The 57,671-nt window shown below is 59.6% G+C and carries 48 protein-coding genes, 2 rRNA genes, 1 other RNA gene and 1 pseudogene (2 of these 52 running past the window's edge); 33 read left to right on the top strand and 19 right to left on the bottom strand.

What is annotated here, in order from left to right; genetic code table 11:
- From J3P75_RS24190 to J3P75_RS24155, 8 genes are all read left to right on the top strand, one after another.
- Window positions 1-1,407, top strand: a 23S ribosomal RNA gene (locus J3P75_RS24190); it begins 1,487 nt to the left of the window's first position.
- 152 nt (window positions 1,408-1,559) lie between these two features.
- A 5S ribosomal RNA gene (gene rrf / locus J3P75_RS24185) occupies window positions 1,560-1,675 on the top strand.
- 153 nt (window positions 1,676-1,828) lie between these two features.
- Window positions 1,829-5,281 (top strand): exodeoxyribonuclease V subunit gamma, encoded by a 3,453-nt coding sequence (gene recC / locus J3P75_RS24180; RefSeq protein WP_434708446.1) that lies wholly within the window; start codon window positions 1,829-1,831, stop codon window positions 5,279-5,281.
- The gene (recB, locus tag J3P75_RS24175) at window positions 5,278-8,967 is read left to right on the top strand and encodes an exodeoxyribonuclease V subunit beta (protein WP_434708445.1); all 3,690 of its coding nucleotides are present in this window, start codon (window positions 5,278-5,280) and stop codon (window positions 8,965-8,967) included. Before recC ends, recB begins: the two co-directional genes overlap by 4 nt.
- Entirely contained in the window at window positions 8,964-11,072 is a 2,109-nt protein-coding gene (gene recD / locus J3P75_RS24170) for an exodeoxyribonuclease V subunit alpha (RefSeq protein WP_434708444.1), read from the top strand. Before recB ends, recD begins: the two co-directional genes overlap by 4 nt.
- A 117-nt stretch (window positions 11,073-11,189) precedes the next feature.
- Window positions 11,190-11,759 carry a YfiR family protein gene (locus tag J3P75_RS24165; RefSeq protein WP_434708443.1) on the top strand — a complete coding sequence of 190 codons (570 nt, stop codon included), beginning with the start codon at window positions 11,190-11,192 and terminating at the stop codon, window positions 11,757-11,759.
- A complete protein-coding gene (locus tag J3P75_RS24160) occupies window positions 11,756-13,024 on the top strand; it encodes a diguanylate cyclase domain-containing protein (RefSeq protein ID WP_434708442.1) in 1,269 nt (422 codons plus the stop codon). The genes J3P75_RS24165 and J3P75_RS24160 overlap by 4 nt, the downstream gene beginning before the upstream one ends.
- Window positions 13,025-13,029: 5 nt before the next feature.
- Window positions 13,030-13,524, top strand: a complete 495-nt coding sequence (locus J3P75_RS24155) for an OmpA family protein (protein WP_434708441.1) — start codon at window positions 13,030-13,032, stop codon at window positions 13,522-13,524.
- Here J3P75_RS24155 and J3P75_RS24150 read toward each other — a convergent pair.
- Window positions 13,521-14,468 carry a LysR family transcriptional regulator gene (locus J3P75_RS24150; protein ID WP_434708440.1) on the bottom strand — a complete coding sequence of 316 codons (948 nt, stop codon included), beginning with the start codon at window positions 14,466-14,468 and terminating at the stop codon, window positions 13,521-13,523. The two genes, J3P75_RS24155 and J3P75_RS24150, sit on opposite strands and share 4 nt — an antisense overlap.
- Window positions 14,469-14,616: 148 nt before the next feature.
- Between J3P75_RS24150 and J3P75_RS24145 the strand changes: the two genes are divergently transcribed.
- Complete coding sequence (locus tag J3P75_RS24145; RefSeq protein ID WP_434708439.1) at window positions 14,617-16,143, top strand: CoA-acylating methylmalonate-semialdehyde dehydrogenase; 1,527 nt, start codon at window positions 14,617-14,619, stop codon at window positions 16,141-16,143.
- 10 nt (window positions 16,144-16,153) lie between these two features.
- The gene (mmsB, locus tag J3P75_RS24140) at window positions 16,154-17,041 is read left to right on the top strand and encodes a 3-hydroxyisobutyrate dehydrogenase (RefSeq protein ID WP_434708438.1); all 888 of its coding nucleotides are present in this window, start codon (window positions 16,154-16,156) and stop codon (window positions 17,039-17,041) included.
- Between the two features lie 217 nt (window positions 17,042-17,258).
- Here the strand turns inward: mmsB and J3P75_RS24135 are convergent, their stop codons facing one another.
- A complete protein-coding gene (locus J3P75_RS24135) occupies window positions 17,259-17,609 on the bottom strand; it encodes a cupin domain-containing protein (protein ID WP_122589396.1) in 351 nt (116 codons plus the stop codon).
- A 42-nt stretch (window positions 17,610-17,651) separates the two neighbouring features.
- Window positions 17,652-18,590 (bottom strand): LysR substrate-binding domain-containing protein, encoded by a 939-nt coding sequence (locus J3P75_RS24130; protein WP_434708437.1) that lies wholly within the window; start codon window positions 18,588-18,590, stop codon window positions 17,652-17,654.
- A 214-nt stretch (window positions 18,591-18,804) separates the two neighbouring features.
- Here J3P75_RS24130 and J3P75_RS24125 point away from each other — a divergent pair, with 214 nt between their 5' ends.
- The gene (locus J3P75_RS24125) at window positions 18,805-19,569 is read left to right on the top strand and encodes a sulfite exporter TauE/SafE family protein (protein ID WP_434708436.1); all 765 of its coding nucleotides are present in this window, start codon (window positions 18,805-18,807) and stop codon (window positions 19,567-19,569) included.
- On the opposite strand, the gene J3P75_RS24120 is transcribed toward J3P75_RS24125, so the two are convergent.
- A complete protein-coding gene (locus tag J3P75_RS24120; RefSeq protein WP_434708434.1) occupies window positions 19,559-19,873 on the bottom strand; it encodes a putative quinol monooxygenase in 315 nt (104 codons plus the stop codon). The two genes, J3P75_RS24125 and J3P75_RS24120, sit on opposite strands and share 11 nt — an antisense overlap.
- 182 nt (window positions 19,874-20,055) lie before the next feature.
- On the opposite strand from J3P75_RS24120, the gene J3P75_RS24115 reads away from it, so the two are divergent.
- The 3 genes from J3P75_RS24115 to J3P75_RS24105 all read left to right on the top strand — a co-directional run bounded on the left by J3P75_RS24115 (window position 20,056) and on the right by J3P75_RS24105 (window position 22,615).
- Window positions 20,056-20,646, top strand: a complete 591-nt coding sequence (locus tag J3P75_RS24115) for an NAD(P)H-dependent oxidoreductase (protein ID WP_434708433.1) — start codon at window positions 20,056-20,058, stop codon at window positions 20,644-20,646.
- Between the two features lie 60 nt (window positions 20,647-20,706).
- Entirely contained in the window at window positions 20,707-21,618 is a 912-nt protein-coding gene (locus J3P75_RS24110; RefSeq protein ID WP_434708432.1) for a LysR substrate-binding domain-containing protein, read from the top strand.
- Between the two features lie 103 nt (window positions 21,619-21,721).
- On the top strand, window positions 21,722-22,615 hold the full coding sequence (locus J3P75_RS24105; RefSeq protein ID WP_434708431.1) for an NAD-dependent epimerase/dehydratase family protein: 894 nt from the start codon (window positions 21,722-21,724) through the stop codon (window positions 22,613-22,615).
- A 15-nt stretch (window positions 22,616-22,630) separates the two neighbouring features.
- Here J3P75_RS24105 and J3P75_RS24100 read toward each other — a convergent pair whose 3' ends face one another.
- On the bottom strand, window positions 22,631-23,110 hold the full coding sequence (locus J3P75_RS24100; protein WP_434708430.1) for a hypothetical protein: 480 nt from the start codon (window positions 23,108-23,110) through the stop codon (window positions 22,631-22,633).
- Between the two features lie 320 nt (window positions 23,111-23,430).
- Between J3P75_RS24100 and J3P75_RS24095 the strand changes: the two genes are divergently transcribed.
- The 4 genes from J3P75_RS24095 (at window position 23,431) to J3P75_RS24080 (ending at window position 27,603) form a co-directional block, all read left to right on the top strand.
- Window positions 23,431-24,780 (top strand): GntP family permease, encoded by a 1,350-nt coding sequence (locus J3P75_RS24095; RefSeq protein ID WP_434708429.1) that lies wholly within the window; start codon window positions 23,431-23,433, stop codon window positions 24,778-24,780.
- Window positions 24,781-24,796: 16 nt separating this feature from the next.
- Window positions 24,797-25,657, top strand: a complete 861-nt coding sequence (locus J3P75_RS24090) for a MurR/RpiR family transcriptional regulator (RefSeq protein WP_434708428.1) — start codon at window positions 24,797-24,799, stop codon at window positions 25,655-25,657.
- 1 nt (window position 25,658) lies between these two features.
- Window positions 25,659-27,116: an N-acyl-D-amino-acid deacylase family protein gene (locus J3P75_RS24085; protein ID WP_434708427.1), complete on the top strand. Its 1,458-nt coding sequence runs from the start codon at window positions 25,659-25,661 to the stop codon at window positions 27,114-27,116.
- A 118-nt stretch (window positions 27,117-27,234) separates the two neighbouring features.
- Window positions 27,235-27,603, top strand: a complete 369-nt coding sequence (locus J3P75_RS24080; protein ID WP_093104889.1) for a glyoxalase superfamily protein — start codon at window positions 27,235-27,237, stop codon at window positions 27,601-27,603.
- Between the two features lie 296 nt (window positions 27,604-27,899).
- Here the strand turns inward: J3P75_RS24080 and gliR are convergent, their stop codons facing one another.
- A complete protein-coding gene (gene gliR, locus J3P75_RS24075) occupies window positions 27,900-28,916 on the bottom strand; it encodes an AraC family transcriptional regulator GliR (protein ID WP_434708426.1) in 1,017 nt (338 codons plus the stop codon).
- 206 nt (window positions 28,917-29,122) lie between these two features.
- On the opposite strand from gliR, the gene J3P75_RS24070 reads away from it, so the two are divergent.
- From J3P75_RS24070 to J3P75_RS24050, 5 genes are all read left to right on the top strand, one after another.
- Window positions 29,123-30,718, top strand: coding sequence for an FAD-binding oxidoreductase (locus tag J3P75_RS24070; RefSeq protein WP_434708425.1), 1,596 nt, complete (start codon window positions 29,123-29,125; stop codon window positions 30,716-30,718).
- A 5-nt stretch (window positions 30,719-30,723) separates the two neighbouring features.
- Complete coding sequence (locus J3P75_RS24065) at window positions 30,724-32,316, top strand: glycerol-3-phosphate dehydrogenase/oxidase (RefSeq protein ID WP_434708424.1); 1,593 nt, start codon at window positions 30,724-30,726, stop codon at window positions 32,314-32,316.
- Window positions 32,313-33,872 (top strand): FGGY-family carbohydrate kinase, encoded by a 1,560-nt coding sequence (locus J3P75_RS24060; RefSeq protein ID WP_434708423.1) that lies wholly within the window; start codon window positions 32,313-32,315, stop codon window positions 33,870-33,872. The genes J3P75_RS24065 and J3P75_RS24060 overlap by 4 nt, the downstream gene beginning before the upstream one ends.
- 183 nt (window positions 33,873-34,055) lie before the next feature.
- Entirely contained in the window at window positions 34,056-34,301 is a 246-nt protein-coding gene (locus tag J3P75_RS24055) for a FitA-like ribbon-helix-helix domain-containing protein (protein ID WP_093104871.1), read from the top strand.
- A complete protein-coding gene (locus J3P75_RS24050; protein WP_336356765.1) occupies window positions 34,298-34,717 on the top strand; it encodes a type II toxin-antitoxin system VapC family toxin in 420 nt (139 codons plus the stop codon). The genes J3P75_RS24055 and J3P75_RS24050 overlap by 4 nt, the downstream gene beginning before the upstream one ends.
- Window positions 34,718-34,791: 74 nt before the next feature.
- Here the strand turns inward: J3P75_RS24050 and J3P75_RS24045 are convergent, their stop codons facing one another.
- Together J3P75_RS24045 and J3P75_RS24040 are read right to left on the bottom strand one after the other, a co-directional pair.
- Window positions 34,792-35,496 (bottom strand): methyl-accepting chemotaxis protein, encoded by a 705-nt coding sequence (locus J3P75_RS24045; RefSeq protein WP_434598482.1) that lies wholly within the window; start codon window positions 35,494-35,496, stop codon window positions 34,792-34,794.
- 201 nt (window positions 35,497-35,697) lie between these two features.
- Window positions 35,698-36,576 (bottom strand): annotated as a pseudogene (locus J3P75_RS24040) (methyl-accepting chemotaxis protein); the annotation flags it as partial.
- A gap of 388 nt (window positions 36,577-36,964) precedes the next feature.
- Between J3P75_RS24040 and J3P75_RS24035 the strand changes: the two are divergent.
- Both J3P75_RS24035 and J3P75_RS24030 read left to right on the top strand, forming a co-directional pair.
- Window positions 36,965-37,636, top strand: coding sequence for a histidine phosphatase family protein (locus J3P75_RS24035; RefSeq protein ID WP_434708422.1), 672 nt, complete (start codon window positions 36,965-36,967; stop codon window positions 37,634-37,636).
- Window positions 37,633-38,475 carry a phosphatase PAP2 family protein gene (locus J3P75_RS24030; protein WP_434708421.1) on the top strand — a complete coding sequence of 281 codons (843 nt, stop codon included), beginning with the start codon at window positions 37,633-37,635 and terminating at the stop codon, window positions 38,473-38,475. The genes J3P75_RS24035 and J3P75_RS24030 overlap by 4 nt, the downstream gene beginning before the upstream one ends.
- Here the strand turns inward: J3P75_RS24030 and rimJ are convergent.
- Both rimJ and J3P75_RS24020 read right to left on the bottom strand, forming a co-directional pair.
- Complete coding sequence (rimJ, locus tag J3P75_RS24025; protein ID WP_434708420.1) at window positions 38,423-39,010, bottom strand: ribosomal protein S5-alanine N-acetyltransferase; 588 nt, start codon at window positions 39,008-39,010, stop codon at window positions 38,423-38,425. The genes J3P75_RS24030 and rimJ overlap by 53 nt on opposite strands.
- A 248-nt stretch (window positions 39,011-39,258) precedes the next feature.
- Window positions 39,259-39,621, bottom strand: a complete 363-nt coding sequence (locus J3P75_RS24020; protein ID WP_434708419.1) for a DUF6124 family protein — start codon at window positions 39,619-39,621, stop codon at window positions 39,259-39,261.
- A gap of 289 nt (window positions 39,622-39,910) precedes the next feature.
- On the opposite strand from J3P75_RS24020, the gene J3P75_RS24015 reads away from it, so the two are divergent.
- From J3P75_RS24015 to J3P75_RS23980, 8 genes are all read left to right on the top strand, one after another.
- The gene (locus J3P75_RS24015; protein ID WP_434708418.1) at window positions 39,911-40,804 is read left to right on the top strand and encodes an amidohydrolase family protein; all 894 of its coding nucleotides are present in this window, start codon (window positions 39,911-39,913) and stop codon (window positions 40,802-40,804) included.
- Between the two features lie 36 nt (window positions 40,805-40,840).
- Entirely contained in the window at window positions 40,841-41,815 is a 975-nt protein-coding gene (locus J3P75_RS24010; RefSeq protein WP_434708417.1) for an alpha/beta hydrolase, read from the top strand.
- A gap of 142 nt (window positions 41,816-41,957) precedes the next feature.
- Window positions 41,958-42,953 (top strand): GlxA family transcriptional regulator, encoded by a 996-nt coding sequence (locus J3P75_RS24005; protein WP_434708416.1) that lies wholly within the window; start codon window positions 41,958-41,960, stop codon window positions 42,951-42,953.
- A gap of 312 nt (window positions 42,954-43,265) precedes the next feature.
- Complete coding sequence (locus J3P75_RS24000; protein WP_394507556.1) at window positions 43,266-43,955, top strand: ABC transporter permease; 690 nt, start codon at window positions 43,266-43,268, stop codon at window positions 43,953-43,955.
- Window positions 43,952-44,950: an ABC transporter ATP-binding protein gene (locus J3P75_RS23995; protein WP_434708415.1), complete on the top strand. Its 999-nt coding sequence runs from the start codon at window positions 43,952-43,954 to the stop codon at window positions 44,948-44,950. Before J3P75_RS24000 ends, J3P75_RS23995 begins: the two co-directional genes overlap by 4 nt.
- 2 nt (window positions 44,951-44,952) lie before the next feature.
- Entirely contained in the window at window positions 44,953-45,621 is a 669-nt protein-coding gene (locus J3P75_RS23990) for an ABC transporter permease (RefSeq protein WP_434708414.1), read from the top strand.
- Window positions 45,622-45,674: 53 nt separating this feature from the next.
- A complete protein-coding gene (locus J3P75_RS23985; RefSeq protein WP_434708413.1) occupies window positions 45,675-46,556 on the top strand; it encodes a glycine betaine ABC transporter substrate-binding protein in 882 nt (293 codons plus the stop codon).
- A gap of 171 nt (window positions 46,557-46,727) precedes the next feature.
- Complete coding sequence (locus J3P75_RS23980) at window positions 46,728-47,219, top strand: sce7726 family protein (RefSeq protein WP_434708412.1); 492 nt, start codon at window positions 46,728-46,730, stop codon at window positions 47,217-47,219.
- On the opposite strand, the gene J3P75_RS23975 is transcribed toward J3P75_RS23980, so the two are convergent.
- The 9 genes from J3P75_RS23975 to J3P75_RS23935 all read right to left on the bottom strand — a co-directional run.
- Window positions 47,216-48,286 (bottom strand): beta family protein, encoded by a 1,071-nt coding sequence (locus J3P75_RS23975; RefSeq protein WP_434708411.1) that lies wholly within the window; start codon window positions 48,284-48,286, stop codon window positions 47,216-47,218. The genes J3P75_RS23980 and J3P75_RS23975 overlap by 4 nt on opposite strands.
- Before the next feature lie 580 nt (window positions 48,287-48,866).
- Complete coding sequence (locus J3P75_RS23970) at window positions 48,867-49,088, bottom strand: DUF5710 domain-containing protein (protein WP_434708410.1); 222 nt, start codon at window positions 49,086-49,088, stop codon at window positions 48,867-48,869.
- 54 nt (window positions 49,089-49,142) lie between these two features.
- A complete protein-coding gene (locus tag J3P75_RS23965) occupies window positions 49,143-50,837 on the bottom strand; it encodes a DUF262 domain-containing protein (protein WP_434708409.1) in 1,695 nt (564 codons plus the stop codon).
- A gap of 679 nt (window positions 50,838-51,516) precedes the next feature.
- Window positions 51,517-51,905: a transfer-messenger RNA gene (gene ssrA, locus J3P75_RS23960) on the bottom strand.
- A gap of 95 nt (window positions 51,906-52,000) precedes the next feature.
- Window positions 52,001-52,282 (bottom strand): hypothetical protein, encoded by a 282-nt coding sequence (locus J3P75_RS23955; protein WP_203420685.1) that lies wholly within the window; start codon window positions 52,280-52,282, stop codon window positions 52,001-52,003.
- Window positions 52,283-52,411: 129 nt separating this feature from the next.
- Window positions 52,412-55,222, bottom strand: coding sequence for an FAD-binding and (Fe-S)-binding domain-containing protein (locus J3P75_RS23950; RefSeq protein WP_434708408.1), 2,811 nt, complete (start codon window positions 55,220-55,222; stop codon window positions 52,412-52,414).
- Entirely contained in the window at window positions 55,219-55,890 is a 672-nt protein-coding gene (locus J3P75_RS23945) for a LutC/YkgG family protein (RefSeq protein ID WP_434708407.1), read from the bottom strand. The genes J3P75_RS23950 and J3P75_RS23945 overlap by 4 nt, the downstream gene beginning before the upstream one ends.
- Entirely contained in the window at window positions 55,890-57,344 is a 1,455-nt protein-coding gene (locus tag J3P75_RS23940) for a LutB/LldF family L-lactate oxidation iron-sulfur protein (RefSeq protein ID WP_434708406.1), read from the bottom strand. The genes J3P75_RS23945 and J3P75_RS23940 overlap by 1 nt, the downstream gene beginning before the upstream one ends.
- A protein-coding gene (locus J3P75_RS23935) for a (Fe-S)-binding protein (RefSeq protein WP_434708405.1) crosses the window boundary here: on the bottom strand, window positions 57,341-57,671 show its 3' portion. Its footprint extends 494 nt past the window's final position; only the last 331 of its 825 coding nucleotides appear in the window; its start codon lies off the right edge, out of view; it ends in the stop codon at window positions 57,341-57,343. Before J3P75_RS23935 ends, J3P75_RS23940 begins: the two co-directional genes overlap by 4 nt.

Raw genomic sequence — 57,671 nt, 5'->3', positions numbered from 1 at the left:
CCGGGATCTTAAGGCCGAGAGCTGATGACGAGTTACCCTTTGGGTGACGAAGTGGTTGATGCCATGCTTCCAAGAAAAGCTTCTAAGCTTCAGGTAACCAGGAACCGTACCCCAAACCGACACAGGTGGTTGGGTAGAGAATACCAAGGCGCTTGAGAGAACTCGGGTGAAGGAACTAGGCAAAATGGCACCGTAACTTCGGGAGAAGGTGCGCCGGTGAGGGTGAAGGACTTGCTCCGTAAGCTCATGCCGGTCGAAGATACCAGGCCGCTGCGACTGTTTATTAAAAACACAGCACTCTGCAAACACGAAAGTGGACGTATAGGGTGTGACGCCTGCCCGGTGCCGGAAGGTTAATTGATGGGGTTAGCTAACGCGAAGCTCTTGATCGAAGCCCCGGTAAACGGCGGCCGTAACTATAACGGTCCTAAGGTAGCGAAATTCCTTGTCGGGTAAGTTCCGACCTGCACGAATGGCGTAACGATGGCGGCGCTGTCTCCACCCGAGACTCAGTGAAATTGAAATCGCTGTGAAGATGCAGTGTATCCGCGGCTAGACGGAAAGACCCCGTGAACCTTTACTATAGCTTTGCACTGGACTTTGAATTTGCTTGTGTAGGATAGGTGGGAGGCTTTGAAGCGTGGACGCCAGTTCGCGTGGAGCCATCCTTGAAATACCACCCTGGCAACTTTGAGGTTCTAACTCAGGTCCGTTATCCGGATCGAGGACAGTGTATGGTGGGTAGTTTGACTGGGGCGGTCTCCTCCTAAAGAGTAACGGAGGAGTACGAAGGTGCGCTCAGACCGGTCGGAAATCGGTCGTAGAGTATAAAGGCAAAAGCGCGCTTGACTGCGAGACAGACACGTCGAGCAGGTACGAAAGTAGGTCTTAGTGATCCGGTGGTTCTGTATGGAAGGGCCATCGCTCAACGGATAAAAGGTACTCCGGGGATAACAGGCTGATACCGCCCAAGAGTTCATATCGACGGCGGTGTTTGGCACCTCGATGTCGGCTCATCACATCCTGGGGCTGAAGCCGGTCCCAAGGGTATGGCTGTTCGCCATTTAAAGTGGTACGCGAGCTGGGTTTAGAACGTCGTGAGACAGTTCGGTCCCTATCTGCCGTGGACGTTTGAGATTTGAGAGGGGCTGCTCCTAGTACGAGAGGACCGGAGTGGACGAACCTCTGGTGTTCCGGTTGTCACGCCAGTGGCATTGCCGGGTAGCTATGTTCGGGAAAGATAACCGCTGAAAGCATCTAAGCGGGAAACTTGCCTCAAGATGAGATCTCACTGGAACCTTGAGTTCCCTGAAGGGCCGTCGAAGACTACGACGTTGATAGGTTGGGTGTGTAAGCGCTGTGAGGCGTTGAGCTAACCAATACTAATTGCCCGTGAGGCTTGACCATATAACACCCAAGCAATTTGCGAACTCGAAAGAGACCAGATTGCGGTGTGTGAAGACGAAACGAACCGAAAGTTCGAAACGCACAAACACCAGCTGTCACATACCCAATTTGCTGAAGCGAGGCCATCTGGTCACGACTCAGTACCCGAATTTCTTGACGACCATAGAGCGTTGGAACCACCTGATCCCATCCCGAACTCAGCAGTGAAACGATGCATCGCCGATGGTAGTGTGGGGTTTCCCCATGTGAGAGTAGGTCATCGTCAAGATTAAATTCCGAAACCCCAATTGCGTAAGCAGTTGGGGTTTTGTTTTGCCTGCGAGAAAGTTCTTACAGCATTCACCGACGCCGTCCGGCTGTCACAGCCTGCCGACAATGCTAAGGTTCTGCCTCAGCTTTTGTATTCTCCAAGGAAGCCTTTATGCCGGACGCCCCGTCCCTCAACGCTGCATTCATGGTGGTTCAGAGCAACAGCCTGGACGAGCTGCGCAGCCTTGTGATCAGCATCATGCGGCGCTACCCACTGGCGCCCCTGGAGAACGAGATCGCTCTGGTGCAGAGCAACGGTATCGCGCAGTGGCTCAAGCTGGCTCTGGCAGAAGATCCTCAGGAAGACGACCTCGGCGGCTGCGGTATTGCCGCTGCGATTGATGTGCAATTGCCGGGCAGTTTCATGTGGCAGCTATACCGTCTGGTATTGGGCCGCGATGAAATCCCGCCTAAATCCCTGCTCGATAAAGCGCCGCTGACCTGGCGTCTGATGCGCTTGTTGCCACAACTGATCGACCGCCCGCATTTCGAACCGTTGCAACGTTTCCTTACCCACGACACTGATTTGCGCAAGCGCTATCAACTGTCCGAGCGCCTTGCCGATCTCTTCGACCAATATCAGGTATATCGAGCTGACTGGCTTGAGGACTGGGCCGAGGGTCGCCACCAGTTGCGCAATGTCCGAGGCGAGGTAAAGGCACTGCCTGCGACCAGTTGCTGGCAAGCCGAATTATGGCGAGCACTGCTGGACGATGTAGGCGAAAAGGGCATGGCGCAAAGCCGCGCCGGCGTGCATCAGCGGTTCATCGAACGCATCAATAACCTTGAAAGGGCACCCAGTGGGCTACCGCCGCGAGTGATCGTTTTCGGCATTTCCTCGCTTCCAGCACAGGTCCTCGAGGCGCTGGCAGGGCTTGCGCGTTTCAGTCAGGTGTTGCTCTGTGTGCACAACCCTTGTCGGCACCACTGGGCCGATATCGTCGCCGACAAGGATTTGCTCCGTCACCAGTACAAGCGGCAATCGCGCAAGAGCGGCATGCCGGTCGTACTGGACGCCGAAACCCTGCATCAACATGCGCACCCACTGCTCGCAGCATGGGGTAAACAAGGCCGCGACTACATCAATCTGCTCGACAGTTATGACGATCCGAACAGTTACCGCGCTGCCTTTCGCGACGGTCGAATCGACCTGTTCAGCGAGACCGAGCCGCAGAACATGCTCAACCAGCTTCAAGACGACATTCTAGAGTTACGACCACTCAACGAAACTCGCGAGCACTGGCCTGCTGTCGATCTGGCACAGGACGAGTCGATCCGTTTTCACATTGCCCACAGCGCGCAGCGCGAAGTCGAAATTTTGCATGACCAGCTCCTGGCACGCTTCAGTGCCGACCCGCAGTTGCGTCCTCGTGATGTGATCGTGATGGTGCCGGACATCGATAGTTATGCGCCGCATATCCGCGCCGTATTTGGCCAACTCGATCGTCATGATCCGCGCTTCATTCCATTTACATTGGCGGATCAGGGGCAACGCGGTCGCGATCCGTTGCTGATTGCGGTCGAGCATCTGCTCAAGCTCCCCGACAGCCGTTTTCCGGTCAGTGAAATCCTCGACTTGCTCGACGTTCCAGCATTACGTGCGCGCTTCGGAGTTGAAGAGCGCGACCTGCCAACACTGCATCGCTGGATCGAAGGTGCGGGCGTGCGTTGGGGAATGAACGCCGAGCAGCGAGCAGGCCTTGGTTTGCCTGACGAGCTTGAGCAGAACAGCTGGCATTTCGGTCTGCGCCGAATGCTGCTGGGATACGCCGTCGGCAGCGCAAGCGCCTGTGAGGGTATCGAGCCCTACGATGAGATCGGTGGCCTGGATGCCGCACTGATCGGCCCTCTGGTGGCCTTGCTCGACGCGCTGGAGCTGGCCCACCAGCAGCTCACTCAACCGGCACAACCCTCGGAGTGGGGGTATCGGTTGCAGGCGCTGATGCAGCTGTTTTTCAAAGCGAGCAACGAGCATGACGACTACTTGCTGACGCAACTCGAGGAGCTTCGCGAAAACTGGCTGGAGACTTGCGAAGCGGTGAATCTCACAGATGAGCTGCCGCTCACCGTGGTTCGCGAGGCCTGGCTCGCCGGGCTGGATCAGGGGCGACTGTCTCAGCGCTTCCTCGCCGGTTCGGTGAATTTCTGTACGCTGATGCCCATGCGCGCCATTCCTTTCAAACTGGTCTGCCTGCTGGGCATGAACGATGGCGACTATCCTCGCGCGCAGCTTCCGCTGGACTTCGACCTCATGGGCAGCGATTACCGCCCCGGCGATCGCTCGCGACGTGAAGACGACCGTTATCTTTTGCTTGAAGCGCTTTTGTCTGCGCGCAATCAGCTCTACATCAGTTGGGTAGGCCGTAGCATTCGCGACAACAGTGAACGGCCGGCGTCTGTGCTTATCGGCCAGTTACGCGATCATCTGGCCAGCGGTTGGCGATTGCTCGATGAGCAAGGCGATTTGCTGGATGCCCTGACCGAGGAACACCCGCTGCAACCGTTCAGTGCGCGCTATTTCCATGAAGGCGATCAGTTGTTCAGTTATGCCAGCGAGTGGCAGGTGCTGCATCAAGAGCACCAGCCTCACACTGGTGTCGAGTTGCTTGCTCCTTATGTACAAGAAGAACCGTTGACCCTCGCTTTGTTGCAGGACTTTTTGCGCAACCCGGTTCGACATTTCTTCACCCAGCGACTCAAGGTGTATTTCGAGGCTGCCGAAGCACCAGTGGCGGACGAAGAGCCCTTCGTATTGGACGCATTGCAACGGTATTCGCTCAGCGAAAGCCTGCTCGAAGCGGCGCTGAGGCAGCTGGAAAACATCGATCAAGCGCTCGACGCCCAGGCCCGTCGCCTGCAAAACAGCGGTCTGTTGCCAATGGCAGGATTCGGCGAATGCTTGCAGCGGGAATTGATCGAGCCGTTGCCGGATCTGCTCAAGCGCTATCAACAATTGCTGACGCTCTGGCCTGTTCCGCTGACCAGTGCGTTGCCTGTCAATCTGGAACAGCACGGTTTGCGTCTGGAAGGCTGGCTCGCCGGTTTACATCAACGCGGCGACGGCGGTCTGTTATCCGTCACGACCATTCCCAACAGCATCGGCTCAATCAAGAACCGTAAGTGGCATCGCCTGACCAAGCCTTGGGTCAACCATCTTGTCGCCTGCGCCAGTGACCTTTCGCTGACCACCGCTTTGGTGGCCAGCGATGACACGCTGCTGCTTGAACCGCTGGAGCCTGCACGAGCGACGCGTTTTCTTGGCGATCTGCTCCTTGCCTGGCAGGCGGGCATGCGCCAGCCGCTGCCGATAGCGGTGAAAACCGCGTTCGCGTGGCTGTCGCAGTCCGACCCGCTGAAAGCCGAGGCTGCCGCTTGCAAGGCGTATGAAGGTGACGGACAAACCACCGATGGTGAGCGCCGTGAGAGCCCCGCATTGCTAAGGCAGTTCGCCGACTTCCAGGCGTTGCTGGCCGACGAAACTTTTTCCGGCTGGTGCGATGCCTTGTACCGTCCGCTTTACGAAGCGCCATGGCGTTCGCTGTCCGCTGAGGGGGCACGCACATGAGTACCAAAGCACCCCTCGCGCTGGCATTTCCGTTACATGGCAGCCAGTTGATCGAAGCCAGCGCCGGTACTGGCAAGACCTTTACCATTTCGGCCCTCTATCTGCGGCTGATCCTCGGGCACGGTGACGAGTCGAGCGGATTCGGTCGTGAGTTGCTGCCGCCACAAATACTCGTGGTGACATTCACCGATGCCGCAACCAAGGAACTGCGTGAACGGATACGCACGCGTCTGGCGGAGGCGGCCCGATTCTTCCGCGACGAGATGCCGGCCCCAGACGCACTGATCGCCGAATTGCGCGATCAATTCGAACCCCAGCAATGGCCAGGCTGCGCGAACCGCCTCGATGTCGCCGCGCAGTGGATGGATGAGGCCGCCGTTTCGACCATCCACAGTTGGTGCCAGCGCATGTTGCGTGAGCACGCGTTCGACAGTGGCAGCTTGTTCACCCAGTCGCTGGAAACCGATCACAGCGACCTGCTTGGCGAAGTGCTGCGCGATTATTGGCGTCTGTTCTGTTATCCAATGCAGGGCGATGCCTTGAATTGGGTTCGCAACAACTGGGGCGGGCCTGCGGCCTTGTTGCCACGGGTGCGCGGTCTGTTTGCCAGCGAGCGCGACAATGATGAAACAAGGGCTCCCGCCGAACTGATCGCTGAATGTCTGCAAGAGCGTCGCGCGGCGTTGCTTGAACTCAAAATGCCCTGGCGCCTGTGGGCAGACGAGTTGCTCGCCATCTGCCATCAAGGCGTGGCCGGCAAAACGGTCGACGGTCGCAAGATGCAGGCACGCTATTTCGAACCGTGGTTCGAAAAGCTCAAGGCATGGGCTGAAGACGAGTCCCTGGAACAACTGGACATCGGCACCGGTTTCGCGCGTCTGACGCCTGACGGTATGGCCGAAGCCTGGAAGGGGCCGCCGCCATCGCACCCGGGTCTGGATGCCATGTCGGCTCTCAAGGCGAGCCTCGATGCGCTGCCAACGCCCGATGCTGCGGTTCTGCAACACGCCGCCCAATGGGTCGGCACACGTTTCGAAGAAGAGAAGCGTCGTCGCGCCGAAATGGGCTTTGACGACATGCTCTTGCGCCTCGATGCCGCATTGCAGTCCGACGGTGGCGAACGTCTGGCGACGTTGATCCGTGAGCAATTCCCGGTCGCGCTCATCGACGAGTTTCAGGACACCGATCCGGTGCAGTACCGGATCTTCGAGAGCATCTATCGCATCGAAGAGAACAGTGCCGAAACCGGCCTGTTTCTGATCGGCGATCCGAAACAGGCGATCTACGCATTCCGCGGGGCGGATATCTACACCTATCTGCGCGCGCGTCAGGCCACCACTGGCCGACTGCATACGCTGGGTACCAACTTCCGCTCCAGCCATGGCATGGTCGAGGCGGTCAATCATGTCTTTGCACGCGCCGAATCTCGCGAGCAGGGACGCGGTGCGTTTTTATTCCGCGAGAAAACCGGCAATAACCCGGTGCCATTCCTCCCCGTTGAATCTCAGGGGCGCAAGGAACGCCTGCAGGTCGACGGGCGAGACATTGCAGCCTTGAATGTCTGGCAGTTGCCTGCCGACCAGCCCTTGTCGGGCCTGGTTTATCGTCAGCAATTAGCGTCAGCGTGCGCCAGCGAAATCACCGCGCTGCTCAATGGCGGGCAAAGCGCTAGCGCCGGATTCGTTCAGGACGGCAAAGACTTCAGAGGCTTGCGGCCGTCCGATATTGCGATTCTGGTTCGCGATGGCAAGGAAGCTCAAGCTGTGCGCAGTGAGCTGGCCAACCGTGGCGTGCGCAGCGTGTATCTGTCGGACAAGGATTCGGTATTTGCAGCGCAAGAGGCCCACGATCTGTTGGCTTGGCTCACGGCCTGTGCCGAACCGGATGTCGAGCGCTTGCTCAAAGCCGCACTGGCCTGCGTCACACTGAACCTGCCCTTGACCGAGCTCGAACGGCTGAACCAGGATGAGTTGGTCTGGGAAACCCGCGTCATGCAGTTTCGTGGCTATCGCGAGCTCTGGCGCAAGCAAGGCGTGCTGCCGATGTTGCGGCGCCTGCTGCACGATTTCCACTTGCCGCAAACCCTGATGAAACGCAGTGATGGCGAGCGCGTGCTGACCAACCTGCTGCATCTGTCCGAACTGATGCAGCAAGCCGCCGCTGAACTGGACGGCGAACAAGCGCTGATCCGCCATCTGGCCGAGCTGCTGGTGCTGTCCGGGCAGGCGGGTGAAGAACAGATCCTGCGCCTGGAAAGCGACGAGCAACTGGTCAAAGTCGTGACCATTCACAAATCCAAGGGCCTGGAATATCCGCTGGTATTTCTGCCGTTCATCTGTTCGGCGAAGCCTGTCGACGGCAGTCGTTTGCCGCTGCATTACCACGATGCTGAAGGCAAGGCGCGGGTGAGCCTCAAGCCAACCGCCGAGCTGATCGCGCAAGCGGATGACGAGCGTCTTGCCGAGGATCTGCGTTTGCTCTACGTCGCTCTGACGCGCGCGCAACATGCCTGCTGGCTTGGCGTGACGGATCTCAAGCGCGGCAATAACAACAGCTCGGTGCTGCATCTTTCCGCGCTGGGCTACTTGCTCGGCGGGGGAGCTTCGTTGGGCGAATCCAGCGAACTCAAGGGTTGGCTGCGAGACCTGCAGCAGGGCTGTGCCGCGATCAGTATCGCGGAAATGCCGCAACCTACCGACGAGCATTATCGCCCGCCACGCAATGACGCGGTACTCAGTGCCACCCGCGTGCCCAAGCGCAAGGCCAGCGAAAACTGGTGGATCGCTTCCTACAGTGCATTGCGCATCAGCGACGTGTTGAGCGTCGGCAGAGACGAGGCACCGGACAGTCCGCAAGCGCAAAAACTGTTCGATGACGAACGCCTTGATCCGGACGCGCCGCGAGAGATCATTGCCGGTGGCGCCGATATCCACCGGTTTCCTCGCGGCCCCAATCCGGGCACGTTCCTCCACGGACTGCTCGAATGGGCGGGTGATGAAGGTTTCGCCGTTTCCCGCGAGGCACTGGAAGATGCGATCGCGCGGCGCTGCAATCTGCGTGGCTGGGAGGGCTGGATTACCACGCTCAGTGACTGGCTACAGCATCTGCTCAAGCTGCCGCTTCCCATCGCCGACCGGCAACCGCCCGTCGTGCTGGAGGAGCTGAAGCAGTTTCGCGTCGAGATGGAGTTCTGGTTCGCCAGCCATAAAGTCGATGTGCTCAAACTCGATGAACTGGTGCGTCAGCATACTCACCAGGGCATCGCCCGGGTCGCGGCAGAACCGGTGCAACTCAACGGCATGTTCAAGGGCTTTATCGACCTGACATTCGAACACGACGGGCGTTATTACGTGGCTGACTACAAGTCCAACTGGCTCGGCCTGGATGATCAGGCGTACACCGAAGCAGCCATGGAGCAATCGATTCTCGACAACCGCTATGACCTGCAATACGTGTTGTACCTGCTGGCCTTGCATCGACAGCTCAAGGCGCGGCTGGCGGATTACGATTACGACCGACACGTCGGCGGTGCGTTGTATCTGTTCCTGCGTGGCACACGCGCCGACAGTCGCGGGGTGTATTTCGCTCGCCCGCCGCGCGAACTGATCGAGCGCCTGGACCGAATGTTTCAAGGCAAACCCGAACCCAAGACCGAGCCCGCCTGGGAACAGGGAGTCCTGCTATGAGCCGTACCTTCGCCGATCTGCTTCCCACGCCGCTGGCAGCCGACAGTCTGTCGAAGCTCGCGCCGTTGACCCGTGCCGATGATCTGTTGCTGTTGCTCACGCGATGGGTCGAGCGCGGCTGGCTCCGTGCGCTGGACAAGGCATTCGTCGCCTTCCTTCATGAACTGGAGCCGGACACCGATCCGTTGGTATTGCTCGCGGCGGCACTGACCAGCCATCAACTCGGCCACGGTCATGTCTGTCTCGATCTGTTTGAAACATTGAAGGCGCCTGATTTCGCGTTATCGCTTCCACCCGAGGGCGACGTGCAAGGTGGCGTGTTGCTGCTGCCTTCTCAGTTGCTCGACGCGCTCGATGGTGCGCACTGGTGCAAGGTGCTGGCGAGCAGTTCGTTGGTGGCATTGGCGGCGGATCCCAGTGATGCAGCGCAGCAGCGTCCGCTGGTGTTATCCGGCAAGCGCCTGTACCTGCGTCGATACTGGGCGTACGAGCGGCGCATCGATACGGCGTTGCGCCAGCGCCTGGAGCAGGTCGAGCCGACACCTGCTGACTTGCCGCAGCGCTTGAACGGGTTGTTCGAGTCGGGCGGGCCTGGCGAAGTGATCGACTGGCAGAAGCTCGCCTGTGCCCTCGCTACGCGCGGTGCTTTCAGTATCGTTACCGGCGGGCCAGGTACCGGCAAAACCACCACGGTGGTGCGTTTGCTGGCCTTGCTGCAAGCGCCAGCCGTGGAGGCCGGTCAGCCGTTGCGCATTCGTCTCGCGGCGCCGACCGGCAAGGCGGCAGCGCGTTTGACCGAGTCGATCAGTCAACAAGTGCAGTCGTTGCAAGTCAGCGAAGAGGTGCGGGCGAAAATTCCTTGCGACGTGACCACCGTGCACCGCTTGCTTGGCAGTCGTCCGGGCACCCGGCATTTCCGTCATCATGCCGGCAACCGCTTGCCACTGGATGTGCTGGTGGTCGACGAAGCCTCGATGATCGACCTGGAAATGATGGCCAATCTGCTCGATGCCCTGCCGACTCATGCTCGCCTGATTTTGCTCGGTGACAAGGACCAGTTGGCGTCGGTTGAGGCGGGTGCGGTGCTCGGCGATCTGTGCCGCGACGCCGAAGGCGGTTGGTACAGCCCACAGACCCGACGGTGGCTGGAATCGGTCAGTGGCGAGTCGTTGCAAGACAGCGGTTTGCATGAGGACTTCGACGGTTCTCACCCCCTGGCCCAGCAAGTGGTAATGCTGCGTTATTCCCGGCGCTTTGGCGAAAGCAGTGGCATCGGTCAGCTTGCTCGGCGGGTCAACCAACAGTTGCCGGAGCGGGCACGGCAGTTGCTCGACGCCGGCAACTATGCAGATGTGTATTCGTTATCGCTCAAGGGCGAGCATGACCACCGGCTGGAGCGGCTGTTGCTGGAGGGGCACGGCGATGGCCCGCAAGGTTACCGCCATTACCTGAGCGTTCTGCGCGACAAGCGTCCGCCATCGGGCAGGCCACTTGAACACCCGGACTGGGTCGTTTGGGCGCGGGATGTGTTGCAGGCGTTCGATACGTTTCAGCTGCTGTGTGCTGTGCGCAAGGGACCGTGGGGTGTCGAAGGTCTGAATCAGCGGATTACCGCGGCATTGCTCAAGGCACGCCTGATCGAAAGCGATCAGCAGTGGTACGAGGGCCGTCCGGTATTGATGACGCGCAACGACTACGGCCTGGGATTGATGAATGGCGACATTGGTATCGCCCTCAAGCTGCCCGAGCGCGAGGGACCTGACGCCGGCAAGCCAGTGTTGCGCGTGGCCTTCCCGCGCAACGACGGCCAGGGCGGCGTGCGTTTCGTATTGCCCAGCCGGCTCAACGATGTCGAAACCGTCTACGCGATGACCGTACATAAATCCCAGGGCTCGGAGTTTGCTCATACCGCGCTGATCCTGCCCGATGCCTTGAATCCGGTGCTGACCAAAGAGCTGATCTACACCGGCATCACCCGAGCCAAGCACTGGTTCACCTTGATCGAATCGCGGGCCGGAGTATTCGAAGAGGCGGTGCAGCGCAAGGTCAAGCGCTTGAGCGGCCTGATGCTGGAGCTGGAGGAGGGCACCGATTCTCGCGACTGAAACCCTGCGGCAGGCGGCGATTATTGACTGACCGGTCAGTGGGCGCTGCCTCGCTGGCCTTTCGGCGCTGTGCTATCGTTGCGGCATCATTTCGCTACGATCCAAGAGAATTCCTGCATGAAGGTGTCGGTCTGGGCGACGGGGCGCGTCGTTGTCTGCAAGCAGGTGTTGCTGGTCGTTCTGCTCTGGCTCATGACCAGCGCGGCTATGGCGCAAGCGTCCGCAGGTATGGCTGAACAACGGGCCAAATCCGTCACTCAAGTCGTGCTGGGAATTCTCAGCTACGCGCGCTGGCCGGTCGAACCGGCGCAGTTGCGGCTGTGCATCGTCGGCCCCACCGAATACACCGATGACCTGGTCAAAGGCACCGCTCAGGCGACTGGCCGGCCGGTGCTGGTGCGGCGGCTTTTGGCTGACAACCCGGCGATCGTCAGCGAATGTAATGCGGTCTATATCGGCAAGCTCACCAACGATGAGCGCAGTCGCTTGTTTGCTTCGCTCATCGGCCATCCAGTGCTGAGCATCAGCGAAGGTGGCGATCAATGCACGGTTGGCAGCCTGTTCTGTCTGCGTGTGGGTGATGAACAAGTGTCGTTCGAAGTCAATCTCGACTCCGTGGCCCGCAGCGGTGTGCGTATCCACCCCAGCGTGCTGCAATTGTCGCGGCGCAGGGCGGCGGCGCCATGAGGCTGTTCAGAGCGAGTGACCGCCCGACGTTGGGCTCGGTGATCGGCCGAGGGCATCTGATTGTCGCGCTGGTCGCTGTGGCGATGGCCAGTGTCTCGCTGACCTTGCTCGGTGTGCTCGCATTGCGCGTGTATGCCGATCACAACCTGCATCTGATTGCGCGCTCGATCAGCTACACCGTTGAGGCCGCGGTGGTATTCAACGACAAGGCAGCCGCCACTGAAGCGCTGGCGCTGATCGCCTCGACCGAGGAAGTGGCTGATGCTCAGGTACTCGACAGCCAGGGACAGCTGCTAGCGCAATGGCAGCGCCCGGAAAACGGTTTGATTTCCACATTGGAAATGCAGATTGCCCGCGCCATCCTGGAAAAACCCGTCAGCCTGCCCATTGAACATCAGGACCGCGAAATCGGCCGGGTGCTGCTCACCGGGCATGGCGGCAGTCTGATGCGCTTTCTGCTCAGCGGTCTGGCGGGCATTGTCCTGTGCACGGCGATCAGCGCCTGGGTGGCGCTGTATCTGGCCCGGCGTCAGTTGCGCGGGATCATCGGCCCGCTGCGCGGCCTCGCCGCCGTGGCGCACGCCGCCCGCAGTGAACGTGCGCTGGACCGGCGAGTGGCGCCGGCGCAAATCGCCGAACTCGATAATCTGGGCAATGACTTCAATGCGTTGCTCGACGAGCTGGAGTCGTGGCAAACCCACCTGCAGAACGAAAACGAGACCCTTGCCCATCAGGCCAGTCATGACAGCCTGACCGGCCTGCCCAATCGCGCGTTCTTCGAAGGGCGTTTAATTCGCGCGTTGCGCAGCGCCAGCAAGCACGATGAACGCGCTGCCGTGCTGTTTCTCGACAGCGACCGTTTCAAAGGCATCAACGATAATTTCGGGCACGCGGCCGGCGATGCGGTATTGATGGCCGTGGCCAACCGCGTTCGCGCGCAGTTGCGCGAGGGCGATCTGGTGGCGCGGTTGGGCGGCGACGAGTTTGCTGTACTGCTCGCGCCGCTGCATGCGATCGAAGATGCCGAGCGCATTGCCGACAAGATTCTCGCCAGCATGGACATGCCCATCGCGCTGCCGGGCGACACCCGCGTGGTGACGTCGCTGAGTATCGGCATTGCGGTGTTCCCCGACCACGGCGCCAGCCCGAGCGCCTTGCTCGATGCCGCCGATGCCGCCATGTATCAAGCCAAACGCCTGTCGCGTGGCGCCCAGTTCACTGCCGGGGCGGAGTACCCGGTCGATTCCGAACCCTCCAGGAGCTGATAGCCGTGTCCACTTTGTCCATTCGTTCTTTTTACGCCGTGTTGTTGCTGGCCGTGCTGGCCCTGAGCGGCTGCCAGACCGCACCGCCCAAAGGCCTGACTCCGGCGCAAGTCGCGGTGCTCAAACAACAGGGCTTCGAACTGACCGACGAGGGCTGGGAATTTGGTCTCTCGGGCAAGGTACTGTTTGGCAGCGACGTCGAAAGCCTTAACCCGCAAAGCACCGAGATCGTCGAGCGCATCGGCAAAGCCTTGTTGAGTGTCGGCATCGAACGCGTGCGCGTCGACGGCCACACCGATGCCTCGGGCAAGGAAACCTACAATCAGCAACTGTCGTTGCGCCGGGCCAAGAGCGTCGCCAACGTACTGGGAACGGTCGGGATGAAGCAGGAAAACATTCAGCTACAAGGCCTGGGCAGCAGCGAGCCGGTAGCGTCCAACGACACCGCGACCGGCCGCACGGAAAACCGCCGGGTAGCGATTGTGGTCAGCGCCGATTAATCGGCAAAGCGCATCTCCCGCGTCTGCCCCATCAGCAGCCCCTGATTACGTTCCGTCACCTCGCGGATGTAATCCCACAACAACGTAATCCGCTTCAACTTTCGCAGATCCTCCCGGCAGTACATCCAGAACTGCCGGGTGATATCAATTTCCTCCGCCAGCACCGGCAACAACCGCGGATCTTGCGCCGCAAGGAAGCACGGCAGGATCGCCAGTGATCGCCCCTGCTGCGCAGCGACGTATTGGGCGATGACGCTGGTGCTGCGCAAATGCGCGTTGGCGCCGGGCAGGACGTTCGCCAGATAGAGCAGCTCCGAGCTGAACGCCAGGTCGTCGACATAACTGATGAATTGATGCTTGCTCAAGTCCGCCGGACGGCGGATCGGTGGGTGTTGGTCTAGGTATTCCTGAGTGGCGTAGAGCTGCAAGCGGTAGTCGCAGAGTTTGCAGCAGACGTACGGCCCGTGTTCCGGTCGCTCAAGGGCGATGACGATGTCGGCCTCGCGCTTGGACAGGCTGATGAAGTGCGGCAGGGGCAGGATGTCCACGGAGATCGCCGGGTAGGCGTCGACGAAATGACTCAGTTGCGGGGTGATGAAAAAACTGCCGAAGCCTTCGGTGCAGCCCATGCGCACGTGCCCGGAGAGTGCCACGCCGGAGCCTGAAACCTGTTCGCAGGCCATGTGCAGCGTGCTTTCGATCGACTCGGCGTAACCGAGCAGACGCTGGCCTTCGGTGGTCAGGACGAAGCCGCTGGTCCGTGACTTTTCAAACAGCAATGTACCCAGCGCCGCTTCCAGCGAACTGATGCGCCGCGACACCGTGGTGTAGTCGACGGCCAGCCGTTTGGCGGCGGTGCTGGCCTTGCGGGTGCGGGCGACTTCGAGGAAAAACTTGAGGTCGTCCCAGTTCAGCGAGCCTAACGAGGTAATGTTTTTTTGCATGATGGACGGGCTTATATGTGCGTTCTTATTAGAAGTTTGCACATCTATACTCCAAAAACCGTCCGACAACCATTCTGGACACACGCCTCATCTCAAGGCGAACCTCTCGCCTTGGCTCCTCCGATAAAAACAAGTTATGGAGACCAGCATGAACGCATCGCTTACGCCCAACGACACCACGCTGCAGAAGGTCAAACTGTTGATTGACGGCGAGTGGGTCGAATCGCAGACCACTGAATGGCACGACATCGTCAATCCGGCGACCCAGCAAGTGCTGGCGAAAGTGCCGTTTGCTACCGCTGATGAAGTCGATGCGGCGGTCATCGCCGCGCAGCGCGCATTCCAGACCTGGAAGCTGACTCCGATTGGCGCACGGATGCGCATCATGCTCAAGCTGCAAGCGCTGATTCGTGAGCATTCCAAACGTATCGCCGTGGTGCTGAGCGCCGAGCAGGGCAAAACCATTGCCGACGCTGAAGGCGACATTTTCCGTGGTCTGGAGGTGGTCGAGCACGCGTGTTCGATCGGCACCCTGCAGATGGGCGAGTTCGCCGAAAACGTTGCCGGCGGCGTCGACACCTATACGCTGCGTCAGCCGATCGGCGTGTGCGCCGGCATCACGCCGTTCAACTTCCCGGCGATGATTCCGCTGTGGATGTTCCCGATGGCCATCGCTTGCGGCAACACCTTCGTGCTGAAACCGTCGGAGCAGGATCCGCTGTCGACCATGTTGTTGGTCGAACTGGCGATCGAGGCTGGCGTGCCTGCGGGCGTGCTTAATGTCGTGCACGGCGGCAAGGACGTGGTCGATGGCCTGTGCACGCACAAGGACATCAAGGCCGTGTCGTTCGTCGGTTCGACCGCCGTCGGCACGCACGTCTACGACCTGGCCGGTAAACACGGCAAACGCGTGCAATCGATGATGGGTGCGAAAAACCACGCCGTGGTCCTGCCGGACGCCAATCGCGAGCAAGCTCTGAACGCGCTGGTCGGCGCCGGTTTCGGTGCGGCCGGGCAGCGTTGCATGGCGACCTCGGTGGTGGTGTTGGTCGGTGCAGCGAAGCAGTGGCTGCCGGATCTGAAAGCGCTGGCGCAGAAGCTCAAGGTCAATGCCGGCAACGAGCCGGGCACCGACGTGGGTCCGGTGATTTCGAAAAAGGCCAAGGCGCGAATTCTTGAGCTGATTGAAAGCGGCATCAAGGAAGGCGCCAAGCTGGAGCTCGACGGTCGCGACATCCAGGTGCCGGGCTACGAGCAGGGCAACTTTGTCGGCCCGACCCTGTTTTCCGGCGTGACGCCGGCCATGCAGATCTACACCCAGGAAATCTTCGGCCCGGTGCTGGTGGTGCTGGAAGTCGACACCCTCGATCAGGCCATCGCTTTGGTCAACGCCAACCCGTTCGGCAACGGCACCGGTCTGTTCACCCAGAGCGGTGCGGCGGCGCGCAAGTTCCAGACTGAAATCGACGTCGGTCAGGTTGGCATCAATATTCCGATTCCGGTGCCGGTGCCGTTCTTCAGCTTCACCGGTTCGCGCGGCTCGAAACTCGGCGACCTCGGCCCGTACGGCAAGCAAGTGGTGCAGTTCTACACGCAGACCAAAACGGTTACGGCGCGCTGGTTCGATGACGACAGCGTCAACGACGGCGTGAACACCACCATCAACCTGCGCTGAGGATTCGATCATGAAAATCGCATTTATCGGTCTGGGCAACATGGGCGCGCCGATGGCGCGCAATCTGATCAAGGCTGGCCATTCGCTGAATCTGGTCGATCTGAACAAGACCGTGCTGGCCGAACTGGAACAACTGGGCGGCACCATCCGCGCTTCGGCGCGCGAGGCTGCCGAGGATGCCGAACGGGTGATCACCATGCTACCGGCCGCCGTGCATGTGCGCAGCGTCTGGCTCGGTGAGGAAGGTGTGCTTGCTGGCATCCGCCCAGGCGTGCCGGCGGTCGATTGCAGCACCATCGATCCGCAGACAGTACGCGACGTCGCGGCCGCCGCGGCCAAACACGGCGTGGCCATGGCCGACGCGCCGGTATCCGGTGGCACCGGCGGTGCGACGGCCGGGACGCTGACCTTCATGGTCGGCGCTACCCCGGAACTGTTCGCCACCCTGCAACCGGTGCTGGCGCAGATGGGCCGCAACATCGTGCATTGCGGTGAAGTCGGCACCGGGCAGATCGCCAAGATCTGCAACAACCTGCTGCTGGCGATCTCCATGGTTGGCGTCAGCGAGGCGATGGCGCTGGGCGATGCGCTGGGTATCGACACTTCGGTGCTGGCCGGGATCATCAACAGCTCGACCGGCCGCTGCTGGAGTTCGGAAATGTACAACCCGTGGCCGGGCATCGTCGAAACGGCGCCGGCCTCGCGGGGCTATACCGGTGGCTTCGGGGCGGGGCTGATGCTCAAGGATCTTGGCCTGGCCACCGAAGCAGCGCGTCAGGCGCATCAGCCGGTGATACTCGGCGCGGTGGCGCAGCAGTTGTATCAGGCGATGAGTCAGCGCGGTGATGGCGGCAAGGATTTCTCGGCGATCATCAACAGCTATCGCAAACCACAGTAGGAGGCCTTGGTGCAAAATCTGTGGGAGCGGGCCTGCTCGCGAAGACGGCGTCAGCCTCAACACATCATCGCCTGACAGTCCTCCCCCTCACCCCAGCCCTCTCCCGAGGGGAGGGAGCCGATTGCAGCTCCAGCAGGCTGGCTCCCACAGGGAATTGGGGTGTACTTGATAATGTTTGCCGGGAAATCACGTCGGGTGATTCCCCGGCTTTTTTGCATCAGGCGAAAACGAAATATTTGCGCACGGTCTCGACCACTTCCCAGGTGCCTTTCATGCCCGGCTCGACCACGAAGATATCGCCGGCACGCAGGTGGATCGGCGCCATGCCGTCCGGGGTAATCACGCAGTAGCCTTCCTGGAAATGGCAGTATTCCCACTTCACATACTCGACGCGCCACTTGCCCGGTGTGCAGATCCAGGTGCCCATGATCTTGCTGCCGTCTTCGCTGGTGTAGGCGTTGAGGTTGACGGTGTGCGGGTCGCCTTCGAGTTTTTCCCATTTGCAGGCGTCGAGTACCGGCAGCGGGTGGGTGTCGCGCAGAACGGTGATAGGGGCGGTCGCGGTCATGAGGACTCCGGGGCGGGTGGACTTGAGGAATGAAGTCGCACCCTATAGCGCGCGGTCGCCGTTCAGTTGTCTGGGGTCGACATCGAACTGCTCAGAAACGCGCGGATCGGTCAGCGCGTGTAACAACGCCTGCGCGTAGGGCGGCAGTGCGCTGAAATCTCTGGCGCACATCATCAGAGTCCGGCGCGCCCAGGGTTCATTCAACGCTACGCTTTTGAAGGTTCCAGGCGCCGCGCGTTCGACCGCCGCCAGCGGCACGATCGCCAGCCCCGCGCCCCGGCCGACCATGCGCATTACCCCATCAAAGCCCTCGGCGCGAATGCGCACTTGCATGCGCGCACCGCTGTGCAGCGCTTGTTCTTCGAGGTAAATGGCCAAGGCGCTATCGGCGCTGAGTCCGACAAAGTCGTGCTGCAACGCCGCACTGAAACTGACTGCGACGGCGTCAGACAACGGGTGGTCGAGCGGCAGAATCAGCACCAAGGGGTCGTGGCGAAACGGCTGAGTCTGTAAGCCGCCAGTGTCGACTGCGTCAGACACAATCCCGAGATCTGCTGCGCCTTCACGCAAGGCGTGGGTGATCCGTGCGCTGGGCAGTTCCTGCAGCTCGATGTCGAGATTGGCATGGCTGCGCAGAAAATCCGCGAGCGGTTCCGGCAGGTATTCGGTGATCGCCGTGGTGTTGCACAGCAGGCGCACCTGGCCTTTGACGCCTTGGGCGTAATCGGCCAGATCCTGCTGCATGCGCTCGGCCTGTTGCAGGATGACGCGGGCATGGCGGGCGAGGGCGTTGCCGGCGGGCGTCGGCGTCACGCCACGGCGACCGCGCTCGAGAAATTCGGTGCCGAGTGAGGCTTCCATCGCGCGGACTCTGGCGCTGGCCGCGGCCAGGGATAAATGGCTGCGGACGGCGCCGGCGGTGATGTTGCCGGTGTCGAGGATGTGCAGGAAGAGGCGCAGGTCGGTGAGGTCGAAGTGCATGAGGTGCCTGGGGTTTTTGTGTTGTCTGGGCTGGCCTTATCGCTAGCAGGGCTAGCTCCCACAAAGATCTGCGGTGAGCACAAACCTGTGGGAGCCAGCCCTGCTGGCGATGAGGCCAGATGCATCAAAACAGGGGGCAGGCTCTTGCATTGATTGAGGCAGCCTCAGTATATGGCAGATTTTCAGCCAACCCCGACTGGCGCAAAGTAGCATCATGCATACCCTCATCGACTTCTACGAAAACCTCGGCCCAGCACTGTCTCTGCTGATCATCCTCACCTTCCTGCTCGCCGGCCTGGTCAAAGGCGTCATCGGCCTTGGCCTGCCCACGGTCGCCATGGGCCTGCTCGGTCTGGCTATGGCGCCGGCGCAGGCAGCCGCGCTGCTGATCATTCCGGCAACCTTGACCAATCTCTGGCAACTGGCATTCGGCGGGCATCTCACGGGTCTGATCAAACGCCTATGGCCGATGCTGCTGCTGATCTCCCTCGGCACCGCCGTCGGTACGCTGTGGATCGGCATGGCGGGCGGGCATTGGGTGGTGCGCGGGCTGGGCGCGGCGCTGCTGCTCTATGCGTTGAGCGGACTGTTCCTGCCAACACTGCGCGTCAGCCCGCGCCATGAAAGCTGGCTCGGCCCGCTCTGCGGTTTGATCACCGGCATCATCACCTCGGCCACCGGCGTGTTCGTGATTCCGGCGGTGCCGTACCTGCAAGCGCTGGGCTTGCGCCGCGATGAACTGGTGCAGGCGCTGGGCCTATCGTTCACGGTGTCGACACTTGCCTTGGCCGCAGGCTTGCTCTGGCGCGGTGCGCTGGGGGGTGGCGAACTCGGCGCTTCGGTGCTGGTGCTGATTCCGGCCCTGCTTGGCATGTGGCTCGGCCAATGGCTGCGCCAGCGCATCAGTGCAGTGCTGTTCATGCGAGTGTTCTTTATCGGTCTGGGCGCGCTCGGCGCCCATTTGCTGATCAGCGCTTAGCCGAGGGAGGGCTGAGCATGTCGATCGGGCGGATGTCGAAATCGCGCTCCAGGTATTCCATGCGCCGGTCGAAAAAATCCTTCATGTGCGGCAGATTCGAGTGCTCGTCCAAGTGCGCTTGCGATTCCCAGATCTCGTAGAAGATGAACAGCGTCGGATCTTCCTTGTCGCGCAGCATGTGGTATTCGATGCAACCGGGTTCGGCGCGACTCGGTTCGACATAGGCGCTAAACAGCGCTTCAAAAGCCTCGGCGCGTTCCGGGCGGGTTTTGGCGTGCAGGATAAAGCCCTCGCGTTCACTCATCACAACGTCCTCACATTCATCAAAGCGCCGAATGCTACGACAACAATCTCTAATCGATTCGTGCGTTTTGCTCAAATGTATTTTGCGCGGGCATGGCTTATTCCGCGCGACGCGAGCCGTTAATCTGCCGCCATTCCATTTCCACTTTCCATCCAGCCCAATGGCTGCGCTGAGGCTTTGTCATGAAAAAAGTACTGTTGCTCAATGGCGGTAAAAAATTCGCTCATTCCGACGGTCGCTACAACGCCACCCTGCATGAATCCGCGCTGAGCGTGCTGGACCGTGGCGGTGTCGATGTGAAAACCACCTTCATCGACGAGGGCTACGACGTCGCCGAGGAAGTGGCGAAATTCCTCTGGGCCGACGTGATCGTTTATCAGATGCCGGGCTGGTGGATGGGCGCGCCATGGACCGTAAAAAAATACATCGACGAAGTCTTTACCGAGGGCCACGGCAGCCTCTACGCCAGCGATGGCCGCACCCGTTCCGACGCGTCGCAGAAATACGGCAGCGGCGGCTTGATCCAGGGCAAGCAGTACATGTTGTCGCTGACCTGGAACGCACCTCAGCAAGCCTTCGATGACCCGAGCGATTTCTTTGAAGCCAAGGGCGTCGATGCGGTGTACTTCCCGTTTCACAAGGCCAACGAATTTCTCGGCATGACCGCGTTGCCAACCTTCCTCTGCGTTGACGTGATGAAGCGCCCGAACATCGAAAACGACGTGGCGCGTTACGCGCAGCATTTGACCGAGGTGTTTGGCCTCAAGGGCTGATGCTCGGCTACTATCGTGGGCCTGCGCCTGTGTGGCAGGCCCATCGAGCAGAGGACACCCGTGAAAGCCAGATCCGATGAATTGCAGATTTTCGTCTGCGTGATCGAATGCGGTTCGATTTCCGCCGCAGCCGAACAGGTCGGGCAGACGCCGTCGGCGGTCAGTCGCACGCTGTCGCGGCTGGAAGCCAAACTCGACACCACGCTGATCAACCGCACCACGCGGCGCATGGACCTGACCGAGGAGGGCCGGTACTTCTTCGAACAGGCCAAGCTGATTCTCGACCAGATGGATCAACTCGAAGAACGCCTGTCCTCGCGCCAGCAAACACCGTCCGGGCGACTGCGGATCAACGCCGCCTCACCGTTCATGCTGCACGCCATCGTGCCCTACATCGACGAGTTTCGCCGGCTCTACCCGGATATTCAGCTCGAACTCAACAGCAATGACCTGATCATTGATCTGCTGGAACAAAGCACCGACATCGCCATCCGCATCGGCACCCTCGCCGATTCGACGCTGCATGCGCGTTCGCTCGGCTGCAGCCCGTTGCTGATCGTCGCCAGCCCGGCCTATCTGAAACAGCACGGCACGCCACGACAAGTGGCGGATCTGAGCGAACACACGCTGCTCGGTTTTACCCAGAACGAAGGCCTCAACCAATGGCCGCTGCGCTACGTGCACGGTGACCGCTGGCCGATCACCGCGGCGATCAGCGCTTCCAGCGGCGAGACCGTGCGCCACCTGGCGCTGGAAGGGCAGGGCATTGCCTGTCTGTCGCACTTCATGACTATCGATGACATTCGTGCCGGGCGCTTGAAAGTCCTGCTGGCTGAATTCAACAGCGGATACCGCCAGCCGATCAACGCGGTGTACTACCGAAATTCGCAACTGGCGCTGCGCATTCAGTGCTTTCTCGATTTCATCCAGAGCAAGCTTGCGGCGTACGCCAGCGCGGATTTCAAGGGCTGATTCGTGATCCCTGCGCAACAGTGATTTGGCCGCGGGCGGGTTTTTCGATCGGGGTCAGCGGTCGATACTCGCCGCATCACTTATTCACGCAGGGAGTTTCTCCATGAACGTATTCGTTACCGGCGCTGCCGGTTTTATCGGCGGTTCCATCGCCACTGGTCTGGTTCAGGCTGGGCATCAGGTCACCGGTCTGGTGCGCAGTGCCGAACAGGCTGCGGAGCTCAAGGCGCTCGGGATTAGCGCCGTCGTCGGCACTCTTGATGATCAGGCATTGCTCGCCGAACAGGCCCGCGCGGCGGATGCGGTAATCAACGCCGCCAGCAGCGACCATCGCGGCGCGGTCGAAGCGTTGCTCGACGCTTTGCGCGGCTCCAACAAAGTGTTTCTGCATACCAGCGGGTCGAGCATTGTCGGCGATGCGTCGGGCGGTAAGTCCAGCGACGTCATCTACTACGAAGACAACTTGCCGGAGCCGACCGTCGATAAAGCCGCGCGCGTGGCGATCGACAACCTGGTGCTTGCTGCGGCGAAGGACGGCGTGAATTCGGCTGTCATCTGCAACACGCTGATCTACGGTCATAGCCTCGGCGTCAATCGTGACAGTGTGCAACTGCCGCGCCTGCTGAAACAGGCGCGCAAAAGTGGTGTGGTGCGGCATGTCGGCACCGGGCAGAACATCTGGTCCAACGTGCACATCGAAGACGTCGTGGCGCTGTATCTGCTGGCGTTGAGCAAGAATGTGCCGGGCACCTTCTACTTTGTCGAAAGCGGCGAAGCGTCGTTCGTCGACATGACCACCGCCATGGCCGCCGCGCTGAATCTGGGCCAGCCACAAGACTGGCCGCTGCAGGACGCCGAGGCCGAATGGGGCTACGAGATGGCCAACTACGGCCTCGGCTCCAACAGCCGCGTCCGCGGCAAAAAGGCCCGCGCATTGCTGGGCTGGGTGCCGAAGCGCACTTCGGTGGTTGAGTGGATTCGTCACGAGATGGTGTGAGTTCACCTCAACACATCAAACCTGTGGGAGCTTGCCTGCAAGCGATGGGGCCAGCCCAGCCAACACATCCCTTGCCTGACCCACCGCCATCGCCAGCAGGCTGGCTCCCACAGGTTGTCCGCGTTCGAACTGAAGAATCGCGATCAATTGTGGGAGCTTGCCTGCAAGCGATGGGGTCATCCCAGCCAACACATTCATTGCCTGACCCACCGCCACCGCCATCGCCAGCAGGCTGGCTCCCACAGGTTGTCCGCGTTCAAACTGAAGAATAGCGATCAATTGTGGGAGCTTGCCTGCAAGCGATGGGGCCCGCCCAGCCAACACATTCATTGCCTGACCCACCGCTATCGCCAGCAGGCTGGCTCCCACAGGTTGTCCGCGTTCAAACTGAAGAATAGCGATCAATTGTGGGAGCTTGCCTGCAAGCGATGGGGCCAGCCCAGCCAACACATCCCTTGCCTGACCCACCGCCATCGCCAGCAGGCTGGCTCCCACAGGTTACCCGCGTTTGAACTGAAGAATAGCGATCAAATGGTGGGAGCTTGCCTGCAAGCGATGGGGTCAGCTTAGCCAGCACATTCATTGCTTGATACACCGCTATCGCGAGCAGGCTCACTCCTACATTGGTTTTGCGGTAATTGAGAAGGCATGTAAATCCCACCCCACGATTTTCATTCATCACGACAACCCATACCCATCAGCGACACACCTTGCCTCTCCACGAAAATTACTTTCATGCGGTTTGAAATCTCGATCTCGAAATGATTTATGAGTTTCACAACCCATTCGAACGTGACCCTTTCGAGGAGTACCGCATGACGCCTTCTTTCGGCTACTGGCTGCTGGTCTATGCCGCTGTCGCCATCATCGCGCTGATCGTGTTGATCGCCCGTTACCGGCTCAATCCGTTCATCGTCATCACCCTGATTTCCATCGGCTTGGCTCTGGTCGCCGGCATGCCACCGTCGGGCGTGGTAGGGGCATATGAGGCCGGGGTCGGCAAGACGCTGGGGCACATTGCGCTGGTGGTGGCGCTGGGGACGATGCTTGGCAAGATGATGGCCGAGTCCGGCGGTGCCGAGCAGATGGCGCGAACCTTGATCGATAAGTTCGGCGAGAAGAACGCGCACTGGGCGATGGTCTGCATCGCCTTTCTGGTGGGGCTGCCGCTGTTCTTCGAAGTCGGTTTCGTCTTGCTGGTGCCGATTGCCTTTACCGTGGCGCGGCGAGTCGGTGTGTCGATTCTGATGGTTGGGTTGCCGATGGTTGCGGGCCTGTCGGTGGTGCATGCACTGGTGCCGCCGCATCCGGCGGCGATGCTCGCGGTGCAGGCGTATCAGGCCTCGGTCGGGCAGACCTTGCTCTACGCGATCGCCATCGGTATTCCGACTGCAATCATCGCCGGCCCGCTGTACGCCAGATTCATCGTGCCGCGCATTCAATTGCCGGCGGATAACCCGCTGGAAAAACAATTTCTGGACCGCGAGCCACGCGACAAACTGCCCGGTTTCGGCATCACCATGGCGACCATTCTGTTGCCGGTGGTGCTGATGCTGATCGGCGGCTGGGCCAATCTGATTTCCACGCCGGGCAGCGGGTTCAACCAGTTCCTGCTGTTCGTCGGTAACTCGGTCATCGCCCTGTTGCTGGCGACCTTGCTGAGCTTCTGGACACTCGGCATCGCCCAAGGCTTCAACCGCGAATCGATCCTCAAGTTCACCAACGAATGCCTCGCGCCAACCGCCAGCATCACCCTGCTGGTCGGTGCCGGCGGTGGCTTGAACCGGATTCTGGTGGACGCTGGCGTGACCGATCAGATCGTCGGCCTCGCCCATGAATTTCATCTGTCGCCGCTGCTCATGGGCTGGCTGTTCGCCGCGTTGATGCGCATCGCCACCGGCTCCGCAACCGTGGCGATGACCACCGCATCCGGGGTGGTTGCGCCGGTGGCCATTGGTCTGGGTTATCCACACCCGGAGCTGCTGGTGCTGGCGACCGGCGCGGGCTCGGTTATCTTTTCCCACGTCAATGACGGCGGCTTCTGGTTGATCAAGGAATACTTCAACATGAGCGTCGCGCAGACGTTCAAGACCTGGACGATACTTGAGACGCTGATCTCGCTGGTCGCTTTCGGCCTGACCGTTGGCCTTTCTTACCTGCTGTAACCGGAGCCCGCCGCCCATGGATATCCTCTACCAGATCCGCGCCCGCCAGGATTCCTTCAGCGCAGGCGAAGGGCGCATCGCCCGGCTGATGCTCGACGATGTGGGTTTCGCCGCCAGCGCCAGCCTCGAAGACCTCGCGCAACGCGCCGAAGTCAGCACCGCCACGCTGTCGCGGTTTGCCCGTACGGTCGGCTGCCGCGACCTGCGTGATCTGCGTCTGCAACTGGCCCAGGCCAGCGGCGTCGGCAGCCGTTTCCTTGATCCGGCGGGGACGCCTGAACAGTCGGCGTTCTACGGGCAGATCGTCGGCGACATTGAAACCACGCTGCGCCAGCATCTGGCCGGTTTCGACGAATCGCGCTTCGCCGACGCGGTGAGAATGCTTGGTCAGGCGCGGATGATTCATGCGTTCGGTATGGGCGGATGCTCGACCCTGTGCAGCGATGAATTGCAGGTGCGCCTGGTGCGCCTCGGCTACCCGATTGCGGTGTGTCATGACGCAGTGATGATGCGCGTCACCGCGGCCAGCCTGAACGCCGAGCAAGTAGTCATCGTCTGCTCATTGACCGGCATCACCCCGGAGCTGCTGGAAACTGTAGAACTGGCGCGCAACTACGGCGCGCGCATCCTCGCCATCACCCGCGCCGATTCGCCACTGGCCGAACTGGCCGACGTCGTCCTGCCGCTGCAAGGCGCGGAAACCTCGTTCATCTACAAACCGACGGCGGCGCGCTACGGCATGCTGCTGGCCATCGACGTGCTCGCCACCGAGCTGGCGCTGGCCAGTCCTGAAGACAATCAAGAACGTCTGCGGCGGATCAAACTCGCCCTCGACGAATACCGTGGCGGCGACGATCACCTGCCGCTGGGAGACTGACATGCAGTACGACACGCTGATTCGCAACGCTCTGGTCATCGACGGCAGCAACACCCCAGGCTATGAAGCCGACGTGGCGATTCTCAACGGCCGCATCGAGCGCATCGGCGACCTGCACGACGCCAGAGCCAGGGAAGAAATCGACGCCGCCGGCCGCGTGCTGGCGCCGGGATTCATCGATGTGCACACCCACGACGACACTGTCGTGATTCGCCAACCGCAGATGCTGCCCAAGCTCAGCCAGGGCGTGACCACGGTGATCGTCGGCAACTGCGGCATCAGCGCTTCGCCGGTCACCTTAAAGGGCGATCCGCCGGACCCGATGAACCTGCTCGGCACTCAGGCCGCGTTCGTTTACCCACGCTTCAGCGATTACCGCGCGGCGGTCGAAGCGGCGAACACCACACTGAATGTCGCCGCACTGGTCGGCCACACGGCGCTGCGCAGCAATCACCTCGACGATCTGTTGCGCACTGCGACTGCGGATGAAATTGCGGCGATGCGCGAGCAGTTGCGCGAAAGCCTGGAAGCCGGTGCCTTGGGTTTATCCACAGGCCTGGCCTACGCCAGCGCCTACAACGCCTCGACCGATGAAGTGATGCAACTGACTGAAGAACTGACGGCATTCGGTGCGGTTTACACCACCCATTTGCGCAGCGAATTCGCCCCGGTGCTCGAAGCCATGGACGAGGCTTTTCAAATTGGCCGTCATGCGCAATCACCGGTGATCATTTCCCACCTCAAATGCGCCGGTGTAGGCAATTGGGGGCGCAGTCCGCAACTGCTGGCGGCGCTGGAAGGTGCGGCAAAAAACCACCCGGTCGGCTGCGATTGTTATCCCTACGCAGCGAGTTCTTCGACACTGGACCTCAAGCAAGTCACCGATGCTCATCGCATCACCATCACCTGGTCGACACCGCACCCGCAAGTCAGCGGTCGCGACCTGATCGACATCGCCGCCGAATGGAATCTGCCGCTGCTCGACGCCGCGAAACGTCTGCAACCGGCAGGCGCGGTGTATTACGGCATGGACGAGGCCGATGTCAGACGCATCCTTGCTCATCCACTGTCCATGGTCGGCTCTGACGGACTGCCCGAAGACCCGTTCCCGCATCCGCGCTTGTGGGGCGCTTTCCCACGGGTGCTGGGGCATTTCAGTCGCGACGTCGGCCTGTTTCCGCTGCACACCGCGGTACACAAGATGACCGGCCTGTCGGCAGCGCGCTTTGGCTTGAAAGAGCGGGGCGAAATCCGTGAAGGCTATTGGGCGGATCTGGTGTTGTTCGACCCGGTGACGGTGCGCGACGTCGCCGATTTCAACGATCCGCAACGGCCAGCGCAGGGCATTGACGGGGTGTGGATCAACGGCGTGTTGAGCTATCAAGAGGGCCAGGCGAACGGTCGCAGGGCAGGGCGGTTTCTTGCGCGACAGGGTGATCTGCGCGACAACTTTCGTTGACGATTCGTGGTCTGCGTCACAATGATGGCACATTGCGACTAAAGAAAGCCGGCAGCAGGCCGACTTGCTGACATCCACCCCGTCTACACTGTGGGGCCAATCAGTCAGGGAGCACCCCATGAGCTTCGGCAAAACCACACCGATCCTGCGGATCTTCGATGAAGCCAAAGCTGTTGAGTTCTACGTCGATTTTCTCGGTTTCAAGATCGACTGGCAGCATCGCTTCGAAGCGAATTTTCCGCTGTATCTGCAGGTGTCGCGCGGCGATTGTGTGCTGCATTTGTCCGAGCATCACGGCGACGCGTGCCCGGGTTCGGCGCTGCGCATCGAGACCGATGAGCTGGAGGTTTTTCAGCAGCAATTGATCGCCAAGGACTACACGTTTTCACACCCGCAGATTCAGGCGATGCCATGGGGCAGCCAGGACATGACGATTGCCGATCCGTTTGGCAATCGGCTGGTGTTTACCAATGCGATCAGTCTCTGACGCGGGAAAAGCCCCTCATCGGAACGCCGCCCGCCTAGCCCTCCCGAAACGTCGGACCGCCCAGAGGGAGAGGGGACCGATTCGGGGATGCTCCAGTTATACGCCGACCTGATTTCGCTTTGCCGAATCCAAAATCGACGCGTTCGTTCAGGTCGATACACAGCGCCAGACACCGCGGTCGGCCCCCTCTCCCTCTGGGAGAGGGCTGGGGTGAGGGGAAACGGGGTAAACACCAAACTCGCGACCAACCACGATCAACCGTGGTAGCGAGCCTGCTCGCGAAAAGGCCCGACCAATCACCGCCGATGCACCTGCCGAAACTCCCCCGGCGGCATCCCCCGTCGGTTCTTGAACGCCCGGTGAAACGAGCGAGGTTCGGTAAATCCGAGATACTGCGCAATCTCCTGAATCGGCAAATCACTGTTGAGCAGATAATGCTCCGCCAGTTCCTGACGCAACTCATCGAGCACCTGTTGATACGACGTTCCTGCCTGCTGCAATTGCCGCTGCAAGGTGCGCAGCGACACATTCAGCTGTTCGGCCACTTGCTCCTTGCGCGGCAAGCCCTGCTTGAGCAGGCCGCGCAGAATGTTTTTCACCTGCTGCGCCAGCGGCGCGTCCTCCAGCGTCGCCAGCAAGCCCAGCGCGTGTTCCTCCAGCGTGCGCAACAACTGTGCATCGGCCTGACGCAACGGCAATTGCAGATAGGCCAGCGGCACAAGCAGCGCCGAATACGGCTGATCGAACAACACCGGGCAACCAAAAAACTGCTCGTACTGCGCCAACGCCGCTTCATCCGGTCGCGAATGCTCCAGCCAAACGCAGGCCGGCGACAGCTGCGTGTCGGCAATCCAGCGCGCATAGTGCAGCCACGAACCGAGCACGTTTTCCACCAGATGCCGACGGATTCGCGGGCGCTGATGACGGCAATCCCAGATCAAATGCACCTGCTCGTCGCGCATTTCGGTGCGGCTGACGCCCATGTCGCCGACCAGTTTTTCGAACGGCATGATCCGGCTCATTGCATCGCCCAGCGTCGCGCAGTTCATGGTGATGTAACCGAGCACGCTCCAGGAATTGGGCAGGACGAAATTCGCTGCGTTGAGACCAAACAACGGATCGCCGGAATGCTCACAGAAATAGTCGAGCAAACGCTCATGCGCCTCGCCCGGCAAGCGCAAGCCGTTGTCGCTCAACTGCTGCGCCTGCAACCCGGCCGCCGCCAGCGCCGGCTCGATGGCCATGCCCAAGTGCTCGGCATGGCGCAGGTATTTGAGCAGCGGCGGAACCGAAGTGAAGCCGAGCGATTGCATGATCGCGTTCCTTTGAGCAATGCCTGAGCGAAGGGATGGCCGAAAGGTACGGTGAAACCCCGGCGAAAGTAAATGACCGTATCTGGCACGCCGGCTGACTCAATTGGCTACTCGAACTGGCCGGATACGACCGTGACACTTCGGCGCCGCTGGCTAGTATGAGAACTTGAAGCCGCACTGATTCGACGGCCCATAAGGACACACGCATGCGACGCTGGAATGGCTGGGGAGACGCAACCACGGTGGTCGAGCTGCCGGCGCAGGGCGCAAGTTTTCTTGCGCAGCGGGTGGGCGAGGGCCGCGCGCTGCCCGACGCCTCGCTGGATACCGCACTGGCCCGGGTGCCTGCGTCGCGGTTGCCGGCGCACGCCTTGTACAGCATCGACGCCCACGACCGTTTGCTGCATGCGCGCGGGCAAAGTCTGCCGGACTGGCTGGCACTGCGCGAAGGCACGCTGGGCGTTTATCCCGACGCTGTAGCTTTTCCCGAGACCGCTAGCGACATCCGCCAATTGCTGAAACTGGCGGAAGAGCAGGACGTGTGCCTGATCCCTTACGGAGGCGGCACGTCGGTGGCGGGGCACATCAATCCGCCAACGTCCGCGCGGCCGGTGCTGACGGTGTCGCTGGCGCGGATGAATCGCTTGACCGACCTCGACGAACAGAGCCTGCTGGCGACGTTCGGCCCCGGTGCGAGCGGCCCGCAGGTCGAGAGTCAGTTGCGTGCGCGCGGCTATACCCTGGGGCATTTTCCGCAGTCGTGGGAGCTGTCGACGCTGGGCGGTTGGGTCGCCAGTCGCTCGAGTGGCCAGCAGTCGTTGCGCTATGGGCGCATCGAGCAATTGTTCGCCGGCGGAACTCTGGAAACCTTCGCCGGACCGCTACAGATTTCGACCTTTCCAGCCTCGGCGGCCGGCCCGGACCTGCGCGAAATAGTGCTCGGTTGCGAGGGCCGGTTCGGGATCATTTCCGAGGTCAAGGTGCGCGTCAGTGCGCTGCCTGCCGATGAGCGTTTCTATGGCGTGTTCCTGCCGGACTGGGCGCAGGCACTCGGCGCCATTCGCCAACTGGCCCAGGCGCGCGTGCCGCTGTCGATGCTGCGCCTGTCCAACGCGGTGGAAACCGAAACGCAATTGGCCCTGGCCGGTCATCCGCAACAGATCGCCTGGCTGGAAAAGTACCTGAGCCTGCGCGGTGCGGGGGCTAGCAAATGCCTGCTGACCTTCGGCGTGACCGGCAATCGTCAGCAGAACGCGCTGTCGTTGCGCCAGGCGCGCCAGCATCTCAAAGCGTTCGGCGGTGTATTCACCGGCACTTTGCTTGGCAAGAAGTGGGCGCAGAACCGCTTCCGTTTCCCCTACCTGCGCGAGAACCTGTGGAACGCCGGTTACGTGGTCGACACCCTCGAAACCGCGACCGACTGGAGCAACGTCGATAACCTGCTCAACCTCATCGAAAGCAGCCTGCGCGACGCCTTGGCCGCTGAAGGTGAACGCGTGCATGTATTCACCCACCTGTCCCACGTCTACGGCGAAGGCTCGAGCATCTACACCACTTACGTGTTTCGCCCGGCGGCGGATTACCCGGCGACACTGGCGCGCTGGCAGGCGCTCAAACATGCGGCCAGTCAAACCATCGTCGCCAACTACGGCACCATCAGCCATCAGCACGGCGTCGGCAAGGACCACGCGGCGTACCTGCTGCGCGAGAAGGGCGCGCTGGCGCTAGAAACCTTGCAGGCGTTGAGCAAGCATTTCGATCCGGCCGGGCGCCTCAATCCCGGCACGTTGCTGGCGGAGTGACCGCCATGAGTGAGAACTGGAACGCCGCGTGGCGCGAGCAAATGCTGCCAACTCTGGCGGACGAAAACTGGGACCTGATCGTGATCGGCGGCGGCATCAGCGGCGCGGGAATTGTGCGTGAAGCGGCGCGGCGTGGCTGGCGCTGTCTATTGCTGGAGCAGCGGGATTTTGCCTGGGGCACCTCCAGCCGTTCTTCGAAAATGGTCCATGGTGGTTTGCGTTACATCGCCAAGGGCCAGTGGCGGCTGACCCGCGATTCGGTGCGCGAACGCCAGCGTCTGCTCGACGAGGCGCCGGGGCTGGTCGAGCCGATGAGTTTCCTGATGCCGCACTATCGCGGCGGCTTTCCCGGCCCGCGTGTGTTGGGCGGATTGTTGAGCGTCTACGACGCCTTGGCCGGGCGCCGCAGCCATCGTTTTCATGACGCGCAGCAGCTGCGTTTTCTGACGCCGGGGCTGAAGGAAAATAACCTGCTCGGCGGCACCCGTTTTGTCGATGCACTGACCGATGATGCCCGGCTGGTGATGCGCGTCTTGCGCGAGGCGCGCGCCGATGGCGCGGTGGTGCTCAATGGTTTGCGCGTGGCACAGGTGCTGCGTGAAGACGGCCGGGTGTGTGGCGTTGCAGTCGAAGATTGTGAGGCGGGCAAGACACTGCAATTGCGCTGCGCTGTGCTCGCGGTAGCCACGGGGGCATGGGCCGAACGCCTGCGCCCGAGCGATTCGCCACGGCAATTGCGCCCGCTGCGCGGCAGTCATCTGCTGCTGCCGGGCTGGCGCTTGCCGGTCGCGCAGGCGCTGACCTTCCTGCATGCGCGCGATCGTCGGCCGGTGTTCGTTTTCCCGTGGGAGGGCGCGACGGTCATCGGCACCACCGATCTCGATCATCGTGAGGATCTGGATCAGAGCGCGAGCATCAGCAATGGAGAACTCGACTACCTGCTGGCCGCTTGCACGCAAGCCTTTCCCGCTGCGGAAGTGACGGCGACGGATGTGCTGTCGACCTGGGCCGGCGTGCGTCCGGTGGTCGGCGCTGCCGGTAACCATCAGGGCAAACCGTCGAACGAAACCCGTGAACACGTGCTGTGGCAGGAGCCGGGTTGCGTCACCTTGGCCGGCGGCAAACTGACCACGTTCCGTCCGCAAGCGATTGAAGTGCTCAAGGCCTGCGCCGACATGCTCGGCCGCGCTTTTGAAGATGACGCCGCGCCGGTGTTTGCCGCCGTGCAACCGTCGCCAATCCCCAGCCTCCGTCCGCAGCAATGGCGACGCCTGGCCGGGCGCCATGGTCGTGATCTGCCGAGGCTGGCACAACTGATTGCCGAAGTCGGGCCGGAAACGGTCGGCGCCACGGATACGTTGTGGGCCGAACTGGCGTTTGCCTGCGAGGCGGAACTGGTCCTGCATCTGGATGACTTGCTGCTGCGTCGCACCCGTCTCGGGCTGTTGCTGGCGCGCGGCGGCGAGGAGCATTTCGCCGCGATCCGTACGCTCTGCCAGCCGCGCCTGAGCTGGAACGACGAGCGCTGGCAGGCGGAAATTCAACGTTATCGCTTGCTGTGGCAACGCGATCATGGCTTGCCGGAGATCACGCCATGACGGCTAAAAAATACCTGCTGGCGATCGACAACGGCACCCAGAGCGTACGCGCGCTGCTGTTCGATCTGCAGGGCAATCTGCTTGGCAAAGGCAAGGTCGAGTTGCAAGCGTATTACTCGACACAACCAGGCTGGGCCGAGCAGGACCCGGAATTTTACTGGGCGAAACTCGGCGAGGCGTGCCAGCAACTTTGGCAACAGACCGCGATCGATCGTGCGCAGATCGCCGGCGTTTCCCTGACCACCCAGCGTGGCACGCTGATCAATCTTGATGCCGAGGGCAAGCCATTGCGCCCGGCGATCGTGTGGCTCGATCAGCGTCAAAGCGAAGTTGCCGGCAGCATCAAAGGACCGTGGGGCTGGCTGTTGAAACTGGTCGGCGCGCAAGCCACCGTCGACTACTTTCGCACCCAGGCCGAGGCCAACTGGATTGCCCGGCATCAACCGCAAGTGTGGGCGGCGACCGACAAGTTTTTGCTGCTGTCGGGGTTTCTTAGCTATCGACTCTGCGGGCGCTTTGTCGACTCGGTGGGCTGCTGCGTCGGTTACCTGCCGTTCGATTTCAAACGGCTGAAATGGGCGGCGCCACGTGACTGGAAATGGCAGGCGCTGGCGGTGCGTCCCGAGCAACTGCCGGCCCTGCACAAACCCGGCGAAACCCTCGGCCACATCAGCGCCGAGGCCAGCCGTCACACCGGGATTCCCGAAGGCTTGCCGCTGATTGCTGCGGGTGCCGACAAGGCCTGCGAAGTGCTCGGTGCCGGTGTGGTCGACGCGAGTACCGTGTGCCTGTCCTACGGCACCACGGCGACCATCACCAGCACCCGTTCACGCTACCTGGAAATCGTCCCGCTGATCCCACCGTACCCCGCGGCGGTGCCGGATCAGTACAACTGCGAAGTGATGATCTACCGCGGTTACTGGATGGTCAGCTGGTTCAAGAACGAGTTCGGCCTGCGCGAAATGCAGCAAGCGCAAGAGCAGGGCATCGAGCCCGAGCAACTGTTCGACGCGCTGGTCAATGCGGTGCCACCGGGTTCGATGGGATTGATGCTGCAACCCTACTGGTCACCGGGCATTCGCGAACCGGGCGTGGAAGCCAAAGGCGCGATGATCGGCTTCGGCGACGTGCACACCCGCGCGCATATCTACCGGGCGATTCTCGAAGGCTTGGCCTATGCCCTGCGCCAAGGCATGGAGAACATCGAGAAACGCTCTAAGGTCTCGATCGAGCGCCTGCGCGTGGCCGGGGGTGGATCGCAAAGTGATGCGGCGATGCAGCTCACCGCCAACATCTTCGGCCTGCCGGCCGAGCGCCCGCATGTCTACGAAGCCTCCGGTCTCGGCGCCGCGATCTGCTGCGCGGTAGGCTTGGGCCTGCACCCCGACTTCCCCAGCGCCATCGCCGCAATGACCCGCGTGGGCACGGTGTTCACCCCACAACCTGAAGCGCAGCAGGTTTATCAGCGGCTGTATGCAGAGGTGTATCTGCGCATGTATCGGCAGCTTAAACCGCTGTATCGGAGCATTCGGGAGATTACTGGGTATCCGGCGTGAAGCCGCTCAATGTGGACGACTCAAAAACTGTGGGAGCGAGCCTGCTCGCGATTGCAGTGTGTCAGCCAGCATCGGATTGCCTGACCCAACGCCATCGCGGGCAAGCCCGCTCCCACAGTTATGTAAGAAACTCAAACTATGCTAGCCTGCAATCAGTGATTTCATTGATTGCAGGAGGGCGGTATGGCCAGTATCACAATTAGAAATCTGGATGAGAAGCTAAAGGAGCAGTTGAGAATTACTGCTGCGCACAATGGACACTCTATGGAAGAAGAGGCTCGCCTGATATTGGGTAGAGCATTGGCAGCCGTTGATCGAGCCGGAGGACTTGGCAGTCGGATCCGCGGCAGGTTCAGCGCTGTCGGCGGAGTCGATCTCAAGCTGCCCGAACGTTCCGAAAAAGCCACTGCGGTGGATTTTTCTGAATGATAGTCCTTGATACCAATGTTCTTTCGGAGTTTATGCGAGTTGAGCCTGAATCCCGTGTACTGGCTTGGGTTGATGCTCAGCCCGCAATGGAGTTGGCAGTCAGTGCAGTTACGGTGGCAGAAATACTTCATGGCATAGCAAGGCTGCCGTCTGGCAAGCGCAAACAGAAACTTGAAGCCCATGCTATGGCAATGTTCGAAGAGGACTTTGCCGGACGAATCCTGCCGTTCGATGCTCATTCAGCCGTTGAATACGCAACGCTCGTAGCTGGTGCGGAAGCGAAGGGAAGGGGAGTCGCGATGGCTGACGCGCAAATCGCTGCAATCTGCCGAAGCTGCGGTGCTGCAATAGCGACGCGAAATATCAGAGATTTCGAATTTTCCGGAATCGAAGTGATCAACCCGTGGGAAGCATGAGGCGCTTTTAACCATTCGAAATGACATCGCGGGCAAGCCCGCGATTGGGTGTTGGCTTCAGCGCTAAATAAGCATCAAACGCGAAAGTGGCTGACCATCTGCTGCAACTGACCCCCCAGACGCGCCAGTTCAACGCTCGACGCGGCGGTTTCATCACTCGCTGCGGCGGTCTGCTCAGACACATCGCGTACGTTGATGATGCTGCGGCTGATCTCCTCGGCCACGGCGCTTTGCTGCTCGGCAGCGGCAGCGATCTGCTGGTTCATCGATTGGATGTTCGACACCGTGCGGGTGATGTTTTCCAGCGACGCACCGGCCTTGCGGGTCAGGGCGACGCTGCTGTCGGTCAGCGCGCGGCTGTTGTTCATTACCGCCGAAACTTGCTGTGTGCCGTTCTGCAGACCGGCAACCAGGCCTTCGATTTCCTCGGTGGACTTCTGCGTACGCTGGGCCAGACCACGGACCTCATCGGCCACCACAGCAAAACCACGACCGGCCTCACCGGCGCGGGCGGCTTCGATGGCGGCGTTCAGCGCCAACAGGTTGGTCTGTTCGGCGACGGCTTTGATCACGTCCATGACGCTGCCGATCTTGTCGCTTTCCTGTTGCAGCACGCTCATCGCTTCGGTCGAACGCACCACTTCAGTGGCCAGACGCTCAATCTGCGCGATGGCTTCGTTCACCACCTTGTCGCCTTCACGGGCTTCACCGTCCGCCGCCGCGGCAGCTTGCGAAGCCTCTTCAGCGTTGCGCGCAACTTCCTGCACCGTGGCAGTCATCTCGTGCATGGCGGTGGCGACCTGATCGGTCTCGACTTTCTGGCTGTTCACGCCGGCACTGGTCTGCTCGGTCACAGCCGACAGTTCTTCCGCAGCGCTGGCGATCTGAGTCACGCCGTCACGGATACCGCTGATCAAATCGCGCAGGGTCACGCCCATGCGCGCGATGCCCTGTTGCAGTACGCCGAGTTCGTCGCGACGCGTGACAGTCACGTTCTGAGTCAGATCGCCACTCGCGATGCGCTCGACCACGGCCAATGTTTCTTGCAGCGGACGGGTGATCTGGCGAGTGATGATCACCGCAGCAATCACGCCCACCAGCAGTGCCAGCAGGGTGCTGATCAACTGGAAGGTGCGCGCCTGGGCGCTTTCGACGTCACGACGGTCGAGCTGAATCTGGTACAGCTGCTCGCTCAAGGACACGATGGTGGTGCCCTGGTCAGTCATTTCCTTACGCGCCTGCACCGCATCGCTGTTGGCATTCTTGAACGCCATCAACGAGCTGCGGTAATTGACCAGCGCGGTCTCCAGCTGACGCAGCGCGTCTTGCTGGGTCGACGCAAAATAGCTGTTCAGTGGTTTGAGGCTGGCAAGCGCCGCATCGATCTGGGCGACGGCTTTCTGCTCGGTTTCGGCATTGCTGGTGGCGGTGTAGCCGCGCACTTCGTAGCGCGCGAGGATGAACGCTTCCTTGGCCGCCGTGACCGCCTGGAACTGTTCGAAACGCTGCTCGCTCAGCTCCATTTGCTGCACACGCTGGCTGATCGATTCGATCAAATCGTACGCGCTCGCGGCGTTGGCGTTCATGCTGTCGCGGGCGCTGTTGCCGGTGCGATAGGCGTTGCGCATCTTGTTCAGGGAAATCTGATATTCGGCAATGGTCGCAGCCTGCTGTTTGAGCAGTTTGACGTTTTCCGGGCTCTTGAATTTACTGATCAGCGCTTGCTGCTGAGCGGCGAAACCATCGAGGGTGGTCTGCACGTTCTGCGCGGCGGTTTCATCGCCATTGGTCAGCATGTATTGCAGGCGCACCACGCGCAGTTTGGTCAGGCCGCTGTTGAGCTGGGTGATATCGCTCATCCAGTTGCTGCGGTCGATCAGCCCGCCGAGGCTGGTCCAGCCGGTCAGGGCCAAAACGCACGTCAGGGCCAGCACCAGGCCGAAGCCCAGGCCCAGTTTCATGTTCACGCTGATGTTGCCGAACCAGCTATTCATCAATAATCCTCCAGAAACGTTGGGTTTCTTGGTCGTCAGTTAAGCTGGAAGATTGTTGTTCTTTTGAGCCAGCAGGGGTGTAAGCAGGACTGTATCGGCCGCAAAACCGAGAGCTGAAAGGTTTTTTGTCCTGCGGTACAGAACGCCCGCCGCCAAGACTTTTTTCACATGGGTTTCACCGGCTGCCCACGCCGGGCTCGGTACCTTCGCCGCATCGAATGACAGCAGATGCATTGCGGCGAGGCGGCTTTTTGTGGAATTGAGACTGAACCTGTTCGGCGTCAAACGCGCGATCGATCTGCGCGTACTGGCGCGTTTTCGCGACACTTGGGTGGTGCTGGCGGCATCCATTTTGGTCATCCCGCTGACCCTGTGGTTGCTGGCGCCCACTGCGGTGCCGGACCTGGCGCACGGCAACGTCGCCGGCGCGCAGGCATTGGCTCAGGACTGGGCCCAAGGCGACGTGATCGCCCTGGTGCGCCACGTCGAGCGCTGCGATCACTCCCGAGCGCAATGCCTGAGCGGGCATGACGGTATCACCGAGCGCTCGCGCAGTGTCGCCGTCGCCGTCGGTGCGCGTTTCGAGCAACTGGGTTTGAGCAACGCCGACATCTATAACAGCCCGTCAATGCGCACCGTGCAGACCGCCGGCTATATGTTCAATCACGCCGCCAGCGGTGATGACTGGCTGATCAACTGCCGCGGACGAATGCTGCAAGACGCGCTGGCGCACAAGGTGCCAGGCCGCAATCTGATCCTGGTGACCCACAGCGAGTGCATGGCGCAAATCGAAAAAGACCTTAACGTACCCGCCTCGAACGCGGGTTACGGCGCGTCGCTGTTTATCTCCGCTGCCAACACCGCAGCGCCCAAAATGCTCGGCTTTATCGAAGCCTCCGACTGGCGCACGGTGACCACCCGATGAAATCTCGTTTTTATGCCTACAACTTCGGCATTCCGTTGCTCTGCGCCGCGCTGGTGTTCCTGATGTTCGACATGACCTCCGTCGACATTGCCATCAGCAACCTGCTGTTCGATCCGCAGACCCAGACGTTCCCGATCGACAAGATCCACTTCTTCGAAAAACTCACCCATAAATGGGCGCGGATCATTCCCGACTGGACGGCAGAAATCGCCCTGATCGGTGCGCTGCTCTCAGTGATCTGGCCGCTGGTAAACCCGCAAAAGCGCCCACGCCTCGGCGCATTGCTGCAACGCAGCAAAGTCGCACCACTGCTGCGATTCTGCGCAGAACACCGTAGGGATTTTCTTTTTGTGGTGGTCGCTTTTGCGGTGTGCACCGGGGTGATCCATTTCCTCAAGTCCCACACCAGCGTGTACTGCCCGATCGAAACCACCTTGTACGGTGGAAAAATGCCGCACATCGAGTGGTACCAAAACTTCCAGCTGTTTCATGAGGCAGGCAGTGGTCGGTGTTGGCCGGGGGGACATGCGTCGGGCGGCTTCACCATGCTGGCGCTGTACTTCGTCGCACGCCGCTATCAGTGGCGTTTGTCCAAGGCCATCCTGTGGGGCTCGCTGCTGCTGGGATTCATTTATGGCACCACCCGCGTCCTGCAAGGCTGGCACTACATGTCCCACACGCTGTGGGCGGGCATCTTCGTCTGGCTCGCCTGTTTACTGACAGCGCTGGCGTTCTATGGATGGGCGCGGTTGGCGTTGCCGGTTTTGAGCCGGCGTGAACAAACACTCAGCCGAGTCGCCGCGACCAGCGCTTGTCCGGCGTTTCGAACAGCGGATTGACCAGCGCCGTCAGCACATGGTCCTGCCAGCGCCCGGCAATGTTCAGGTACGCCTTGGCGTAGCCTTCTTTCTCGAAACCCAAACGCTCAAGCAGCCGCGCACTGCGCTCATTGCCGGGAATGTAGTTGGCCATGATCCGGTGCAGGTTCTGCGTATCGAACATGTAGCCGATACCAGCCTCCAGCGCCTCGGCCATCAAGCCCTGGCCCTGATGTTTTTCATCCAGGTGATAACCCAGATAACACGCCTGAAACGCCCCACGAATCAGCCCACTGAAATTGCACGCGCCAATCATCTGCTGACCATCCAGCGTCAACAGCGCGAAATGCATCGCCAGCCCGGCTTCGAAGGCACTGACCTGAATATCGAGACGCCGACGAATCTGCTCGGTGGAAAAATACTCAGTCGTACGAATCGGCGACCACGGCGCGAGATGACGCTGATTGCGTTGGTAGAACGCACTTTCCAGCTCAGCCTGGTCCGGATCTAGAATCGCAAGCGTCAGGCGCTCGCAGGGCAGGGTCAACAGCGGCATCGGACGCTCCGGAGCGAGAAATCTGCTCGCAGAGTCGCGCAATCACCGGATGACGGCAAGTCGTGGTGTGAAAGGGACTTTCTTTCAGGCAAAAAAAAGCCCGCAGGAGCGCGGGCGAACCGTAGTTTCTTGAATGAGCGAGAGGACTGTACAAGGGATGGCCGCGCAGGAGCAGTGAATAAAAATTCATCTCGATAGGTGGCTGACAGCGCGGTCCAAGGGCTCGGAGATTGAGGCGTCTTACCGACTCAATGGCAGGTTTCCGGCCCGGCAGCCGACGGATCAAGATTGTCCCGCGCCCGGCAAACCAGCATCTCCGCCATCGCACTCAACTGCTTGATCGCCACCGCCACATGATACTTCGAACCGTCGAACTCATCGGCAAACGTGGCGCTGATGGCCACGAGGGAATCGAGGATCTCGCTGGCATGGTTGAGCAACGTCAGCGTGTCGACATCGTCACGCACCCTGATCAACTGGTTGAGCGGCAATGCCCGCCGCCGGCTCGACGCTTCGGGACGTGGAGTGGCAGTGGAGGGCGTGACAGGACTGGCGGTCAGCGCATCGGCCGTGGCCGGGCCAACCAGCGTGAGCCGGGTGATTTTCTTCATGATGGAGCTCCGTGGGTGAACATTCACAGCGATTCAACTGCCAGACCGTCCGCTGGATGGCAGGAATGGAGGAGGGTAACGGCGAGGGGGAGGGAGCGCCAGTTCATGGGAGTCGACGCGGGTTGAGGGAAAAGTCCTAGGATGGTTTTTTTGTAGGAAAGGCGAGCGAGACATTGCTGCCCCCAAAAACGCGCATGGCGGAATTTTGATAGTACCCGTCGAGTTGACGGGAGCGACGAAACACTGCCGCCGATTATTGTCTTTCGCACAAAAGCAGGAAGCGATAATCATGCTGCCGTTGATCAAAAGAACCGACAGTCACGTTCATTTTTTTACTTCGCAAGACCTGCGCCGAGTGTCCGGTTCGCGGCCCTATGCATTACCTGAGCCGCACTCGCTGACGGCTTATCTGGACAAGTTGATTGATGCCGGTATTGCACCGACGCTTCTCAATAACGTCCATTTAAGTATCTTGCCGGACTCGGAAAACGTATTCGCTTCATTTGCCGAACTCAAGAATCTCCAGGCGGCCGACCCTCAGCGCTACGGGGGCGTCACGTTAGTGGGGACGATAAAGGCAGAACCTGCCTATGCCACACACGAACGCCTCTCGCACCCACAAATAGTAGGCGCGCGAATCGTTCTGCACGATGCACCGCCGGAAACAGTTTCCATCAGGCAATTCAGCGATCGGCAGTGGTCGGCGTTCTACAGCCGCCTGCAACCGCACCAGCATCTGCACATCTATGCAAAAGAAGCCGAGACAAATCTGCGGGTATTACGCCAGATCCCTCCCGCCGTGAAGGTCGTCATCGATCATCTGGGCACTTGTCACCGTGAGCGTGACAGCACCGAGCCGGCTTACATCGCGCTACTTGCCGAAGCCAGGGCCCGCGGCAATGTGTGGTTCAAGGGCCCCGGCTATCGCACCTGCATTCAGCCCGAGGAAACAGCTCGCTTCGTGACGCAAGTCATCAGCGCCGTCGGCGCGGACAAGATCGTTCTTGAAGCAACGGATGCGCCGCATGTTGGCACCGACAACAAAGGCGTTGCGTATGCCGATCTGTTTGATCCGCACAGGGCTTTCGACTTTGTCGATGCTGTTGCACTGCATGTTTCCCAAGCGACCCGAATTCCTGTTGGCCAACTTCTGCGAGGAACATTTGGCCGGTTGGTAAGTTGAGCTACGCCCACATTCTCACTTCGAGATCACCCGCAAATGACGACCATTACAACAAGAAACATCAACTTCAGCGTCAAGTACAACGATGCAACCCTTAGCCTTAAAGGCATGCTGTTTCAGCCCGAACAACACGACGCTGCGTCGCAAAAACTGCCACCGGTAATCTTCAACTCCGGCTTCACCGGCGGGGTCACGATGTACGGCCAACTGTTCGGTCGCGCCCTCGCGGCTTTGGGTTATCGCGTGATGACTTATGACGTGGCAGGTTTCTTTTCCAACAAGCACGTCCGTAACACCCTCGAGTCGGGCGATAAGGTCATTACCCACGTCATTCTCGAAGACCAGAAAGACGAAGTGCTCGGCGCCGTTGCCTGGGCGCGCGAAAACTTCGGTGAGATGCCGGTGGTCGCATCGTGGGCGATGGGTTCGGTGGCGAGCCTCGGTGCGGTGGCTGAGCTGGCTGCAGCCGGCGCTGAACAGATCCGCTTCTGGGTGCCGATGAGCTACACCAACATTCGCACATTGCAGGCCTTGCGCGCTGATCAGGCGGCGGCTGATGCGGCCATCAAGCAACTCGCCGATGATGCACCGATTCCGCCGTTCGACACCGGCACCGATGAGACCCGACTCGGTTACTACCCGCTGGACCCAGAAACCCAGGCGTATGTCGATCAGCAACTGGGCGGTTACACCGAAGCGGGCGGTGCGGACCGTTGGCCGGGTTGTACCTACGTGACGGCAAAGTCCTACAAGTCCTATGTGCAATATGACCCGGAGCGGTCCATCGAAGGTGCGACAGGCTTCCCGTCGGCGCTGATCATCCACGGCGCCGACAACACCTTGCACATGCCGTCGGAGTCTGTGCGCCTTCATCAAAACTATCCGGGCGATGCCGGCCCGAATGCGCTGATCATTTCGCACATGCAACATGGTCAGCAGAATCAGGCCGGCAATCCGGTGTTTGAGTTGATGATCAAGACCATCGACGAAGCCATCCGCACGCGATCTTGATCCCGGGCAGCGTTCTGATTTGTCTGCGCACTTCGGTAAAAGCAGTACGCAGTTTCAATCTGGCTGGATGCGTGTCCAACCCCTAACATGGCGGGTCAAAGCCGTTCGCTCAAACGGCCGGCCCCCATGAAAGGATCTGGCGATGACAGCCCCCCATGATTCAGCGATGTCTGTGAATAACGGTACAACCAAGCGAATCGGGCTGCTCATTCTTCCTCGGTTCTCGATGATGGCCTTGGCAGGTGCCAGCGAGCCCTTGCGTGCGGCCAATCGGTTGTCCGGCAAAGCGCTTTATCAATGGACGTTGCTCACGGAGGCGGGCGGACCAGTCAGTTCCAGCAGTGGCATCGAAATCCAAACGGTGGCCGTCGATCAGGCGCCAGAACTGGATCGCGTATTCGTCCTGGCCAGCCTCGACACCGAGCATCAGAAACCACCGAAAATGCTGCGCTACCTGCAACGTGCGGCATCCCGCGGGATCACCGTCGGCGCACTGAGCACCGGTACGTTCATCCTCGCCCGCGCCGGGTTACTGGAGGGCAAGCGATGTACGTTGCATTGGGAATCCTTCGGTCAGTTTTCGGAAGAATTTCCCACGATCGAGGTGACCCGGGAGCTGTACGTCAACCATGATTACCGCTGGACGTGCGCCGGCGGGACGGCGGCCATTGACCTCATGCTGGCGCAGATCGCGCTCGATTTTGGCAACCCGCTTGCGGCGAGTGTCGCCGAGCAATTTCTCCACGCGCGGATACGCGCGCCGGAAGAGCATCAGCGCATGTCGATCCAGTGGCGGTTCGGCATTCATGATCGCCGGCTGACTGCCGCGATAGCCTTCATGGAGAACAATCTGGAGAACGTCGTCGGCATCGAAGAAATCGCCGACCGCTGCAACCTGTCCCATCGCCAACTCGAACGCCTATGGCATCAGCACTTCGGTAGGACACCGAAGAAATTCTATCTGGAACTCAGGTTGAACGAAGCACGCCGATTGCTGCGTGAGAGCACCCAGCCCATCGCGTCGATTGCCTACAGTTGCGGGTTCGTTTCGGCGTCCCATCTTGGCGCTGCCTACCGTCGTGTCTGGGGCTGCACGCCGGGAGAGGAACGGCGGAAATTTGATGATGCTCACTCCTGATTTCGTTTACAGAATGTATCCGCGCAAAACCTTCGAATCTCTCCAGTCGGCAAATCCCATAGCCGGCTAATGACCCGTCTGGCTGGCGTATTACCGTACACGTCTGTCACCAGCGACCCGCCTGTTGCCCTGAACCCAACGCGCTGATCAGCGGATTGGTTGTCTGCGTAACGTCGATTTTTTGATAGAAAACGTCGAGCTCGCAGCTCAGAGTGCCCGCACTGGCGCGATAAGGTCTTTCCCAGACACGGCGTTCAATCCAGATGCGCGCCGAATAAAAACAACAGATGACGTACAGAAGGCACAACCCTCATGGAAACCTTGCGTTTCATTCTGGAAAACGGCGGGCTGATCAGTCTGCTGCTCGGCCAGCACCTGCTCATCGTGGCGATAGCGGTGGGGCTGGCGATTCTGACCGGCGTGCCTGTCGGCATCGCCATCTCCCAGCACCCGAGGACGCGCCGCTGGGTCCTGGCCTTCGCTGCCGTGCTGATGACCATTCCTTCTGCGGCGCTGTTCGGGTTGATGATTCCGGCGCTGTCGCAAATTGGCTACGGGATCGGCGTAGTGCCGGCGGTCATTGCGCTGTTTCTCTACGCCCAATTGCCGATTATCCGTAACACCACCACGGCGATCGCCAACATCGATCCGGCGCTGCGCGAAGCCGCGATCGGCATGGGCATGTCGACCGGGCAGCGATTACGCAAGGTGGAGCTGCCGCTTGCGGTGCCGCTGATCATGGCGGGCGTGCGGATGGCGACCGTGATCAACATCGGTATCGCTGCCATTGCCGCCTACATCGGGGCCGGCGGCCTGGGCAGCCTGATCATTCGCGGCATCGCCCAATCGGACACCCGCCAGTTGCTGGCCGGCGCCATCGTCATCAGCGTCATCGCCATTGCCGCCGACTATGCGTTGTACGGCGTGCAGCGCCTGCTGACGCCGAACGGCTTGAACAAGAACAAACTGGCCACCGGCCGAATGAAGGAAGCGACGACGTGATCCAGATCGAAAACCTGAACAAGCAATTCGGCGCTATCACGGCGGTAGAAGATGTCTCCTTCAACGTCGAAGAAGGACAGATCTGCGTACTGCTCGGGCCGTCGGGCTGTGGCAAAACCACCACGCTGAAAATGATCAACCGACTGATCACACCGACTTCCGGCACGATCAGAATCAACGGGCGCGACACCTCCGAACTGGACAGCGTCACCCTCAAACGCTCGATCGGCTACGTAATCCAGCAAGTCGGCCTGTTCCCGAACATGACCGTTGAGGAAAACATCTGCGTCGTTCCGAACCTGCTGGGCTGGGACAAGAGCAAAAGCCGCAAGCGCGCGGCAGAGTTGCTGGAAGTGGTCGCGCTGGACCCGGCGAAATTCCTCAAGCGCTACCCGTGCGAGCTGTCCGGTGGTCAACAGCAGCGCATAGGCGTGGCGCGGGCCCTGGCAGCGGACCCGCCAGTGATGCTGATGGACGAGCCCTTCGGCGCCATCGACCCGATCAACCGCGAAGTGATCCAGGACGAATTCATGCGCATCCAGCGCCTCGTCAACAAGACCGTGTTGTTCGTCAGCCACGACATCGACGAAGCGGTGAAGATGGCCGACTGCGTCGCCCTGTTCCACAACGGCAAAATCCAGCAATTCGGCAGCTCGGATGATTTGCTGGCCCGGCCCAACAGCGACTTCGTGGCGAACTTCATGGGCAGCGACCGGATCATGAAACGCCTGCGCCTGCTGCGCGCGGCTGACGTCGTCAGCAAGATCGCGCCGCGCGAACACATGCAGATCGTCGGCAGCACCAGCGGCATCGCTGCGCACTCGCACCTCATCGTTCGGCCCGGAGACGACCTGCGCCAGGTGTTCTCGCATCTGCTGGGGCGCGGCCAGGACTGGGCATCGTGCAACGACAGCGACGGCCGCTTTGTCGGCTATGTCCACCAGGCTGACATCCTGGCGCGACTGGTTGAAAACATTAACCCGGCGGTGAACTGATCATGCCTGACTTGCTCATCGGATTCTGGCAGGGGCTGCAGTTTTACTGGGGCGACATCAGCTACCTGACGCTCCAGCACTTGCAGATCGTCGCCATCAGCGGAGTGTTGGCCATCGCCATTGCGCTCCCATTGGGCGTGTGGATGAGCCGACCGGCGAACCAGCGTTACGCCATGGCCTGCATGCAAGTGCTCAACGTCGGGCAGGCAATCCCCAAACTCGCACTGCTGGCCCTGGCCATGAGCGTCATCGGCGTCGGCAGCGGCGCGGCCATCATCGGCTTGTTCGTCGCGACCTTGCTGCCCGTCGCGGTCAACACCTATGAAGGCTTGCGCGCAGTGCCCCAGCACTTGGTCGAAGCGGCCGAAGCCATGGGCATGACGCCACGGGAGACGCTGTGGAAAGTCGAAATTCCAAATGCGCTGAACGTGATCTTCGCCGGCATCCGCACCGCACTGGCAATCAACGTCGGCACCGCACCACTGGCCTTCCTGGTCGGCGGCGGCGGACTGGGCGAGCTGATCTTCACCGGCATCGACCTCAACGACTTCAGCATGATGCTGGCCGGCGCCGTATCGACCGCGCTCCTGGCCATCGCCGTCGACCTCGGCTGCGGCGTGATTCAACACATCGCAGTGTCCCGAGGCTTAAGGATGGCCGGACGCCAATGAATCTGAACACCCTTCACTAAACCAATAACATGAGGTGCACGATGATTTATCGAATGCTCGCCAGTCTGGTCATAAGCCTTAGTCTCATTTGCGGCGTAATCGGCAGCGCTTCAGCCAACAGCACAATCGTGGTCGGCGGCAAGAAATTCACCGAACAGCAACTGGTCGCCGAAATGACCGCACAACTGCTGCGCGCCAATGGTTACAAGGTCGATAAACGCGCGGACCTGGGTTCGTCGGTATTACGCGCCGCACAGGAGAACGGACAGGTCGATGTGTACTGGGAATACACCGGCACGTCCCTGATCACCTACAACAAAATCACCGACAAACTCAGCGCCGAGGAAACCTACAAAAAGATCAGCGAACTCGATGCGCAAAAGGGCATCACCTGGCTGACCCCGTCCAAGGCTAACAACACCTATGCATTGGCCATGCGCAAAGTGGACGCGGAAAAGGACGGCCTCGTCTCGATCAGTGATCTCGCGAAGAACATCGAAGCGGGGAAATCGTACAAGTTTGCGTCGAATGCGGAGTTCTTCTCACGGCCGGATGGGCTGCGTCCGCTCCAAGAGGAGTACGGGTTTGAATTCGAGCGCAAGAACATTGTGCGGATGGACGGCGGGCTGACTTATCAGGCGCTTAGGGATGGTCAGGTGGATCTGGCGTTGGTGCTGTCGACGGATGGACGGATTCCGGCGTTTGGGTTTCTGGTGTTGAGGGATGATAAGGGGTTCTTTCCTGGTTATGCGTTGACGCCGGTTATTCGCACTGAGGTACTGGAGGGGAATCCGAGGGTTGGGGAGTTGTTGAATGGTCTGGCTTCGAAATTGGATGATGAGACGATTGCGGGGCTTAATTCGCGGGTTGATGTGGGGCGGGAGGCTGTTGAGGGGGTGTCGAAGGTTTTTTTGCGGGAGAGTGGTTTGCTTTAGTTAGTGGGCGGTGGTGGTGAAGCCGACGGTCGGCCTGGGAGGGGGGGCGACATCCTCTCGTCGAGCACCTGTCAGATCTACTGGGAAGACCTTAAAACCGAAGGCTATAATCGCTCCATGCTAAATCCAACCGAAATACGACCTCTCCTTAAGCAGTGGATCACGAGAGTGATGCCCCATGATGCGCAGGATGTCTTTATTGAAGAGCTCTGCTTTATTGATAAGGCGCGGCGTGCTGACCTTGTTCACGCCAATGGGAAGTTGAGCGCCTTTGAGATAAAGTCTCACGCGGATACTTTGAGTAGGTGGGGCGGCCAGCAAGAGGCTTATTTAGCTTGTTTTGATGAGGTATGGCTCTGCTGCCATTCGAAACATTTGATTAAAGCGCTAGAATTGTCCACTCCCACTGTAGGTATACTGATAGTGGATGACTATTCTGGAATGGCAATGGTAAGAAATGCGAAATCAAATAGGTCTCAGGATAAATTTCATTTAACCGGTTTTTTGTGGCGGGAGGAACTTGACGCTCTTGCTAAGAGCTTCGGTGTCAATGTTCGTGGGAAAGATTTAATCAAGGATGTGCGCCATAAGATTAGCGACGCACTTCCATTGGTAGATATTAGAGCTTGTGTTTTGCAATCTCTGAAAAAAAGATATTCTTAGATGAGATCATCAAATTCTAAATCGTCAAACTCTGTATTGGTGTCATCGGTTATGGATAAGATCATTGCGCAGATATGCTGATTAATTCTGTAGCCGTTCCATGTCCCATTGTTACCATATCCAGTAGAAGTGGCAACAATCCGGGAGTATTCACGAGTAGCCCAGCAGAAGTCATCGCCGTGATAGCCTGGTAGATTTCTAACCTCTTGTGCTATTTCGATATAGTTTACAAACTCTTTATTTCCTCCTTTCCGTCTTTGCCACCATTCCGTTGGGGTGTAATAACAGCCGAATGGTAGTACCGGCATACCTGGAATGTATTCCATCGGCGCGGTCGGATTTGTTGCTGCGTAGTCACCATATATAGGGCTCGGATTTATACCGTTGCGGTCAATGTTTGACTGCCAAGCGACGTCATAACAAGCAGAAGATCGTGAGGTGTTCGAAGCTGGTTTGTCGATAGGAAATGAAGTGCTAAGCAGTACTACGCTTTGTAGATTGTAATCGTTAAGCTGCTTCAAGGAATGGTTGAATTCAGAGCCAGCAGCCGTACTCGCTGGTGAGGTAGCCCCAAAATCCAATATAACATGTGCGAAGTTGGGGAGATTTAAAGAGTCTAGCACTGATAAAAGTCTTGCCCAAGATGTAGAGGTTGGTTTCTCAGGGCAGAAGACTCGAATTGCGATTTGATTAAAGTTTCGCTCTGCAGAAAGCGCCAATTGAATAACGTCTCTCTGCGGATCATCGTCAGTCCAGGAAATCACTGGAATTATATTGTTGTTTGTTCTTTGCGTATTTAGAAAGAACTGTTGTTTGTTTTCGAAGGCCTCGCTAGGATTGTGGAGATCGTTACCTCCAATAAAATCCTCTGCGAGGTCCTTTCTTGCTCTAGATATATCTAGGAAAAACGGGTGACCAGTCCAGTTTGCTAGAAATGTCTGTAAGTGTCGGTCGTCATCTCCTCTCATATCTAATAAAGGAGTAAACACATCTCTCCTTACAGGCTCCAGATTGGTGAGAGCTTTTATATCGTTTTGCCCTACTCTTAAGCATGCTACGTATTGCATGTCGCGCTCCTTGCATTCTATGAGGTAGATTGGGCTATGGGGGCGATAAATAAAACTTCAACTTGCCCCAATATATATTGGGCGTTTTTCATTTTGAATAACGTGTTTTATCGTTACGCCCAGCATGCCGATCATAGATGCTAGCTCAAAGCTGGCAAAAAGCCATTCTCCCTAAGTTTTGCAACGGGTAGCTAGCCGAGTAGGCAAGCTGATCCGTTTCTGGTTCAGCCTGAAATAGTCGTCCCCCCTTGCTCCGAATTGCTGTCAGGTCGCTGGAAGCCTTGGAAAATACTTGACGAGTACTAAGCGCCAGCACTCGGCCTTTCACGGCGGACAGGGCGTAGGACGTGGGCAGCGGAGGAATTAACCGGCGTTTACCGGGCGGAAATCCGTCAAGGCTCTGTCAAGAATTTGTTAGTGCGCTAAATGTATGCCACTCCATTTCTACCATGCCCTTAGTCAAGGGTGCTGCTTGACCTTACACGCTCCCAAATCAGCTATCTTTTGTTCATGTCGAAAAACTCATTTGCTTAGGAACGTAAGCATGGGTGTCCGCTTTTTTTAGATCAGAGGCTGGTATTCATACAGCAGCTGTACCTAAACGGTGTCGCTCCGTTCGAAGAGCGAAAACGCAAGATTGAGGCGGAGGAGGAACTGCAGTGGACCACCAGACGCGCTTTTCATCGTCCCACTCAACATAGAACTGCTTAGCCTCATCCTTTTCTTCGAAGGGGACCGATAAATCTATACGCTTGGGCAGTTCAATGATCCTGCTAGGGAAGCTGCAGATTTTAGACGTCACATTATTGGACGGCCTCAGCCCCAGTTTAAAGACTAGGGCCGGAGAGCAATTTACTCAAAGTTCAGCCATCAGCGCGGCAAGGATTTTATCGTGACGAGCCTGGATTGCATCTTGATCCCAAACGCTACCAGCGCTGGCAAACTTCGCTATTTCCCGTTGTTGGGCGTTGTGCTGGTAGGTTGAAAGTTTCTCGGCGAACGGAATGTTTCCCACTGCACAGTTGTGGGATTTGGATACCAGCAGATAATTGCCGAGGCAGTTGAGGTATTCGCCCTTGAAGATTTCGTCGTAGGTACCGTAGCCATGCGGGCGAGCTGTGGGCTCGGTGGAAGGAGCGATATGTTCCAGCTCTGGACGCTTGATGTCGCTATAGCGCTGCGGCTCGTAGCCGCGTTGACCCTGACCTTTCAGGTGCACTTCATATTTCCATAGCAGGTGCTTGGCGGTCGGGTGACCGATTTCAACTTCCAGCGCCTCCGCCAGCTTTTCATTGTTCCAATAGGCCCACCACCAATTCTTTGTAGTCTTGAGGTAGTCGATGAGTTCAAGGACCGGAGCTATCGACGGCGCGTCGCTGGTAAACGCCTCGTAAGCATCATTGATGCGGGAAGTGATATCCGCACGGGTGCCAATCAAGCGATGGCGGATGATCAGGCTCTCGAAGGCGACGCAAAGCTGGTTCTTGTCCGATAGGGGAAGGCCAAAGCGGTAGGCCTTGAGAATAAATGGCAATACAACCGCGATCCCGCCCAAGGTCACCAGTGAGTGGATCGGAAAACTGTTTCGCTCGTCACCGCCGAAGAAAACCGACAAATGCTCAAAACTGATAGCCAGTGAATTAGTGAAATCTTTCACAAATTCAAGAGGCGCCTCTGCAGCGAGCATCTTTTCAATCCGGTCCAGCGCGCCGCTTTCCCATAGGGAATTGAAGTGAACGCGCAAGGTGTACTGCAACACGTCGTCTTCATTGATCCGGTATTCAATTGCCGAGATCGACTTGTAGATGGTCTCGAAGCGATTCTGGATCTCTTCGATCAGGCTGTCTTTCGCTTGTTGGTCTTCGCCATGAAGATGGATGGCATACATGAATTGCGCCTTCACCACCTCCAGGTTGGATGGGCGCTTGCCGCGGTTATTCTGGAAGATGAACATCTGGATGGCTTCAGCCTCGTCTCGCACCGGGTGCGTACTGCACGATGCCTGGGACACAATCCGCAGCATATCGGTCAAGTAGGCTTCAGGCTGAGCGCCCAGCTTCTTTTTGAAGAAGTCGAACGCATTGATGAGTCGTTGGGCGGATGTGGTCAGCGAAGCAGGGGCGGCCGTTCTGGACTGGTTGATCACATAATCGACAAAGGTCTGGTTGTCGTAGTCGACCGTCTTGAAGCGGATCTGACTTTCCCGTTTGATCATGTCTTTGTAGCGCTCCTGCTCATCTTCGGTCAGGACGCGCTTTGCTTGCAGGCACGTGAACAAGGCCGCCAGAAACAGCGTGATCGTGGTCAGGCGCTGCTGGCCGTCAATAACCCGATACTCTCCCTGCGTCTGTTCAAACAGAAAATGGCCGAAGTAATAAGGGCTGCGGGAATTACTGCTGCGGTAGGCTTCCAGGTCGGAGAGAAACACCTGTGTCTGGCTGGCGCGCCCCGAACCTTCGGCTGGCGTGTCCCAGGCATAGGCGCGTTGGTACGCGGGCACTACGATGCGGTTGTTGGCCAGCATGTTGCGAATGGTTGACGAGGCTTCCACGGAGTATGTCCTTATGAGCGGTGGCGTTTTGCCTCATCATCGCTTGAGTCGAGATTTTTTGCATGCTTGAGCGCTACATTTCGCTCGGCTCCGTGAACATCCTTCCGCGCAGCCCTAGAGGGCTAACCCTTGCCTAGCGCCAGTTGGTTGTCGTGCTGTTGAAGTTCGATGAGGTTTTCCATGATGCGCCCAGGGTAGACATGCCCGTTCACCATGCCTGAGCGCTCCATGGCGTAGTAGTCGTACCCAAGTCGAGGGGAACTGTCTTGGTTGGAATCCTATTCAGCTAACCACTGACACACCGGTCGTAGTGCGTCGTGGCCCTGTTGTAGAAGAGCGACTTGAGCGCTACCACCTCATCGAACAATTCGAGGTCGCCCACGTCATGCTGTAAGGAGCATTGCTAGTTCATATCATTGCGGCAAGATCGGTTCTTGCCCATCACAAATGGGCTTGTTGCTCTGCGCATGAAAGAGAGTGGAATTCACCCTGGGAGATCTTGGCCGGCAACAGATACGTGGTTATCCCTGCCCACCCGTACTGGTCAAGATGGCGCTGGCCAAGGAGTGCATGTTGTGGCTGACGAAGCGGTCCTGGAAGCGCATGCGTTTCAACGCTTTTAATTTCACCAAATCCCACCCACAAAAAAAGACGCCCTAAGGCGTCTTCTTCGTCGAGTTGGTGGAGCCGGGGGGATTTGAACCCCCGTCCGCCAGTACTCCGCTGTCGGTACTACATGCGTAGCCGTGTCTATTAAGTTAACCCTCAGCGACCCGACGGGCAGGGTGCTTTGGGCGAGTTGTGTAAGTTTTAGCCGCTTCGTCCACAACGTACTGCACGGCGATTCTGTTCTATATGACAATCATTTCGGGTTTACAGACATCCCCTGATGATTGCTGGACCCGAAGGTACCAGGAGCATTGTCAGCTGCAATTAAGCAGCGAGAGCAACACCGTATTGGTCGTCATTGGCAACTATAAGTAGTTGCAACAGTGGATTTACGACTTCTGTTACCAAGTCGGCATGCACCTAGAGTTTCGCAACCGGCGTCGAATCCTAAACGGCCCCGAACTCATTGCTCAGCGAATCTGTTTGAGCAACAAGCCTGCACAGTGTACGCCAATCAGCCCGCGAGGCCAACCCGCAGGTTGGCCCTGTCACGGTCACTTGTTGGTGCCATCGGAGGTTTTTCTGATTTCGAGGATGGTCTGCTGGGTTTCCGCGACGCAATCGTCGATCTTGCCTTCGGCCTTCAAGGCCTTGGCCTTGTTGACGCTGGCTTCGACGCGGCTGTTGAGTTCCGCAGACGACTGGTACTGCGTCTTGGCGTTGGTGATGGTTTGAATATTGGCATCACACAGATCGGCTGGCTTGTCAGCGGCAAACGAAGTGGAGGCCATCATCGAGGCAGTAACGAACAGACCTAACAGTACAGAACGCTTCATGTGTATCTCCTTGAACTGAGGGATCCAGGCTTCGCTGACCATGGGACGGGCCACCGAATGGAGGAAAAGCCCCGATTGTTCGGGGCTTGTTCTGTGGACTGCCGTCTCGCTCAAGGGTTCTATTTTTCTTCAGACGGCTTTTGCACGGGTCACCCGGTCCACCAGATAGACCAGGCCGTGGTAGTCGATGCCGCCATGTTGCGTCAGGCCGATTTCGCACGTGCGGCTGGTGGAAATGCCTTCGCTGCATTGTTGCACCGCATCCTTGAGCGTGCGCAGCGAGTGGCTGTTGAGCTCTGGCGTGGTGAAGCCTTTGTCGCCGGCAAACCCGCAGCAATGAATGCCTTCGGGGATGACCACGTTTTTGCTGCATTTGCGCGCCAGTTCGATCAGCGCCTGGCTTTCGCCCAGGTGCTGGGTGCTGCAGGTCACGTGTACGGCAATCGGTGCATCTTGCGGGGTGAAGTCCAGGCGATCTGCCAGATGAGTACGGATGAAACGCACCGGATCGTACAGATCCAGTCGCGATTCGCCGACATCCTGTACCAGCCGCAACGTACACGGGCTGGTGTCGCAATAGATCGGGTCGAGCCCGCCGCGGCTGGCGTGCAGCAGTGCGCTGATCAATTCCTGGCGCTTGTGTTCGGCCTGTTCGGCGTAGCCCTTGGAGGCGAACGGCTGACCGCAGCAAAGGTTGTCGAGATTGTCCGGGAACACCACCTGGTAACCGGCTTTTTCCAGCAGGCCGCGGGTTTTGTCGTAGAGCGACATTTGCTCTTTATCGCCCGCCGCCGGGCCCATGACCCGTGATACGCACGCGGCCAGGTACACCACGCGCGGGCGCTCGTCTGCCACGTTCGGGCTGAAGCGAATAGCTTTTTCCGGCTGCGGCATGGCGTTGCTCCACAGCGGCACCTGGCCTTTGGACAAGCGGGTCAGGGTTGCCGACAGCTTCGCCAGACGTGGTGCGCCGAGCAGCATCCGCGCGCCGTTGGCGACATGCAGGGTGAAGCGTGCGCCTTGCAGGGTCTTGGCGAAATTTCCTTCGATCCAGTCAGCGGTTTTCTGACGGGTTGCGTGTCGGCCGCGAAGCTTTTTCACCAGCTCGCCGGTATTGATGCCGACCGGGCAGCGTTGCGCGCACAGACCGGTCGCCGCGCAGGTTTCGATGCCTTGGTACTCGTAGGCTTCTTCCAGCTCGCGGGTGTCGATGCCGGCGCGTTTTTTCGCCTGAATATCGCGCCAGATGACGATGCGCTGGCGCGGGCTCAGGGTCAGGCCTTTCGACGGGCAGACCGGTTCGCAGAAACCGCACTCGATGCACTTATCCACAATCTCGTCAGCCGCGGGCAGCGGTTTCAGGTGCTTGAGATGGATCTGCGGATCTTCGCTGAGGACCACGTCGGGGTTGAGAATGCCGCTGGGGTCGAGCAGGCGTTTGAGCTGCCACATCAACTGATAGGCGTCGCTGCCCCATTCCAGTTCGACGAACGGCGCCATGTTGCGCCCGGTGCCGTGCTCGGCTTTCAGCGAACCGCGAAATTCCACCGCCACGAGTTGCGCGACGTCGTCCATGAACGCTTGATAGCGTGCGACTTCTTCCGGGTTGTTGAAGCCTTGGGTGAAGACGAAGTGCAGATTGCCTTCCAGCGCGTGTCCGAAAAGAATCGCTTCGGCGTAGGCATGTTTGTCGAACAGCTCGATCAGGCGATTGACGCCGATGGCCAGTTGCTCGACCGGAAAGGTCACGTCTTCGATGATCACCGTAGTGCCGGTTTTACGCACGGCGCCGACGGCGGGGAAGGTGTCCTTGCGGATCGCCCATAATCGGGCGTTTTCCACAGGGTCCTCGGTGAAGTCGACCTGCTTCTCCACCGGAAAACCGCTGAGCGACGCCATGATCTGCGCCAATTGTTCCTGCAGCAACGTGGAAGATGCGGCGCGGGATTCGATGAGCAAGGCGCAGGCATTGTTCGACAGCTGTTGTACGAAAGCAGGCATGCCCGGTTTGTCTTGCACCGAGCGCAGGCTGCGCCGGTCGAGCAATTCGACGGCGGACACCGGTTGGCTTTTCAGCACGCTGACCGCGTTGCAGCAGGTCTCCACATCGGGGAAGACAATCAGCGCCGAGGCTTTGTTCGGGTGGTCGATAACGGTGTCGTAGGTCACCGCACTGATGAAGCCCAGCGTACCTTCGGAGCCGACCAGCAGGTGGCTCAAGATATCCACAGGCTCGTCGAAATCCACCAGGGCATTGAGCGACAGGCCGGTGGTATTTTTCAAACGGTATTTGTGGCGGATTCGTGCGGCCAGTTCGGCATTCGCGCGGGTCTCGCGGCCCAATGTCGCCAAGCGTTCGAGCAGCTCGCCGTGGCTTGCGCGAAATGCCGCGACGCTGGCAGGGTCTTCGGTGTCGAGGCGGGTGCCGTCAGCCAGCACCAGACGAATCCCGGCCAGGGTGTGATAGGTGTTTTGCGCGGTACCGCAGCACATGCCGCTGGCGTTGTTGGCGACGATGCCGCCGATTTTGCAGGCGTTGATCGACGCCGGGTCCGGGCCGATCTTGCGTCCGAACGGCGCCAGCCAGGCGTTGGCCTGCGCGCCGATAACGCCCGGTTGCAGACGGATCTGCGTGCCTTGGCCACGGATCTCGCGGGCGTTCCAGTTATCCCCAAGTACGATCAGCACCGAATCGCTGATCGCCTGGCCGGACAGACTGGTGCCGGCGGCGCGGAAGGTCACCGGGACATGGTCGCGCTGGGCCAGTTTCAGCAATGCCACGACTTCGTCTTCGGACTCGACGCGGATCACCAGTTGCGGAATCAAGCGATAGAAACTGGCGTCGGTGCCGAAGGCCAGCGTTGATAGCGGATCGTCAAAACGGCGCTCGGCCGGGATCAGTTGCTCAGCGTCACGCAGGAAAGCGGCAGGAAGACTCATTGATCCTCCAGAATCAGCACGACCAAATCTTTCGGGCCGTGGGCGCCGTAGGCCAGCACTTGCTCGATGTCAGCGGTTTTCGACGGACCGGACACCAGCAGAGCGTTGGTCGGCATGCCTTGCGCCCATTCGAATTCCGCTTGCACCTGATAGAAGTTGTCGCGAATTTCGCTGGCCTTGAGCAGGGCGAAATGCACCGGCGGTACCAGGCTCATCAAGCGCGGCTCTTCACGGGTAGGCCAGATAATCAGGCTGCCGGTCGCGGCGATCGCACCGAGAGTGCCGGTGAGGCTGGCAGGGGTGTCGTTGAACAGCTCGGCTTTCCATTCTTCTACCGGCCGGTCGTAGGATTTCAGTGCTGGCAGCTCGGGATTGTTCGCCCAGTGTTGTGTGATGCGTTGCCCGTGCGGTGTCGTCGGGGCGATCAGCAGACTTGGCAACTGGCGATCCCGCAGCAATTGCGCGAGCAGCGCCGGCCATGCTTCGGCCGAGGTCAGATGGATTTCGGTGTGTACCGCTTCCATCAATTTGCGCAGTTGCGGGATGCGCTGTTCGGCGCTGTAGGTGTAAGGCTGCGTCACCAGTTCGACGTCGAAATTGTCGGCGATTGGCGTGGTGCCGGTCAGACTTTTCCTGAGTTTGCCGAGGATGTTTTGCTTGGCGCTCATCAACGATCTCCCTGTTTGGCCAGATGCTCGCGGGCCATGTCGTGCAGTGAGCGAGCGGCGGGTTTCGGTGCGCTGTGGTTTTGTGTCCACGGGCCGACATTTTTCGGCGTGATCGCGCGCAGCCGGGTGGCGAAGAAAGCGAACAGGCGATACAGCGTTGGCGAGCTGTTGAGTTTCACCCAGGCGTTCCAGATCAAGCGCTCCTTGCGCGAATACTTGCTGCCCTGACCGCGCATCACTTGGTGCGGCGAGTCCGGCGCTTTGACGTTTTCTTCGCGCAAGCGGCGCAAAATGGCCGGGATCGGAATTTTCACCGGGCACACTTCACCGCAGGCGCCGCACAGCGAGGACGCGCTCGGGTGGTCCGGGACTTTCGCCAGGCCGACCATGTGCGGGGTGATGATTTTGCCGATCGGCCCCGGATACACCTCGCCATAGGTGTGGCCGCCGACGCGGGTGTACACCGGGCAATGATTCATGCAGGCGCCGCAGCGGATGCAGTTGAGAGTCTGGCGCAATTCACTGTCGGCGAAGGCCTGGCTGCGGCCGTTGTCGAGTAGCACCAGATGCACTTCCTGCGGGCCGTCGAGTTCGTGTTCCTTGCGCGGGCCGGAGATCATGTTGACGTAAGTGGTGATCGGAATGCCCAGTGCCGAGCGGGTCAGCAGCGACAGCAACGGCACCACGTCGCGCAGGTTTTCCACGACTTTTTCGATGCCGGTGACGGCGATGTGCACCGGCGGCACGCTGGTAGTCATGCGGCCATTGCCTTCGTTTTCCACCAGCAGCAGGGTGCCGGTTTCGGCCACGGCGAAGTTGACGCCGGAGACGCCGATGTCGGCTTCGAAGAATTTCTGCCGCAAGACACGGCGACCGATCTGAATGAGTTGGTCAACGTCCTTGGTGTACTCCACGCCAAGTTTGTCGTGGAACAAGGACGCGACCTGACCGGCATTCTTGTGGATCGCCGGCATAATGATGTGTGAAGGCTTCTCGTGGTCGAGCTGGACGATGTATTCCCCCATGTCGGACTCCAGACATTCAATGTCCCGAGCCTCGAGGAAATGGTTCATCTCCATCTCTTCGCTGACCATCGATTTGCCCTTGATCACTTGCCGCGCCTCGTGAGCGCGGATGATCGAGAGGACGATGCCATTGGCTTCGTCCACCGTTTCCGCCCAATGCACTGTCACACCGTTGCGGGTCAGGTTCTGTTCCAGTTGCTCAAGCAAATCGGGCAACCTGGACAGCGCGCGGGCCTTGATCGAATTGCCCAGTGCGCGCAAATGTTCTCGTTCATGGTCATCACTGAAAGCGGCGGCGCGCTTGGTCATCAGTGAGTCCATGGCAGTGCGGAAGTTGTTCCGCAGTTGCTGATCACCGAGGGCGTTGTGCGCCCGGGTGCGGAAATCTTCTTCTACGGCGACCGTAGGAATAATCGTCGAGGTGCTCATTGTGCACCTCCGGTTCGTTGCCAGAGGAAGCTCGCCAGGTGTTGCCCGCGCAGCGCTTCCCGTTGTTTCTCCAGTGCGCCGTTGATGTTCATCAGGCAGCCACAGTCGGCACTGAGAACCTGATGCGCGCCGGATTCCTTCAAGGCCCGGGTCTTGTCAGCCACCATCGCCCCGGAAATGTCTGGCATACGGACGCTGAATGTTCCGCCGAAGCCACAGCATTCGCTTTCGTGGTCGTGGTTGACCCGTTCCACGTTGCTCAGCTGCGCCAACAACTCGCGGCCGTGCAGGTGGGTGTTCATTTCGCGACGTGCCGAACACGAGGTG

Source organism: Pseudomonas sp. R1-1, assembly GCF_051132135.1.
Lineage (GTDB): Bacteria > Pseudomonadota > Gammaproteobacteria > Pseudomonadales > Pseudomonadaceae > Aquipseudomonas.
The sequence above is the reverse complement of the archived record's forward strand: the minus strand, read 5'-3'. Positions and strand labels throughout refer to the sequence as shown.

Bases quoted from the DNA above. Each gene is read 5' to 3' on its own strand.
- recC (WP_434708446.1), top strand. From the start codon at position 1,829: ATGCCGGACGCCCCGTCCCTCAACGCTGCATTCATGGTGGTTCAGAGC.
- recB (WP_434708445.1), top strand. From the start codon at position 5,278: ATGAGTACCAAAGCACCCCTCGCGCTGGCATTTCCGTTACATGGCAGC.
- recD (WP_434708444.1), top strand. From the start codon at position 8,964: ATGAGCCGTACCTTCGCCGATCTGCTTCCCACGCCGCTGGCAGCCGAC.
- J3P75_RS24165 (WP_434708443.1), top strand. From the start codon at position 11,190: ATGAAGGTGTCGGTCTGGGCGACGGGGCGCGTCGTTGTCTGCAAGCAG.
- J3P75_RS24160 (WP_434708442.1), top strand. From the start codon at position 11,756: ATGAGGCTGTTCAGAGCGAGTGACCGCCCGACGTTGGGCTCGGTGATC.
- J3P75_RS24150 (WP_434708440.1), bottom strand. From the start codon at position 14,468: ATGCAAAAAAACATTACCTCGTTAGGCTCGCTGAACTGGGACGACCTC.
- J3P75_RS24145 (WP_434708439.1), top strand. From the start codon at position 14,617: ATGAACGCATCGCTTACGCCCAACGACACCACGCTGCAGAAGGTCAAA.
- mmsB (WP_434708438.1), top strand. From the start codon at position 16,154: ATGAAAATCGCATTTATCGGTCTGGGCAACATGGGCGCGCCGATGGCG.
- J3P75_RS24135 (WP_122589396.1), bottom strand. From the start codon at position 17,609: ATGACCGCGACCGCCCCTATCACCGTTCTGCGCGACACCCACCCGCTG.
- J3P75_RS24130 (WP_434708437.1), bottom strand. From the start codon at position 18,590: ATGCACTTCGACCTCACCGACCTGCGCCTCTTCCTGCACATCCTCGAC.
- J3P75_RS24125 (WP_434708436.1), top strand. From the start codon at position 18,805: ATGCATACCCTCATCGACTTCTACGAAAACCTCGGCCCAGCACTGTCT.
- J3P75_RS24120 (WP_434708434.1), bottom strand. From the start codon at position 19,873: ATGAGTGAACGCGAGGGCTTTATCCTGCACGCCAAAACCCGCCCGGAA.
- J3P75_RS24115 (WP_434708433.1), top strand. From the start codon at position 20,056: ATGAAAAAAGTACTGTTGCTCAATGGCGGTAAAAAATTCGCTCATTCC.
- J3P75_RS24105 (WP_434708431.1), top strand. From the start codon at position 21,722: ATGAACGTATTCGTTACCGGCGCTGCCGGTTTTATCGGCGGTTCCATC.
- J3P75_RS24095 (WP_434708429.1), top strand. From the start codon at position 23,431: ATGACGCCTTCTTTCGGCTACTGGCTGCTGGTCTATGCCGCTGTCGCC.
- J3P75_RS24090 (WP_434708428.1), top strand. From the start codon at position 24,797: ATGGATATCCTCTACCAGATCCGCGCCCGCCAGGATTCCTTCAGCGCA.
- J3P75_RS24085 (WP_434708427.1), top strand. From the start codon at position 25,659: ATGCAGTACGACACGCTGATTCGCAACGCTCTGGTCATCGACGGCAGC.
- J3P75_RS24080 (WP_093104889.1), top strand. From the start codon at position 27,235: ATGAGCTTCGGCAAAACCACACCGATCCTGCGGATCTTCGATGAAGCC.
- gliR (WP_434708426.1), bottom strand. From the start codon at position 28,916: ATGCAATCGCTCGGCTTCACTTCGGTTCCGCCGCTGCTCAAATACCTG.
- J3P75_RS24070 (WP_434708425.1), top strand. From the start codon at position 29,123: ATGCGACGCTGGAATGGCTGGGGAGACGCAACCACGGTGGTCGAGCTG.
- J3P75_RS24065 (WP_434708424.1), top strand. From the start codon at position 30,724: ATGAGTGAGAACTGGAACGCCGCGTGGCGCGAGCAAATGCTGCCAACT.
- J3P75_RS24060 (WP_434708423.1), top strand. From the start codon at position 32,313: ATGACGGCTAAAAAATACCTGCTGGCGATCGACAACGGCACCCAGAGC.
- J3P75_RS24055 (WP_093104871.1), top strand. From the start codon at position 34,056: ATGGCCAGTATCACAATTAGAAATCTGGATGAGAAGCTAAAGGAGCAG.
- J3P75_RS24050 (WP_336356765.1), top strand. From the start codon at position 34,298: ATGATAGTCCTTGATACCAATGTTCTTTCGGAGTTTATGCGAGTTGAG.
- J3P75_RS24045 (WP_434598482.1), bottom strand. From the start codon at position 35,496: ATGACTGCCACGGTGCAGGAAGTTGCGCGCAACGCTGAAGAGGCTTCG.
- J3P75_RS24030 (WP_434708421.1), top strand. From the start codon at position 37,633: ATGAAATCTCGTTTTTATGCCTACAACTTCGGCATTCCGTTGCTCTGC.
- rimJ (WP_434708420.1), bottom strand. From the start codon at position 39,010: ATGCCGCTGTTGACCCTGCCCTGCGAGCGCCTGACGCTTGCGATTCTA.
- J3P75_RS24020 (WP_434708419.1), bottom strand. From the start codon at position 39,621: ATGAAGAAAATCACCCGGCTCACGCTGGTTGGCCCGGCCACGGCCGAT.
- J3P75_RS24015 (WP_434708418.1), top strand. From the start codon at position 39,911: ATGCTGCCGTTGATCAAAAGAACCGACAGTCACGTTCATTTTTTTACT.
- J3P75_RS24010 (WP_434708417.1), top strand. From the start codon at position 40,841: ATGACGACCATTACAACAAGAAACATCAACTTCAGCGTCAAGTACAAC.
- J3P75_RS24005 (WP_434708416.1), top strand. From the start codon at position 41,958: ATGACAGCCCCCCATGATTCAGCGATGTCTGTGAATAACGGTACAACC.
- J3P75_RS24000 (WP_394507556.1), top strand. From the start codon at position 43,266: ATGGAAACCTTGCGTTTCATTCTGGAAAACGGCGGGCTGATCAGTCTG.
- J3P75_RS23990 (WP_434708414.1), top strand. From the start codon at position 44,953: ATGCCTGACTTGCTCATCGGATTCTGGCAGGGGCTGCAGTTTTACTGG.
- J3P75_RS23985 (WP_434708413.1), top strand. From the start codon at position 45,675: ATGCTCGCCAGTCTGGTCATAAGCCTTAGTCTCATTTGCGGCGTAATC.
- J3P75_RS23980 (WP_434708412.1), top strand. From the start codon at position 46,728: ATGCCCCATGATGCGCAGGATGTCTTTATTGAAGAGCTCTGCTTTATT.
- J3P75_RS23975 (WP_434708411.1), bottom strand. From the start codon at position 48,286: ATGCAATACGTAGCATGCTTAAGAGTAGGGCAAAACGATATAAAAGCT.
- J3P75_RS23955 (WP_203420685.1), bottom strand. From the start codon at position 52,282: ATGAAGCGTTCTGTACTGTTAGGTCTGTTCGTTACTGCCTCGATGATG.
- J3P75_RS23950 (WP_434708408.1), bottom strand. From the start codon at position 55,222: ATGAGTCTTCCTGCCGCTTTCCTGCGTGACGCTGAGCAACTGATCCCG.
- J3P75_RS23945 (WP_434708407.1), bottom strand. From the start codon at position 55,890: ATGAGCGCCAAGCAAAACATCCTCGGCAAACTCAGGAAAAGTCTGACC.
- J3P75_RS23940 (WP_434708406.1), bottom strand. From the start codon at position 57,344: ATGAGCACCTCGACGATTATTCCTACGGTCGCCGTAGAAGAAGATTTC.